General features: G+C 66.8%; 57 protein-coding genes and 1 pseudogene (1 of these 58 cut by a window edge). 39 read left to right on the top strand and 19 right to left on the bottom strand.

Annotated elements, in window-relative coordinates; genetic code table 11:
* From MEICH_RS0115260 to MEICH_RS25305, 10 genes are all read right to left on the bottom strand, one after another.
* Nucleotides 1-224, bottom strand: the 5' portion of a protein-coding gene (locus MEICH_RS0115260; RefSeq protein ID WP_027893345.1) for a heavy-metal-associated domain-containing protein. Its footprint begins 19 nt before the window's first position; the window shows 224 of its 243 coding nt (coding positions 1-224); it begins with the start codon at nt 222-224; the stop codon falls past the left edge of the window.
* An 11-nt stretch (nt 225-235) separates the two neighbouring features.
* On the bottom strand, nt 236-1,168 hold the full coding sequence (locus MEICH_RS0115255; RefSeq protein WP_027893344.1) for a YncE family protein: 933 nt from the start codon (nt 1,166-1,168) through the stop codon (nt 236-238).
* A 460-nt stretch (nt 1,169-1,628) separates the two neighbouring features.
* A complete protein-coding gene (locus MEICH_RS25315; protein WP_051304248.1) occupies nt 1,629-2,381 on the bottom strand; it encodes a DUF305 domain-containing protein in 753 nt (250 codons plus the stop codon).
* A gap of 426 nt (nt 2,382-2,807) precedes the next feature.
* Nucleotides 2,808-3,065, bottom strand: coding sequence for a metal-sensitive transcriptional regulator (locus tag MEICH_RS0115245; RefSeq protein WP_169730687.1), 258 nt, complete (start codon nt 3,063-3,065; stop codon nt 2,808-2,810).
* A gap of 10 nt (nt 3,066-3,075) precedes the next feature.
* Nucleotides 3,076-3,264 carry a YHS domain-containing protein gene (locus MEICH_RS28105; protein WP_084542382.1) on the bottom strand — a complete coding sequence of 63 codons (189 nt, stop codon included), beginning with the start codon at nt 3,262-3,264 and terminating at the stop codon, nt 3,076-3,078.
* Between the two features lie 17 nt (nt 3,265-3,281).
* Nucleotides 3,282-3,596, bottom strand: a complete 315-nt coding sequence (locus tag MEICH_RS0115240; protein ID WP_157202842.1) for a cation transporter — start codon at nt 3,594-3,596, stop codon at nt 3,282-3,284.
* A 15-nt stretch (nt 3,597-3,611) separates the two neighbouring features.
* Nucleotides 3,612-4,814: an RNA-guided endonuclease InsQ/TnpB family protein gene (locus MEICH_RS25310; RefSeq protein ID WP_036219429.1), complete on the bottom strand. Its 1,203-nt coding sequence runs from the start codon at nt 4,812-4,814 to the stop codon at nt 3,612-3,614.
* Entirely contained in the window at nt 4,815-5,213 is a 399-nt protein-coding gene (gene tnpA, locus MEICH_RS0115230) for an IS200/IS605 family transposase (protein ID WP_036219427.1), read from the bottom strand.
* Nucleotides 5,214-5,439: 226 nt separating this feature from the next.
* Nucleotides 5,440-5,808 (bottom strand): cupredoxin domain-containing protein, encoded by a 369-nt coding sequence (locus tag MEICH_RS0115225; protein WP_027893340.1) that lies wholly within the window; start codon nt 5,806-5,808, stop codon nt 5,440-5,442.
* Nucleotides 5,809-5,820: 12 nt separating this feature from the next.
* Nucleotides 5,821-8,334: a heavy metal translocating P-type ATPase gene (locus MEICH_RS25305; protein WP_084542367.1), complete on the bottom strand. Its 2,514-nt coding sequence runs from the start codon at nt 8,332-8,334 to the stop codon at nt 5,821-5,823.
* A 206-nt stretch (nt 8,335-8,540) separates the two neighbouring features.
* Between MEICH_RS25305 and MEICH_RS0115215 the strand changes: the two genes are divergently transcribed.
* From MEICH_RS0115215 to MEICH_RS0115205, 3 genes are all read left to right on the top strand, one after another.
* On the top strand, nt 8,541-8,723 hold the full coding sequence (locus MEICH_RS0115215; protein ID WP_245587684.1) for an SHOCT domain-containing protein: 183 nt from the start codon (nt 8,541-8,543) through the stop codon (nt 8,721-8,723).
* A gap of 69 nt (nt 8,724-8,792) precedes the next feature.
* A complete protein-coding gene (locus tag MEICH_RS0115210; protein ID WP_027893339.1) occupies nt 8,793-9,476 on the top strand; it encodes a response regulator transcription factor in 684 nt (227 codons plus the stop codon).
* A 92-nt stretch (nt 9,477-9,568) separates the two neighbouring features.
* The gene (locus MEICH_RS0115205; protein WP_027893338.1) at nt 9,569-10,690 is read left to right on the top strand and encodes a sensor histidine kinase; all 1,122 of its coding nucleotides are present in this window, start codon (nt 9,569-9,571) and stop codon (nt 10,688-10,690) included.
* Here MEICH_RS0115205 and MEICH_RS0115200 read toward each other — a convergent pair.
* Nucleotides 10,687-11,940 carry a hypothetical protein gene (locus MEICH_RS0115200; RefSeq protein ID WP_027893337.1) on the bottom strand — a complete coding sequence of 418 codons (1,254 nt, stop codon included), beginning with the start codon at nt 11,938-11,940 and terminating at the stop codon, nt 10,687-10,689. The genes MEICH_RS0115205 and MEICH_RS0115200 overlap by 4 nt on opposite strands.
* A 254-nt stretch (nt 11,941-12,194) precedes the next feature.
* Between MEICH_RS0115200 and MEICH_RS25300 the strand changes: the two genes are divergently transcribed.
* From MEICH_RS25300 to MEICH_RS27285, 6 genes are all read left to right on the top strand, one after another.
* On the top strand, nt 12,195-12,602 hold the full coding sequence (locus tag MEICH_RS25300; RefSeq protein ID WP_169730686.1) for a rhodanese-like domain-containing protein: 408 nt from the start codon (nt 12,195-12,197) through the stop codon (nt 12,600-12,602).
* A 10-nt stretch (nt 12,603-12,612) separates the two neighbouring features.
* Nucleotides 12,613-13,494, top strand: a complete 882-nt coding sequence (locus MEICH_RS0115190; protein ID WP_027893336.1) for a TlpA disulfide reductase family protein — start codon at nt 12,613-12,615, stop codon at nt 13,492-13,494.
* A 476-nt stretch (nt 13,495-13,970) separates the two neighbouring features.
* Nucleotides 13,971-14,867, top strand: coding sequence for a WD40/YVTN/BNR-like repeat-containing protein (locus MEICH_RS0115180; protein ID WP_051304246.1), 897 nt, complete (start codon nt 13,971-13,973; stop codon nt 14,865-14,867).
* Between the two features lie 23 nt (nt 14,868-14,890).
* Nucleotides 14,891-15,517: a DUF3105 domain-containing protein gene (locus tag MEICH_RS0115175; protein ID WP_051304279.1), complete on the top strand. Its 627-nt coding sequence runs from the start codon at nt 14,891-14,893 to the stop codon at nt 15,515-15,517.
* 165 nt (nt 15,518-15,682) lie between these two features.
* On the top strand, nt 15,683-16,072 hold the full coding sequence (locus tag MEICH_RS30725; RefSeq protein ID WP_084542365.1) for a TlpA disulfide reductase family protein: 390 nt from the start codon (nt 15,683-15,685) through the stop codon (nt 16,070-16,072).
* 418 nt (nt 16,073-16,490) lie between these two features.
* Nucleotides 16,491-17,030 (top strand): GNAT family N-acetyltransferase, encoded by a 540-nt coding sequence (locus tag MEICH_RS27285; protein WP_051304245.1) that lies wholly within the window; start codon nt 16,491-16,493, stop codon nt 17,028-17,030.
* Here the strand turns inward: MEICH_RS27285 and MEICH_RS0115165 are convergent.
* Both MEICH_RS0115165 and MEICH_RS0115160 read right to left on the bottom strand, forming a co-directional pair.
* The gene (locus MEICH_RS0115165; protein ID WP_027888517.1) at nt 17,027-17,905 is read right to left on the bottom strand and encodes a M48 family metalloprotease; all 879 of its coding nucleotides are present in this window, start codon (nt 17,903-17,905) and stop codon (nt 17,027-17,029) included. The two genes, MEICH_RS27285 and MEICH_RS0115165, sit on opposite strands and share 4 nt — an antisense overlap.
* A gap of 4 nt (nt 17,906-17,909) precedes the next feature.
* A complete protein-coding gene (locus tag MEICH_RS0115160) occupies nt 17,910-18,326 on the bottom strand; it encodes a BlaI/MecI/CopY family transcriptional regulator (protein ID WP_027888518.1) in 417 nt (138 codons plus the stop codon).
* A 256-nt stretch (nt 18,327-18,582) separates the two neighbouring features.
* On the opposite strand from MEICH_RS0115160, the gene MEICH_RS0115155 reads away from it, so the two are divergent.
* Nucleotides 18,583-19,557, top strand: a complete 975-nt coding sequence (locus MEICH_RS0115155) for an alpha/beta hydrolase family protein (RefSeq protein ID WP_119339789.1) — start codon at nt 18,583-18,585, stop codon at nt 19,555-19,557.
* Complete coding sequence (locus MEICH_RS0115150) at nt 19,554-20,597, top strand: C39 family peptidase (protein WP_223299774.1); 1,044 nt, start codon at nt 19,554-19,556, stop codon at nt 20,595-20,597. The genes MEICH_RS0115155 and MEICH_RS0115150 overlap by 4 nt, the downstream gene beginning before the upstream one ends.
* A gap of 387 nt (nt 20,598-20,984) precedes the next feature.
* Here MEICH_RS0115150 and MEICH_RS0115145 read toward each other — a convergent pair whose 3' ends face one another.
* The 4 genes from MEICH_RS0115145 to MEICH_RS25290 are packed head-to-tail and all read right to left on the bottom strand — an operon-like array spanning nt 20,985 to nt 25,175.
* Nucleotides 20,985-21,725 carry a PIG-L deacetylase family protein gene (locus tag MEICH_RS0115145; RefSeq protein WP_027888521.1) on the bottom strand — a complete coding sequence of 247 codons (741 nt, stop codon included), beginning with the start codon at nt 21,723-21,725 and terminating at the stop codon, nt 20,985-20,987.
* 4 nt (nt 21,726-21,729) lie between these two features.
* Nucleotides 21,730-22,608, bottom strand: coding sequence for an ABC transporter permease (locus MEICH_RS0115140; RefSeq protein ID WP_043983037.1), 879 nt, complete (start codon nt 22,606-22,608; stop codon nt 21,730-21,732).
* Entirely contained in the window at nt 22,601-23,566 is a 966-nt protein-coding gene (locus MEICH_RS0115135; protein ID WP_027888523.1) for an ABC transporter permease, read from the bottom strand. Before MEICH_RS0115135 ends, MEICH_RS0115140 begins: the two co-directional genes overlap by 8 nt.
* 10 nt (nt 23,567-23,576) lie before the next feature.
* Nucleotides 23,577-25,175 carry an ABC transporter substrate-binding protein gene (locus MEICH_RS25290; protein WP_081698415.1) on the bottom strand — a complete coding sequence of 533 codons (1,599 nt, stop codon included), beginning with the start codon at nt 25,173-25,175 and terminating at the stop codon, nt 23,577-23,579.
* Nucleotides 25,176-25,540: 365 nt separating this feature from the next.
* On the opposite strand from MEICH_RS25290, the gene MEICH_RS0115125 reads away from it, so the two are divergent.
* Together MEICH_RS0115125 and MEICH_RS25285 are read left to right on the top strand one after the other, a co-directional pair.
* Nucleotides 25,541-25,882: an ArsR/SmtB family transcription factor gene (locus tag MEICH_RS0115125; protein WP_027888524.1), complete on the top strand. Its 342-nt coding sequence runs from the start codon at nt 25,541-25,543 to the stop codon at nt 25,880-25,882.
* Nucleotides 25,879-27,093, top strand: coding sequence for an MFS transporter (locus MEICH_RS25285; protein ID WP_043983040.1), 1,215 nt, complete (start codon nt 25,879-25,881; stop codon nt 27,091-27,093). Before MEICH_RS0115125 ends, MEICH_RS25285 begins: the two co-directional genes overlap by 4 nt.
* A gap of 157 nt (nt 27,094-27,250) precedes the next feature.
* Here the strand turns inward: MEICH_RS25285 and MEICH_RS25280 are convergent, their stop codons facing one another.
* Nucleotides 27,251-27,880 carry a GntR family transcriptional regulator gene (locus MEICH_RS25280; RefSeq protein WP_051304243.1) on the bottom strand — a complete coding sequence of 210 codons (630 nt, stop codon included), beginning with the start codon at nt 27,878-27,880 and terminating at the stop codon, nt 27,251-27,253.
* Between the two features lie 229 nt (nt 27,881-28,109).
* Here MEICH_RS25280 and MEICH_RS0115110 point away from each other — a divergent pair, with 229 nt between their 5' ends.
* From MEICH_RS0115110 to MEICH_RS0114970, 26 genes are all read left to right on the top strand, one after another.
* Entirely contained in the window at nt 28,110-29,258 is a 1,149-nt protein-coding gene (locus MEICH_RS0115110; protein WP_218916419.1) for an aminotransferase class V-fold PLP-dependent enzyme, read from the top strand.
* 20 nt (nt 29,259-29,278) lie between these two features.
* Nucleotides 29,279-30,115, top strand: a complete 837-nt coding sequence (locus MEICH_RS25275) for a transporter substrate-binding domain-containing protein (protein WP_027888525.1) — start codon at nt 29,279-29,281, stop codon at nt 30,113-30,115.
* 20 nt (nt 30,116-30,135) lie between these two features.
* Nucleotides 30,136-30,786 carry an amino acid ABC transporter permease gene (locus MEICH_RS0115100; RefSeq protein WP_027888526.1) on the top strand — a complete coding sequence of 217 codons (651 nt, stop codon included), beginning with the start codon at nt 30,136-30,138 and terminating at the stop codon, nt 30,784-30,786.
* Nucleotides 30,783-31,589, top strand: a complete 807-nt coding sequence (locus MEICH_RS25270) for an amino acid ABC transporter ATP-binding protein (RefSeq protein ID WP_275052626.1) — start codon at nt 30,783-30,785, stop codon at nt 31,587-31,589. Before MEICH_RS0115100 ends, MEICH_RS25270 begins: the two co-directional genes overlap by 4 nt.
* 267 nt (nt 31,590-31,856) lie before the next feature.
* Entirely contained in the window at nt 31,857-32,738 is an 882-nt protein-coding gene (locus tag MEICH_RS0115090; protein ID WP_027893331.1) for an acyltransferase, read from the top strand.
* A 580-nt stretch (nt 32,739-33,318) separates the two neighbouring features.
* Complete coding sequence (locus tag MEICH_RS0115080) at nt 33,319-34,203, top strand: class I fructose-bisphosphate aldolase (protein WP_051304242.1); 885 nt, start codon at nt 33,319-33,321, stop codon at nt 34,201-34,203.
* 8 nt (nt 34,204-34,211) lie between these two features.
* Entirely contained in the window at nt 34,212-36,476 is a 2,265-nt protein-coding gene (locus tag MEICH_RS25265; RefSeq protein WP_051304241.1) for a glycoside hydrolase family 57 protein, read from the top strand.
* A gap of 9 nt (nt 36,477-36,485) precedes the next feature.
* Nucleotides 36,486-39,068: an alpha-glucan family phosphorylase gene (gene glgP, locus MEICH_RS0115070; protein WP_027893329.1), complete on the top strand. Its 2,583-nt coding sequence runs from the start codon at nt 36,486-36,488 to the stop codon at nt 39,066-39,068.
* 50 nt (nt 39,069-39,118) lie between these two features.
* Nucleotides 39,119-39,412 carry a hypothetical protein gene (locus tag MEICH_RS0115065; RefSeq protein WP_027893328.1) on the top strand — a complete coding sequence of 98 codons (294 nt, stop codon included), beginning with the start codon at nt 39,119-39,121 and terminating at the stop codon, nt 39,410-39,412.
* Nucleotides 39,413-39,519: 107 nt separating this feature from the next.
* Nucleotides 39,520-39,696: a YHS domain-containing protein gene (locus tag MEICH_RS28095; RefSeq protein WP_081698418.1), complete on the top strand. Its 177-nt coding sequence runs from the start codon at nt 39,520-39,522 to the stop codon at nt 39,694-39,696.
* An 84-nt stretch (nt 39,697-39,780) separates the two neighbouring features.
* The gene (locus MEICH_RS0115055) at nt 39,781-40,641 is read left to right on the top strand and encodes a DMT family transporter (protein WP_162147922.1); all 861 of its coding nucleotides are present in this window, start codon (nt 39,781-39,783) and stop codon (nt 40,639-40,641) included.
* Nucleotides 40,638-41,609, top strand: coding sequence for a 6-phosphofructokinase (pfkA, locus tag MEICH_RS0115050; RefSeq protein ID WP_027893326.1), 972 nt, complete (start codon nt 40,638-40,640; stop codon nt 41,607-41,609). Before MEICH_RS0115055 ends, pfkA begins: the two co-directional genes overlap by 4 nt.
* A gap of 14 nt (nt 41,610-41,623) precedes the next feature.
* Nucleotides 41,624-42,676, top strand: a complete 1,053-nt coding sequence (locus MEICH_RS0115045; protein ID WP_027888532.1) for a type II glyceraldehyde-3-phosphate dehydrogenase — start codon at nt 41,624-41,626, stop codon at nt 42,674-42,676.
* Nucleotides 42,673-43,008: a hypothetical protein gene (locus tag MEICH_RS0115040; protein ID WP_027893325.1), complete on the top strand. Its 336-nt coding sequence runs from the start codon at nt 42,673-42,675 to the stop codon at nt 43,006-43,008. Before MEICH_RS0115045 ends, MEICH_RS0115040 begins: the two co-directional genes overlap by 4 nt.
* Before the next feature lie 123 nt (nt 43,009-43,131).
* Entirely contained in the window at nt 43,132-44,013 is an 882-nt protein-coding gene (locus MEICH_RS0115030) for a patatin-like phospholipase family protein (protein WP_081698420.1), read from the top strand.
* Nucleotides 43,997-44,518: an AarF/UbiB family protein gene (locus tag MEICH_RS30720; protein WP_027893324.1), complete on the top strand. Its 522-nt coding sequence runs from the start codon at nt 43,997-43,999 to the stop codon at nt 44,516-44,518. The genes MEICH_RS0115030 and MEICH_RS30720 overlap by 17 nt, the downstream gene beginning before the upstream one ends.
* Before the next feature lie 82 nt (nt 44,519-44,600).
* Complete coding sequence (lnt, locus tag MEICH_RS0115020; protein WP_036197325.1) at nt 44,601-45,974, top strand: apolipoprotein N-acyltransferase; 1,374 nt, start codon at nt 44,601-44,603, stop codon at nt 45,972-45,974.
* Between the two features lie 68 nt (nt 45,975-46,042).
* Nucleotides 46,043-46,921, top strand: coding sequence for a prolipoprotein diacylglyceryl transferase (locus tag MEICH_RS0115015; RefSeq protein WP_027888537.1), 879 nt, complete (start codon nt 46,043-46,045; stop codon nt 46,919-46,921).
* Nucleotides 46,922-47,895: 974 nt separating this feature from the next.
* A complete protein-coding gene (locus tag MEICH_RS0115005) occupies nt 47,896-48,096 on the top strand; it encodes a CopZ family metallochaperone (RefSeq protein WP_027893323.1) in 201 nt (66 codons plus the stop codon).
* 26 nt (nt 48,097-48,122) lie between these two features.
* On the top strand, nt 48,123-48,413 hold the full coding sequence (locus MEICH_RS0115000; protein WP_027893322.1) for a metal-sensitive transcriptional regulator: 291 nt from the start codon (nt 48,123-48,125) through the stop codon (nt 48,411-48,413).
* Between the two features lie 27 nt (nt 48,414-48,440).
* Entirely contained in the window at nt 48,441-50,954 is a 2,514-nt protein-coding gene (locus MEICH_RS0114995; RefSeq protein ID WP_027893321.1) for a heavy metal translocating P-type ATPase, read from the top strand.
* 155 nt (nt 50,955-51,109) lie between these two features.
* Entirely contained in the window at nt 51,110-51,535 is a 426-nt protein-coding gene (locus tag MEICH_RS0114990) for a DUF3638 domain-containing protein (protein WP_027893320.1), read from the top strand.
* Nucleotides 51,536-51,538: 3 nt separating this feature from the next.
* Nucleotides 51,539-51,790, top strand: a complete 252-nt coding sequence (locus tag MEICH_RS0114985) for a glutaredoxin family protein (protein WP_027888008.1) — start codon at nt 51,539-51,541, stop codon at nt 51,788-51,790.
* Between the two features lie 323 nt (nt 51,791-52,113).
* Complete coding sequence (locus tag MEICH_RS0114980) at nt 52,114-52,728, top strand: heavy metal translocating P-type ATPase (RefSeq protein ID WP_027888007.1); 615 nt, start codon at nt 52,114-52,116, stop codon at nt 52,726-52,728.
* A 10-nt stretch (nt 52,729-52,738) separates the two neighbouring features.
* A complete protein-coding gene (locus MEICH_RS0114975; RefSeq protein ID WP_027893319.1) occupies nt 52,739-53,338 on the top strand; it encodes a QcrA and Rieske domain-containing protein in 600 nt (199 codons plus the stop codon).
* Nucleotides 53,339-53,349: 11 nt separating this feature from the next.
* Nucleotides 53,350-54,297, top strand: coding sequence for an urease accessory protein UreH domain-containing protein (locus tag MEICH_RS0114970; RefSeq protein WP_084542362.1), 948 nt, complete (start codon nt 53,350-53,352; stop codon nt 54,295-54,297).
* A 373-nt stretch (nt 54,298-54,670) separates the two neighbouring features.
* On the opposite strand, the pseudogene MEICH_RS0114965 reads toward MEICH_RS0114970, so the two are convergent.
* Nucleotides 54,671-54,934 (bottom strand): annotated as a pseudogene (locus tag MEICH_RS0114965) (transposase); the annotation flags it as partial.

Raw genomic sequence — 54,934 nt, 5'->3', positions numbered from 1 at the left:
ACCCCGGGCAGACCGGCCTCGTAGCCGAGCCCTTCCACCGCCTGCCGGATGGACTCCAGGGAGGTCAGCGCGGGGTCGTACTCGAGGTAGGCCCGCTCGGTCAGGGGGTTGACGTAGACCCGCTTCATCCCGGTCAGCCTGGCCAGGGCGCGCTCGAGCGTCGTCGCGCCGGCTCCGCCGCAGCCCAGGCCGTACACGTTAAAGCTCAGCTCTCGCTCGGGCATAGACCCCTCCTTTACTCCAAAAGCACCAGCCGGTGAGGCTCACCGCCCACCGCGAAGCACGCCACCACCCGGCGGCTGCGGGCGTCGATCTTGACCACGCTGCCCTCGCGCATGTTGCTCACGTAGGCCCAGCGTCCGTCACGGCTGAAGGCGATGCTGAACGGACCCTGTCCGGTCTTGATGCGGGTGGTGTAGCGCCTGGGCATGAGCACCTGTTGCCCGGCTTGCAGCGTCAGGTGCAGCACCTCGACGTAGTCCGACGCCAGCGAACTGATCCAGAGCTCGGTGTCCGTGCGGAAGGCCAGCCCTTCCGGGGCAGCCTCGCTGACGTAGGTGGAAACCACCCGCAGGGTCTGGGCGTCGATCAGCAGCACCTCGCGGGAGTCCAACGCCCCCACCGCCAGCCAGCGCCCGTCGGGCGAGAGCGACCAGCTATGGGGGCCGCTCCTCGTCGCTACGGTCTGCTCGAGGCGAAGGCTCTGTGCGTCGAGCACGCTGAGGTCCTTGCTGGCGTAGTTCAGGCTCGCCAGCCAGCGCCCCTCCGGGCCGAGGGCCACGCCCTGGGGGTTTCGCCCCACGGCGACGGCCTCAGCGCGGAAGCTGGCGGTATCCAGCACGATGAGGCTGTCGCTCCTGCCCCCGGCGATGTAGAGCCTCGAGCAGTCCGGGCTCAGCGCCAGTCCCCAGGCAGCCGCGCCCACCTTCACCGTGTGCAGGACCTCGTTGCTGGCAGTCCCGATCACGCTGACTATGCCCGCGTCACCCCCAGCCACGTACAGCCGGCCTTGGCCGGGACACAGGGCCAGCCCGCGGGGCGAACTCGGCAGGGGGATGGTGGCGACCAATTGGCCACGCTCGGCGTCCAGGACCAACACGCTGCGACCGAGGCTGTTTTCCACGTAGAGCAGCGGCGCTGCGAGGCTGCGGCCCAGAAGCAACGCCATTGCCAGGGTGAACAGGACCCTTCGCGGTCGTGTGCGAGGAGCTGCTTGAGTTTTCATCAGGGGTTCTCCTAACTGGCTCGCAACGAGCCGTAAGCCAATCGGGCTGCTCGTGCCGGGAGGCGGAAATTGGGGTGGCGGCAGCCGGTCGTCTATCCCGCCGCGGTCTTCAAATGGTCTCCCGTATGTGAAGAGGATAGCCCACCCCACCTGGGGTGGGCAGGGACATTTATCCCGAAGAGGATTAATTCAGCCAGGTCGCCGGTCTGGAACCCAGGCCGTGCGTCATGCCGGAGGCTGGGCCAGGCCGATGGCTGGAGCCTCCCCGAAGCGCCTGGGGCGGCCTCATCAAGGCCGCTGAGGCCGGAGGTAGCCTTACACCTCCGGCCTCGCGGGGCTCGTAACCCGTTCGACCCGGCAGCGGGTGCCGCCGAACACCGGCATCCCGGTGTGATGCCCGGGATTAACGCAGGTTGGCGAGCTTGAGCCGCATCTCGTAGACTTCCTGAGCCTGTGTGCGGATGATGTCGCTGGCCAGCTTGACGATGGCCGGGTTCCGGGCCTTTTGCAGGGCGAGCGTGGCCATCTCGATGGCCTGCACGTGGTGGGGGATCATCCCCTGTAGGAAGGCCCGCTCCGGGCTGACGGGGGCCTGCGGGGCCTGCGTCGCGTTGCCCGTGGCGGGGTTTTGCATCATGCCGCCCGGGGCGGGGGCCTGCGTCATCCCCTGCATCATCCCGCCCGCCCCTTGGTCCGGCATCATGCCGCCCATGCCCTGGGTCATCGCGCGCTGAGCGGCCAGGTTGGTGCCCCCCAGGGCGACCAGCAGCGCCTTCATCTGGGTGATCTCGCGCTCCTGGTCGCGGATGATGGCGTTGGCCCAGCCGCGGATCTGCGCGTCCTGGGTCTTGCCCAGCACGTCGCGGGCCATCGTCACCGCCGCGCGGTGGTGGGGGACCATCATCGAGAGGAACGCTTGCTCGAAGGGGGCTCCCTCGAGCATCATCAGCCCCGAGCCCATCATGCCCTGCATCATCTGCATCATTTGCATCATCTGGGCCATCGGCATCTGAGCCGCCCCGCCGGGCATCGGAAGCGCCTGCGATTGGGTGGTGTTTTGCGTCGCAGGAGCCGTCTCAGGGTGGTGTGGGTCGGTCTGTGCCAGCGAGAAGCTGGCCAGGGCGCTGACCGCGAAGAGGGCTAGCTGTCGTTTCATTCCTATCACCTCGAGGCCGAGTGTAGCGGGTTGTTGTAAAGCCCTTGTAAACCCCCTAGGGGTATTTGTCCCTTGACAGGTGCTGAACAGCGGTACTGCTGGAGCATGGCCGATACCGACTTCGAAAAAGCGGTCACCTGGGCCGAAAATCCCGAGGAGCCCACCCCCCACCGGAGGGGGTCAGGATGATGGGCTCTGCTTGGCGATGGTCGTGTTGGTTGCTGCGGGTGGCGGCGGTACGGCTGTTACAGCGACGCGACCGGGTAGGGTGGGTCAATCTGCTCCCGGCAACGGTCGAGCGCTGGGCGTGGCTAAGGAGCGCTACGCCAGAGGCGAGATCAGCAGGGAAGAGGTTGGCGGGCTAAGAGGCTGTTCCCGCCGTTCACCTACAGCCCGGTAGGGTGGGGATAGGGCACGGCGCGGGTTTCAGGTTTTTACGTGCAGCAAGGACATCAAGGACTCGAGGGTCTGCTGCCGGGGCTTCTGGGGGGCTTGCTGCAGGCAGGTTCGCAGCCCTTCCCGTACCAGCAGCTCTTCAACGCGGTACAAGGCCCCGCGCAGGGCCCGCACCTGTTGGATCAGCTCCGAGGGAGACGCCCCGCTGGTCACCATCCGCCGCACCCCGGCCAGATGACCCTGCACGCTGTCGAGTCGGTTGAGGAGCTGGGGCTGGAGTTCTTCCATGGCAGCCCCTTCAGTGCGGGTGATTGTGGTGATGGACGTGGTCATTGCCTCGTACATACCTTTCCGGATCCGCATCAAAGGCCTTCTTGCAGCCGATACCGCAGAAGTAGTAGGTCTGGCCCTGATACACCGACTTCCCTGCAGCTTTCTCGGGGTCCACCATCATCCCACAGACCGGGTCCCGTACCTCCTGTGCCATAAACTTCACTCCTCTCCTCAGCTCCAGGCGCCGGGGCAATCGGCCGGGCAGGGGGTTGGCCAGCACCACCAGGGCTCGCCGCCGATGATCTTCAGGGTCTCCCGGGCAGGCCGGGTCTCCCTCACCTCCGCCCGGAAGAAGCGGGTGCCGTCGTTCACCGCCCCCGCCACCGCCGCGGCCAGTTGCTCCGGCTCGACCCGCTTGGGGTCAAAGGCGACCAGGGCTGCCCTTTCCCACAAGAACACCTCGGCCAGCCACACCCCGTCCAGGCTCAGCAGGGCGTTGTGTACGTGGGCGGCGCAGTTGCTGCAGCCCAGCCCGAAGAGGCTCAGTTGACACTCCCACGGCTAAAGCGCGTGGGATTCTTGGTTCGTTGCCGCCTGCCCACCATGCGTAGGTCTTACGGCGGCTCCCCAAGCGTTTTGCGTCTCCGTGTGCCCCACGGCGACGGGAATCCTGTGGATTCCTTCGGCGCGGATGTTTCGCGCCGCGTTCAGGTCTCGGTCGTGCACCGCCCCGCACCCACAGGTCCAAACCCTGTCCGAGAGGGTGAGGGCGGTGTGGATTGTCCCGCACTCCCGACAGAGCTTGCTGCTGGGGAAGTAGCGGTCAATCACGGCGAGATGTTTGCGGTGCCAGACCGTTTTGTACTCCAGTTGCCTGCGGAACTCGCCCAACGCCGCGTCCAGCACCGATGTGGACAGCTTGGTTCTCGCCATCCCCTTCAGGTTCAGGTCTTCGATGCACAGCCCGTCGTACTTCTGGACGAGTCCGGTGGTCAGCTTGTGCAGCCAGTCCTGCCGCTGGTTACGCACCCTGGCGTGTACCTTGCTCAGCCGATGCCTGGCCTTATCACGGTTCTTGCCCCCTTTCTGCTTGCGGGAAAGCTCCCGCTGCGCCCTACGCAGCTTGCTCAGCCCCTTGCGGTAGAACTTGGGCGGGGCGATTCTCGTACCGTCCGAAAGCACCGCGAAGTCCTTCAACCCGAGGTCTATCCCTACTACCCGTTCAGGGTTGGCAGGGGGCAAGGGCACCTCAGGCATCTCGAACTCGGCGGTCAGGGTGACGTACCAGTGCCCCTCGGCGTCCCGCTTGAAGGTGGCCCCCTTGATGGGACAGTCAACGGGCTGGCTCTGCCGGATTTTGACCCATCCGATTTTGGGGATGTAGACCTTGGAGCTTTCCACCCTGACCCGCTGGGGGATGCGGAAACGCGGCTCATCGCGCTTCTTCGACTTGAACCGGGGGAAGCGAGCCCGCTTGCCGAAGAAGGCGGCGTAGGCCCGGTCGAGGTCTTTGAGGGCTTGCTGCAAGAGTTGGCTGTCGGCTTCCTTCAGCCACACGGTCTCCGGCTGCTGCTTCAGGGTGGTCAACTCGGCGGCTTGCTGGTTGTAGGTCAGGCCCTTGCCGGTAGCGGCGTAGGCTTCCTTGCGCCGGGCAAGGCCCCAGTTCCACACGAAGCGACGAGCACCTGCCATCCGCAACAAAGCGTCGCTTTGGGCTTGGGTGGGTTCCATGCGGAAGCGGTAGACCTTGCGATGGACAGCCATTCAGTCCCTCGTTTTTTGGGCGGCGATGTACTGCTCGATGGTTTTGCTGCTAACCATGCCCGCCGTGCTCACGAAGTACGAGCGCGTCCACAGCGCAGGAAGGCGGATGAGGTGGGGGAACTCCCGGCGCAGCACGTGCGAGGTGTAGCCCTTCAAGCGGTGAGCGACCTGATTGGGGGCCACGTCGGGGTCTACCGAGATGAACAGGTGCAGGTGGTCGGGCATGACTTCCAGGGCGATGATTTCCCAGCCCAACTCAGCACACTTCTCCACCAGCAAGGCCCGCAACCGCTCGGCCAACGGCCCTACCAGAATCTTGCGGCGGCGCTTGGGCACGGAAACGAAATGGTAGCGCAGCAGCGAGACGGTGGTGTTTTTGTGTTTGTAGACCGTAGGCACTACCACAGTATAGCACACCTGCCGCCCACCATGCTATGTGCTCCTTCGGAGCACGTGGGGGAGTCCATGTATCCCAGGGCTAAAGCCGCTGGGTTTTATAGCTCCCCCACACCCCCTCGTTTTTATAAGCGCTGCTTCCCTTGAGAAGGGCTTGCAGGTCGAACGGCTTGTGCAGCCGCTCGACGTGTCCGAAGGGTTCGGGGTGTAAAACCATGCCTCGCCTCCGCTAACTCGTCACCACTACCTTGCCGCGCAGCATCCCCATCTGGCACTGGAAGGGGATTTCGCCGGCTTGCTGGGGGGTGAACTCCAGCGTCACCGTCTCGCCCTCGGGCAGCTTGGCCGACCGGCCCAGCGTGTCGAAGATGACCATCTCGCTGCACAAGGCCGACTCCCGCCGGGTGAAGTGCAGCCGCACCGGCTTGCCCTTCTTGACCACGATCACGTCGGGGTCGTAGCCGCCTTTGACGGTAATGTTGATCTCCTGTACCCCTGCCACCTCGGTCACGGCCACCCCCTCCTTCTTGTAGAGCCAGAAGTACCAGACGATCCAGGCGACGAGCGCCAGCCCTAAGAGATTGACCAAGGTCAACATAGTTCCCTCCTGTTAAGCCCGCGTAAAGCTCCTGGCCCTGAAAAAGCGCAGGCGGTTGGCGTTGGAGACCACGGTGATGCTGGAGATGGCCATGGCCGCTCCGGCCAGGATGGGGGAGAGCAGGATGCCGAAGAAGGGGAAGAGGATGCCGGCGGCGACCGGGATGCCCAGCACGTTGTAGACGAAGGCCCCGAAGAGGCTCTGCTTGGCGTTTTGCATGGTGGCCTTGGAGACTTCGATGGCGTAGGCCACCCCTTTCAGGCTCCCGCCGATCAGGGTGACGTCGGCGGCCTCGATGGCCACGTCGGTGCCGGTGCCGATGGCGAAGCCCACGTCGGCCTCGACCAGGGCCGGGGCGTCGTTGATCCCGTCGCCCACCATCCCCACCTTCTTGCCCTCGGCCTTGAGGGCGTGCACCTGGTTGGCCTTCTCTTCCGGCAGCACCTCGGCCAGCACCCGCTCGATGCCGACCTGGCGGGCGATCGAGCGGGCGGTGCGCTCGTTATCCCCGGTGAGCATAACCACCTCGAGGCCCATCTGCCGCATCACCCGGATGGCCTCGACGGAGTCCTCCTTGAGGGTGTCGGCTACGGCGACCACCCCGGCGGCCTGGCCGTCCACCGCCACGTACATGGCGGTCTTGCCCTCGCCCTGGAGCCGCCCTACAGCCTCAGCCAGGCTCGAGGTGTCCACTTTTTCCCGCTCCATCAGCTTGCGGTTGCCCACCAGCACGCGCTTTCCATCCACGGCCGCCTCCACCCCGTGCCCGGGAACGGCCTTGAAGGCGCCGGGCTCCAGGGGTTCCAGCCCCCTGGCCTGGGCCCCCTTGACGATGGCCTGGGCCAGGGGGTGCTCGGAGGGCCGGTCCGCGCTGGCAGCCAGGTGGATCAGGGTCTTCTCGTCAAAACCGGGCGCGGGAAGCGCGTCGGTGAGCTCGGGCTTGCCCTTGGTGATGGTGCCGGTCTTGTCCAGCACCACGGTCTTGAGGGCGCTGGCGGTCTGCAGGGCCTCCCCGTTGCGGATGAGCACCCCGTGCTCGGCGGCCTTGCCCAGACCCGCCACCAGCGACAGCGGCACCGCCATGCCCACCGCGCAGGGGCAGGCGATGATCAGCACGGTCACCGCCGTCACCACCGCGTAGGCCAGGGCCGGGCTGGGGCCGAAGTTGAGCCAGGCCAGGAAGGTCAGGACGGCGATGATCATCACCGCAGGGACGAAGTAGCCCGAGACCACGTCCACCAGCCGGGCGATGGGGGCCTTGGAGCCCATCGCGTCCTGCACCATCTTGACGATCTGGGCGAGCGCGGTGTCCTTGCCCACCTTGGTGGCCCTGAACTTAAAGCTTCCGGTGGTGTTGACCGTGGCCCCGATCACCTCGTCGCCGGGCTGCTTGTCCACCGGCAGGCTCTCGCCGGTGACCATGCTCTCGTCGAGCGCGGACTGCCCCTCGATAATCACCCCGTCCACCGGGATCTTCTCGCCGGGGCGCACCACCACGACGTCGTCCACCTCGACCTCCTCGACCGGGATCTCCAGTTCGCGCCCCTCGCGCAGCACCCGGGCGGTCCTGGCCTGCAGGCCGATCAGCTTCCTGATGGCCTGGCTGGTCTGTCCCTTGGCCCGCACCTCCAGGGCCTGCCCCAGCACCACCAGCGCCGTCACCACCGCGGTCACGTCGTAGAAGGGCTCGGCGGTGCCCGCGGGGAAGAGCCTCGGGAAGATCAGCGCCGCCGTGGAGTAGAGCCAGGCCGCGCCGGTGCCCAGGGCGATGAGGGTGTTCATGTCGGCGGCGTGGTGGCGGAAGGCCGAGGCGGCCCCGGTGAAGAACTGCCGCCCGGAGTAGAACATCACCGGCAGGGTCACGAGCCCCGACAGCACCCACAACAGCCAGACGACCCCCTCGGAGATCGCCGAGGAGAAGAGGTAGGGGGCGTAGAGCCAGCTCACGTTGGGGTAAGCCACCAGCACGGTCGGGACTGAGACCGCGGCGGCGAACCAGAACTTGGCCATCAGGCTCTTGTACTCCCGGGCGTGGGCTTCAGCCTCCTCCTCGGGGGCCGGGGGCTGCTCGAGGGGGTGGGCGGTCTGGTAGCCGACAGATTCCACCGCGGCCTGGATCGCCCTGAAATCGGCGGTGCCTGGAACGTACTCGACCGTGGCCACCCCGGTGGCCGGGTTGACGCTGGCGTCCAGTACCCCGGGCACGGCCCGCAGGACGTCTTCGATGCGGGCCACGCAGCTCGCACAGTGCATCCCGGCGATGTGGGCCCTGAGCTCGGCCCGGCCCACCGAGTAGCCCGCGCGTTCTACGGCCTCGACCACACCGGCCACGCTGATGGCGCCGGGGTTGTAGGTGAGGTGCGCCTCCTGGCGGGCCAGGTTGACCTGCACCGCCTCGATGCCCGCGACCTGTCTTAGAGCGTGCGACAGGGCTCGCGCCCGCGCGGTGTCCTTCACCTGCGGCAGGGGCAAGCAAAGCGAAGCGGCACCAGGCCCAGGTGGTTGCTTGTTCCGGGTCACCTCCATGACGTTGACCTCCTGTGGCGATCATAGCCCACCCCACCTGGGGTGGGTATAGGACAAAAGCCCTGGCCGGGAGCGGGCCTTGCTGGGGGCAGGGCCCCCAACCTTCGCGAGCCGAGGCTTTACCGGAGCTTAACGCGCCGGGGCTAGCCTGGCACTCAGAGGTGGCCGCGATGACGTGGAACTGGGGACATGGCATGGGGGCAGGGATGTGGCTTTGGGGCTTGCTCGAGCTGGCCGTCCTGGGGTTGCTGGTCTACGCCTTGGTGCGGCTGATCGGTCCGAAGGATAAACCGCAAGACCGCGCGCTTTCGGTCCTGCGCGAGCGGTACGCGCGCGGGGAGATTGACGGCAACACCTATGAGCAAATGCGGCGGGAGCTAAGCGAGTAGCGAGTCGCCCGGAGCGAGGGTTGGAGCGAACTTCCGCTGGACCCTCGGCTCGCTTGCGAGGCACGAGACATGGCGAACGTGTTGATTGTGGATGATGACCCGGCGATCCAGCAGATCCTGCGGGCCTACCTCAGCCACGAGGGTTACGGACTGCTCGAGGCCGGCGACGGCCAAGAGGCCCTGGATAAAGCCTCGCAAGCCGACCTGGTGGTGCTTGACCTGATGCTGCCCAAGCGTTCGGGCTGGGAGGTGGCCCAGATCCTCCGGCGGCAATTCCCCAGCCTGCCCATCCTGATGCTCACCGCGCGCAATGAGGAGCAAGAACGCGTTCAAGGCCTGGACCTGGGGGCCGACGACTACGTGACCAAGCCCTTCAGCCCGCGCGAGGTGGTGGCGCGGGTGCGGGCCCTGCTGCGGCGCAGCGGGCTCAAGGACGAGCTGGTCTTCGGCGACCTCAGGATTCGCGTGCGCGAGCGCGCCGCCTACCTGAAGGGCGAGGCCCTGCCGCTGTCCAAGCTCGAGTACGACCTCCTGCTGACCCTGGCGCACTATCCTGGCATGGTCTGGAGCCGGGAACGGCTGATGGAGCGGGTCTGGGGGAGCGATTTCCCGGGGGTGGACCGGGTGGTGGACGTGCACATCGCGGGCTTGCGCAAGAAGCTGGCGGAGGACAGCGATAGCCCCCGCTACATCGAAACCGTCCGGGGGGTAGGCTATCGCTTCCGGGAAGCGACCCCTGAGGGGCCACCCTGAGGCTTTGGCAAGCCAGGGGTGCACAGTGGCTGAAGCTGTGTCCTACGAAGCCAGGCGCATTGTGTACGGTTGAGGAGGGGGAAGGGGGATCCATGCGGGTCGTGCCCAGAGGGCTTTTCGCGCGGCTGCTGGCGGCCAATCTGGTGGTGGCGGGGGTGGCGACCACGGTGATGCTGGTGGTGGCCGATCTGCTCAGCCCCGCGTTCTACCGGGGGCATCTCGAGCACATGATCGAGGTCATGGGGCCCATGGGTCTTAGCCTGCGGGCCGACCTCGAGAGCGGCCTGCACGACACCCTGACCCGGGCCCTGTTGGCCGCCTTTCCCATCGCCTTAGCCCTCTCCGCGCTCCTGGCGTACTTGTTCGTCGGCCGTATCAGCCAGACGGTCAATCTGCTGGTTCGCGGGGCCCAGGAGATCGCAAGGGGCCACTACAAGTTACGCCTCAGGGAAACGGGGGAGGACGAGCTGTCCGAACTGGCGCGGCAGTTTAACCGGCTCTCCCAGGCCCTCGAGCAGGTCGAGCAGCGCCGGGTCGAGCTCATCGGCAGCGTGGCCCATGAGCTGCGAACCCCGCTGGCGGCGCTACAGGGCTACAGCGAGGCCCTCGCCGACGGGGTGTTGCCGCCTGAGGTAGCCGCCCAGAGCATCGCCCGCGAGGTTCGGGCGATGGGACGGCTGGTGGAAGACCTGTCTCTGGTCTCGCGGGTCGAAGCGGGCGCGGTAGCGGTTCATCCCGAGCCCCTGTCGCCGCAGGTCATCTTGAACGAAGCCCGCGAACGGCTGGCCCCGGCCTTCGGCGAGAAGGGCCTGACCCTCGAGCTGGAGGTCGCCGCCGACTTGCCCAAGGTTCAAGCCGACCCGGAGCGGCTGCATCAGGTGCTCTCCAACCTGCTCTCCAACGCCCTGCGCTACACGCCGGAGGGCGGCCGGGTGATCCTGGGGGCGACACTCAAGCCTGAAGGGATCTGCTTCTTCGTCCGCGACACCGGGAGGGGGATCGCGCCCGAGCACCAGGAGCGGATCTTCGAGCGCTTTTACCGGATCGACCCCGCCAGAAGCCGCAAGGAGGGGGGGACGGGGGTGGGTTTGACCGTGGCTAAGGGTCTGGTGGAGGCCATGGGAGGACAGATGAGCCTGCACAGCGAAGTCGGCGTCGGCAGTGTGTTCTGGTTCAGCCTGCCGGCGGCGAAGGGGACTGCGAGGACGGGTTAGCCGAGGCGGCGGGCCAACGACTCGATGGCCTTGAGGCCCGTCCCGAAACGTGCGATCGCCTCTCGGTGGCGCTCGAGTTCGCCGTAGGGCAGGTAGCGCACGTGCAGCCGGGCCACCTGCTGGAAAGCGGGGCGGCTGAGTTGGTCGCGCACCTCCTTCTCGCGGGCATCGGGGGCCACCAGGTAGAGTCCTTGAACCGCCTGGTCGGGCGCACCCAGGGCCAGATCCAGCATCCGCACGATGCCGGAGTAGATCGAGGTGCTGTGTTCGACCTCGAATGCCGCGACCACCCGCGCCCCCTCCGGCTCGAGCCACAACACGTCGATCAACCGCACCGCATCGGCCCCGGGCATACCGGCAACCGAAGCGGGAAGGCTGTCGACACAACCATCGCTCAGCCTGCCTCCGGCGTATTCACGGCTACGGTCGTTGGCGGCGACCCACACCGCAAACCCCAGCGCTAGCCCCAGGTCACGCAGCCAGCCCTGCAACTCGGTATGGGTGCGGTCACTCTCCCGGGCCTCGGTCTGTGCCCTGGCTTCCTCCCGCACCCGGGCCAGGTCGGCTTCCCAAGCCTGTACGGCGGATGGATCATCGGCGGGTGGTGGGGCGTACCGCCCCGAACCGATGTCGAACAGCAGCCCGGCCAGCGCTCCGAGGTCGTTGGAGAGCAGGGCGCGGTGCTCCTGGTTGAAGCGCACGATCCCTGAACGCATGGCCAGATACTCGTCCCAGCGCCCCAACTTGACCTTGGCGCCCATCAGCGCGTTGTACCCCTTGACTATCGCGGTGTTGAAGGGTGGCATGTGGGTGGGGTGGAGGAAATACATCAGGTTGGCCACGGCAGGCCCCAGGCCCTTGATGTTCCGCGCATCCAGCCGGTGTACGGCCGCGATAAGCTCGGCTTCGGTGTGGCAGCAGGCACAGGTGTCCAGGAAGCGCCCGAAAGCGAGCTGGTTTTCGCGGTTCTCGTAGATGTCGGGGATGCGCAGCTTGGGCTTCCACAAAAACGCATGGTCGGCCCCCTTGAACATCTGGCGCTGCTCGGCGATGGAGTGCACCACGGTCTCGAGGCTCGAACCCCTGTACTGGTTGCCGAAGGTATCCCGCTCGATCTCCTGTACCACCTGCTGCAACCCACGTCGGATGGAGCGGAAATTCTTCAGCCGCTCCTCCCACAAGAACCAGGTGCGGTAGGTGCCGCCGGGGTCGTTTTTCCACCGCGAGATGAGGGTTTGAACCGGGGTCATGGACAGAGTCTAAGGGAAGCCACCCAGGCCGCAGCACCCAGATGCACCAATCGTCAAGTCCCCTTCCGTCGCCGGACACGCAACCCCGACCAGAGGGCGTAAACCGGCCGCTCGAGAACGTGCTTTCGAACGGCGGCGTCACCGCCGGCGGCGATCTACGGGGTACGGATACCTCACCGTGGGGGCCTTTGCGGAAACTTAACACACCGCCGCTACCCTTGTCTTCGTGCCCTTTTGTGCCTCCGGAGGTAAGCATGTTCATGCGAGTGTGGATGCTGCTGTTGCTGGGGGGCTTGTCACTGGCCCATCCCTTTCCGGCTCAAACCGTGCAGACTCAAGGCGGTCGCTGGGGTCTGCTAAGCCCACAGGGGCTTGAGCGCCAGCTCGCGGACAAGGATTTCGTCCTGATCAACACCCACATTCCCTACGAGGGGGAAATTCCCGGCACGGACCTTTTCATCCCCTTCAACCTCATCGCCAAGGCCGGCAATCTGCCCAAAGACAAAAACGCCGAGATCGTGGTCTATTGCCGGTCTGGGCGGATGAGTGCGCTGTCGGCACAGGCCCTGGTCAGGCTGGGCTATACCAACGTGAGGGAGCTCAAGGGGGGTTTTGAAGCCTGGAAAGCGGCAGGTTTTGCCCTTTCAATCAAGCCTCGCTAGCGGGTGTGTCATGCCCGATGCTGTACAGATCGGTCCCTTCCTGATCGCCACGGTGCGGCTGGTGCTCTTGACCGGGCTGCTGGTGGCTTCCTGGTGGGCTGCACGGGTGGCCAGACGGGCGGGGCTGGATGCCAATTGGGTGACGAACACGGCTGGTAACCTGGCCATAGCCGGTTTGTTGGGGGCGCGGCTGGGGTTTGTGTTGCTCAACTGGGATGGCTACCAGGCCAACCCGATCACCGCACTGTATGTCTGGCAGCCGGGGTATCTACCCTGGGCCGGGGTGATGGGGGGGATGGCCTATGGGCTGTGGGCCCTGTCGCGCCGTGTACGGTCTGAGCGCTTAGCCTACGCCCGACCGCTGCTGATGGGCTTCGTGGTGGGTGGTGCCTGGTTTGCCCTGGGGTACGGGAGCATGGGGCTGCGGCTGGGGGATGGGGCCGCTGTTAAAATCGGCGACCAGGTTCCGGAGATACGCCTGGTGAACCTCGAGGGCCAGCCGGTCACGCTCTGGAGCCTCAGGGGTAAAGCGGTGGTGCTCAACTTCTGGGCCACCTGGTGTCCCCCTTGCCGCCGCGAGATGCCGCTGCTGGACAGCGTGCAGGCCGAGTTCAAAGATAGAGGGCTGGTCGTTGTGGGGGTGAATCTGAACGAAGCCCCCCAGACGGTCGCGGCCTACACCCGACAGGTGGGGGTGAGCTATCCCATCTGGCGGGATGCCCCTGTGGGTCAGAGCGGCTTTGACCGCACCTCCGCGCTCTATGCCCGTTTTGGCGGGGTGGGGTTACCCACTACCCTGTTCATCACTCCTGACGGCACCCTGCGCGGCCGGCTGATCGGTGAACTCAACCGAGGGGCTTTGCTCAGTAACGTACGGGCCGTCTTGCCCTAGACCCGCGGAGGCTCCCTTGTTCACGTTATTGCTTGAGCGTTCGCCGGTTCGGTGGCGCGCCCACCTGGTCTACCGCCCGCCCACGGACGGTCCCGCTCAGCCCCAGACCCGACCGGTCCACTGGCTGTTCGACTTTCAGACCCAGCCACACCTGCGAGGTCGGGGGCTGTACAAGGCCGCCCTGCGCTATCTGGCCGGCCTTGCCCTGAGCAACCCGCCCACTGGCGGCATTTACATCGACACCCACGCTGCCAACCTGGCCTCGAGGCGGGGCATCCTGTCGGTGGGCTTCCAGCCTTGCGGGGTTGCCCGCACCTATATCGCCGGGGTGCCCAAGCTGCGGTGGTGGAAGTGGGGGTACTGGCAGGCCGGTCGACCACATCCGGGGCTTCCACCCAGGGACTTTACACGCATTTAACACGAGCTGGGTACCGTGCGGGCACGCGGGACGGTGGCCGCGGGCCGAGGTCGGGTCGATGGGGAAACGGGTCAAAACCTCCTGGTGGATCGCCGGTCTTGGGGCACTCCTGCTGGCCGGGTTGGTGGGGCTGCTGGCGCGCTCGACCGTACCCCGCCTGCCCGGAATGCCCATCACGGGCGGGATACCCATGGGCACGGCGGCGAGCGGGGCCGGCAGCCCCAAGGGGAGGATGGCCGGCATGACCATGCCCCTGGCCCCGGTGGCCACGCGAGACGCCCACTCCCTGGTACTTTTGCCTACTGGGGAGATACTCTTCGGGCACCACGACGGCATCCAGCGCTTCGACGGGGATAAGCAGGGCTGGCTTAACGTGGTGCAGCGCAGCGGCTGGGATGCCATGAACCTGGCCTGGGATGGCAGGCGGCTAATTGTAGCTGGCCATGAAGTCTATGCCGTGAGCGACGATCTCAGGACATACCGTGACCGCCGTCCGAGTGGGCTCGGCGGCATGGACATTCACGGCTACGCGATAAGCCCTGTTGACCCTCAGCGGCATTACCTTTGGGAAGCCCGCAGCGGTCTGTACGTCAGCCAGGACGGGGGTCTGAACTGGAGAGCGGCCGGGGGGGTAGGGCTGTCCCGGTGGGTTCACGTGCTGGCGGTCGCGAGGGACGGTAGCGTCTACGCCGGAGGCGTGGGGGCAGGGCTCTACCGCAGCCTGGATGGCGGCGGGCATTTTGAGCCCGCCGGGGCGCCCGAGGCCGACGTCTTCGCGCTGGGCGTGGACGCGGGCGGCAAGCTCTATGTCGGCGGACGGCAGGGGTTGTATGCCCAGGGTCCCGAGGGATGGCAACGCCTGGAGCCCGCCTCCGTGATCGCGCTGGCGGCGAGCCCCGACGAGGCTGGATACATCGTATGGATGGACGATCAGGGCCAGGTTTGGCAACGATGAGCACCTGGTACGTGGAGCGACGTATGGCAAAGAATCCGAGCAACCGAAAGGCCTTGACGTCAAGCACCCGGCGTGGTGCGAGGTACACCTCCAAATCTAAAGCCTTTCCCTGGACTGCAGTACTCCTCACCGCCCTGGCCGCCCTGGGGGTCGGCTGGGCCGGCTGGTCGTGGTGGCAGGGGCGGCAGGTGGGGGGCGACTTCGCCCGGTTGGCCGAGCAGGGCAAACCCCAGCTCGGCAGGGTGATCGAGCGCCTTGACGCGGGGCGTTTGCACGCGGCGCTGGGACAGCCGCTGGGCTTCAGGGACGATCCGCCGACCTCGGGCACCCACTGGCCGAGCTGGACCAGCGCCGGTTTCTACACCGCTGCCGAACCTAAAGAGAAGCTGGTGCACTCGATGGAACACGGGAACGTGGTGATCTACTACGACCAACCCGGCGACGAGGCCCTGCGCACCCTTAGGGCCTGGGCAGGGCGGTTCCGGGGTCAGTGGGACGGCTTGGTGGTGGTCCGTAAGGCCGGGATTGGGCGCGGTATCGAGCTCACCGCCTGGAACAGGCTGCTGCGCCTGGAGGGGTGGGACGCCGCGGCGGCAGCGGCGTTTGTGGACGCCTACCGTGGCCGGGGGCCGGAAAACCCGGTGAGGTGACGTGAGCGCTCGAGCCGGCGGGCGGCTGGGTGTGATGGTGGGTTTGGCCGTTCTGCCCGCCTCCGGTTCCCGGCTCTCCGGGTAGCCTCACATTCTCTACGGCTGGGCCAGCCTGCTTTTCCCCTGGCTTTCAGGGCCGCTCAGGCGCAAGAGTGAGGTACAGGTATGTGCGGGCATATACTATTGGTTCAAGGAAGGGAACAAGGACAACAGGAGAATATGCGTTTCTGGGCCGGAATCCTGGTGGTCGCTCTGTTGGGTGGGCTGTTCTGGTGGGGTCTGCGCCGCGGCCCCTCCCCTCGGCCCTGCCCTCCCAGATCGCCCAGGGGAACAACCTGCCCCGGACTTCATCATGCCCACCCTGAAGCCCTACCGGGCGGAGTGGGGGGATCGCCTCACCCTCTCCAGGCTGGTGGGCCTAAGCCCGTCGCGCTCAACTTCCGGGCCAGTTGGTGCCCCTCCTGCCGCCGTGAAGCGCCGATGCTCGAGGCAGCCTGGCGCGGGTATAAGGACCGGGTGCTGTTCGTGGGGATCAACTTCGTCGCGCCTACTTGAAGGCGGGCAGCCCGGCAGGGTCACGCCAAGCCCTGCCGGGTGTCCTCGCCGGGCTTGTTGAGGATGGAGGTGACGTGGAACTCGGCGGTGTGCTCGGCAACGCCCGGATCATCGTGCGCGATCGGTTTTGCTGAGCCTGGCAGGGTCGGGGTGTGCAACCGCTACCCGTCGGGGAACTTGACCATCAGGAGGGAAGATGGGGTGAAGCCGGGGTCGCGGCTGGATCGAGCGGCCCTGCTCCTCCTGTCTGCCGGTCGTCAAGCGCCATGCGGCAAGGGTGCATGCTCCACCCGGGCGGGATGGCCGAACCGCGTGGCTTGCGCCTGGAGGATGCGCAGGCGGGTTGGCCACTAGCTTTACGCAGATTTAACATGGGGTCTTTACACTACACGCTGTAGTGTAAAGGGGGGTCCCCGCCATGAATCACTTTCTCGTCGACGTTCTTCCCTGGGAGCAGCAAGTCTGGATCGTCCCCCCGGAGCAGCTTTCGCTCAGCCAGTACGTGCGCTACCGCTGGTGGAAAGCCCGCACTTTCCGGAGCTCGCTCAAGCTCTCCCGGCCTCAGTGGTACGGCTTCTTGAGCCATGAAGGCCGGTGGGTGAGCATGCTGGAAATCGTCCACCGCCCGGCGAAGGTCGGGGTGGAGGACGTGCGGCTGGGCTTGGTAGGGGCGGTGACCACTCTCCCGCAAGCGAGGGGCAAAGGCTACGCCTCCGTGCTGCTGCGGGAGAGCATCGGGTTCATCGGCGACCGGCTTAAGTGCGATTTCGCCTGGTTGATGTGCGCGGAGGATCTGGTCCCCTTCTATGAACGCCTGGGCTGGCAGCGCGTGCAAGGGCCGTTTTACTTCCAGCAGCCCGGCGGCAGGGTGCAGGGTGAGTTGGCGGCAATGGCGTTCGCCTGTCAGGGCAGGTCCTGGCCGGAAGGGGAGCTCGACCTGTGCGGCCTGCCCCTCTAGCAGCTCTGACCCGGGCCGTGGGGTAACCAGTCCCGCAGATGCCACTCCAGAGGCGCGGCGTGCAGCAGGAGTGGTACGAGGGACAGTGCCGCCAGGATGAGCGCGCTTTTCACCACAGCCGCCCGCCAGCGGTGCCCCTCAAAAAGAGGCGCCGGTTGCCCCAAGACGGCCTGCACCCGCAGAGCCAGGCTCGAGCCTAGAATTTCAGCATTCGGGGCCGACTCTGCATGGGCATGCCGTGCGAGGCGCAACAAGGCCGAGGCCACCACGTCACCGCCCACCGCCGCCGCCGCCCGGTCGGCGTCGAGCTCTTCCCGTAACCACCAGGCCCGCTGCAGGAGCGGTGCGACGGGCAGGAATGCCGTGGCGGCGGTCAGGCCGGCCACCCACAGGCCACGTTTGACCGAGCGGCGCATCAGATGGTACCGCTCGTGCAGCAGGACAGCTTTGAGCTCCTCGCGGGGCAGCAGCTCGACCAGGCCCCGGCTCACCACCACCTCGGAGAGCTGGGTGAAGGCGAACACGTCGGGCCGGTCCACGTATACCACCCGCCTCAAGCCCAGGCTCTGCGCGAGCTCGCTGAGATCGGGGGGCTGGGCGGCCCCGCCGACCTCACGGCGCAGTGAGGCCAGCAGAGCCCACCTCGTGACCAGCTCGCGCAGCATCCGGAAAGCCGCGAGAGCCCCTGGACCCAGCGCGGCCAGCAGAACCAGCCCGACGGCCGCCTCTCCTGCCCGGAGGGCGAACCAGCAGTCCCCGAGCCAGTCCAAGGCCCCGCTCATGCCCGGGTGACCGCTGGTGCCTGCCACCAGCAGCAACGGCGCCCCCAGCAGCAGCAGCAAGGTGAGCAGGCTGGCCTCGATGGCGCGACCCATAGGCTCACGAGCCTTCCCGTTTGCGCCGCAGTAGGGCCTCGAGCTCGGCGATGCGCCCGGGATCCTCGCGCTCGAGCGCAGCGACGAACTGGGCCACCGCGTAGTCCCCGAAATCGCGCACCAGACCTACCACAACGTCGTGGGTCAACCCCTCTACGAAGGCTTCCCTGGACAGGGCCGCTCCGTAGACCGAGCGCCTCCCACCCGGTTGGCAGCGGGTCACCAGCCCTTTGGCGACCAGGCGACTGAGCACCGTCATCACCGTGTTGAAGGCTAGCCGCTGCGGCAACAAGGCCTTCTGCACCTCCGCGATCGTCTGGGGCCCATGCTTCCACAGCACTTCCATCACCGCCGCCTCGAGGCCGCCCAGGACCCGCTGCAACCCCTGCTCGTTGAGGTGGAACGAGCGCACCTCGCCCATAGGCTCAGTGTACCTGTCGGAGGACAGGTTTTACATGGTCGTGACTGCCTTAGCTGCACTCCGTGTGCGCGTTTGGGCCAATCAAGGTCTTGAAACCTCGTCAAAGTACCGTCGGCACTGCGTAGCGGGTGACGGGTAGCTAAATGCCCACTTCAAGGACGCTCGAGGCCTGCTCGGTAGAGTTGATGGCCGCAACCTTAGCCTGGCCGCGGAGGGCTTTACGGAAACTTAACCGTAAAACCTTAACTTGACAGGCATGGTCAGAATCCTGCCATCCCTTGGCATCGCAGCGCTCCTGTCCAGCGGCCTCGCCCTGGGCCAGAGCAAGCAGCCTGACCCCCTCAGCATCGAGGCCCTGCGCGCCCGCAGTTACCCGGGCAGCGCCATCACCGTCGAGCGCACCCTCACCTCGGGCGCGAACTACCGGCGCTACATCGCCTCCTACCGTTCCGATGGCCTGAAGATTTTCGCCCTCTTGACCGTACCCTCGGGCACCAAGCCGAAGAGCGGCTGGCCCGCCGTCGTGTTTAACCACGGTTACATCCCGCCCGAACAGTACCGCACCACCCAGCGCTACGAGGCGTACGTGGACGCACTGGCCAGGGCGGGCTATGTCGTGTTCAAGCCGGATTACCGGGGGCACGGCAATTCCGAGGGCCAGGCCGAGGGAGCCTACTGGTTTCCGGGCTACACCATCGACGTGCTCAACGCAGTCTCCTCGCTGGCGAAGCTTAAGGAAGTCGATGCCGGGCGTCTGGGCATGTGGGGACACTCGATGGGTGGCTACCTCACCCTGCGGGCCATGGTCGTCGACAAGCGCATCAAGGCCGGGGTGATCTGGGCGGGAGTGGTGGCACCCTACACTGACCTCGTCAACAATTGGCGGCGACCGTACATGGGTGGGCAACCCTCAACTCGGGTACAGCAGCGCAGGCGGGAGATCTTCGATCGCTTCGGCACTCCCGAGCAGAACCCCGGGTTCTGGAACGCTATTTCGGCCAACAGCTACCTGGCAGAAGGCATGGCGCCGATCCAGCTTCATCATAGCCCTGCCGATACCCACGTCCCCTACGCCTTTTCGCAGACCTTGGCGCGGCAACTCAAGGCGGCCGGGCAGCCGTATGAGTTCTATAGCTACGCCGGAGACGACCACAACCTGAGCAAGAACTTCGCCCAGGCTATGCGGCGCTCGGTGGCGTTCTTCGACCGCTACCTGAAAGGGGGATCGTGAACCGGCGGATCGTGCACCTCCTGTTGCCCGTGCTTCTGTCCACGGCCGGGGCCGTGCCCGGGGCGGTGCGGCTGGAAGGCGTTCGCCACGAGTACCAACGCCTCAACAACTGCGGCCCCGTCACGATCGGGATGGCCCTGAGCTTCTGGGGGAGCAAGCTGACGCAGTACCAGTCCGCTCCTGTGTTGAAGCCCAACCGGGCCGACAAGAACGTCTCGCCCGATGAGCTGGCAGCTTATGCCCGCAGCCAGGGCTACGCCGTGCACGGGGGCGCAGCCGGCGATTTGGCGTTGATCAGGCGGCTGGTGGCAGCGGGTTACCCGGTAATCGCCCAGACCTGGTTCGTCAGCGACCAAGGCGGCATGGGTCACTACCGTCTGATTACCGGCTACGACGAACGAGGGGGCTATTTGTGGGCCTACGACTCCTACAACGGCCCCAACATACGCCTCGAGTACACGGAGTTTGACAGCCTGTGGCAGGTGTACAACCGCACCTATCTAGTGGTTTATCCCAAAAGCCGTGAGGGGGAAGTGCGCAAGTTGCTGGGTGATCGGGTGAACGCGGGATGGGAAGACCAGCACGCCCGGGCGGTAGCCCTCCAGGAAACCCGGACCCAGCCCCGTAACGCCTTCGCCTGGTTCAACCTGGGCACCAGCCTGCTTAAGCTGGGCGACGCCGTGGGGGCTGCCCAAGCCTACGACCAAGCCCGCGGCCTGCCGGTCAACCGGGCCTATGACCCCGACCGGCCCGGCGGGATGCTGGGTAATTGGCCTTGGCGTACCCTGTGGTACCAGTTTGGTCCCCTGGAGGCTTACTACAAGGTGGCCCGCCATGGCGAGGTGGTTTCCTTAGCTAGTGAGACCCTGCGGTGGGCTCCCGACCATGAGGAGTCGTACTACTGGCGCGGCAAAGCCCGGGCTGCGCTGGGACAGCGTAATCTAGCCCTGGCTGACTTCCGGGCAGCCCTGCGCTATAGACCCGGCTATGCCGAAGCCCGGGCTGCGCTGCGGGAATTGCAGGCGAAAGCCGCACGCTAGGCTCAAAACTGGATCGTGCCAGTCCCCTCGCCGAAGCGGCGGGGTATCATGCCGATGATCCAGTCGGTAGCAGCCACGTAGGTCCAGGGCGACCCCTACGATCACCGCGATCCCGGAGAGGCCAATTAGCGTTGCTGCGGTCAAGATGAGGGTTTCATACCCGATTCGGTTAGTTCGTCACCGTTCGGTGACGAACTGACCCGACCGAAGTTATCCGCGTGGCGGAGGGCGGTAGCGCCCCTCGGGAGGGATACGCTTGCTTCGCCGACCGTCAGGGAGGGGTATGCTCTGGGACCCGAAAAGATAGCCTCCGGGGCTCTTCGGTTTGGAAGATTATCTTTTTGAATCCGGTATCGTATAGGCTCCAAGGGCAGCTAAGGTCGTGGATCAGAGCAACCGTTCCAACCGAAAGGGGAACTGATGCCTGAACGCCTCGGCCATGGTGGCCCCGGCATGGCTCAGCAGTCCGTGATAGAGCGCCGACGACTTGTCCATTTCGCGATGCAGCGAGCGCCCCAGCTCGAGGTCGGACAGGTGGGCATATCCAGGAACAATGGTCTCCAGTGACTCTGGGTTAAGCCTGCTGCGCAGCACCTGTGCAGTGAAGGCCATCTGCCCCTCGAGCACCCCCAGGGCCTGTTGCTTGAGGGCAAAGGTGGATCCGATCTCGACCACACAGTTGGGGTTGTGCGGCGACATGTAGTAGAGGTCGCGGATCAGGTGGCGCTCAAACCCGCCACACTCCTCGATGCGCCAGTCCCGTCCGGCCAACGAGGCCGCCTCGAGATACAAGAGCATGAGCAGTCTGCGGTCGGGGTCGAGGTCGGCATAGGAATGCTCGGGGTCTTGCGTGATCAGGATGTCCGGGCGGGTCTCCCGGATCAGTCGCACCAGCTTGATTTTGGAGGGGGTGTCGAGCTGGGTCTCGCCGACCTGAAACTCCAGGAACCGCACCGACCGTACCCCCAAGATCTTCGCGGCTTGCTCGATCTGGGGGCGGGTCTGCGGCCTGGACAGCACCACGGCAGCGTGTACGGCATCGCCCCCCTGGGCGTGCAGGGCCAGCGTACCACCCACTTCCACGATCTCCAGGCCATAGGTCGCCAACATCAGAATGCTTTTGGGCATACGATCAACCTTTGCGCAAGCGCGGGAACAGATAGCCTTCCAAAGCGCGGCCGGTAAGGGCGAAACCCAGCACCGCTAACGTGATCATCACCCCCGGGGGCACCACCCACCAGGGCCACGAACCGTTGAGAAAAGCCCCGCGAATCTGGGCGTAATAGAGGATGGAACCCCAGCTCTTGCGCACCGGGTCACCCAAGCCCAAGAAGGAGAGTGAGGCTTCGATCAGGATGCTGCCGGATGCCACCAGAATGAACTGCGAGACTGCGATGGGCAGCACCCCGGGCAGGATGTGGCGGAAGAGGATGTGGAAGTCGCTAGCCCCCAGGGCCCTGGCCCCTTCGACGTAGGTCGCCCCGCGCAAGGCCAGCACCCCGGAACGGATCACTCGAGCGGGTCGCGCCCAGATGACCAGCATGATGGCGGCAATCAGGTTGCCGGTGCTTGGTCCTAGATAGGCGGCCACCACGATCATCAGCGGGATGAAGGGCAGCACCAGCATCACGTCCACCAGGCGCATCAGCGCCCCGTCCAGCCAGCCACCGCTGTAGCCCGCTACCAGACCCACCAACGTACCGATCAAGATGGCGCCTGCCGCAGCGCTAAAGCCGATCAGGAGCGAAACCCGCGTACCCACGATTAGCTCGGAGAGAATGTCCTGACCCACGTCGTTGGTGCCCAGCAGATGGGCGCTCGAGGGTTGCTCAAAGGGTTTGCCGCTGGGCAGGGTGGGGTCATAGGGGGCGATCAGCGGGCCGAACAGGGCTAAAAACAACATCAAGGTCAGCAAGCCCAGGCCCGTAACGCCGACAGGGCTAGCCAGAAGCATCTTCGAAAGCTCGCGCCAGCGTCTTGATCGGGCCGAAGCAACAGCAGAGCTAACCATGTGAACCCCGTACCCTGGGGTCAACCAGGGGATAGAGCAAGTCTGCCAGCAGGTTGAAAAGCAACACCGAAAGCGTCACCAGGAAAAAGGCCCCCTGCAGCAAGGGGTAATCGCGGTTGGTGGCCGACTCAAACAGCAGCCGCCCCACCCCTGGATAGGAGAACACCGTCTCGATTACTGCGGCCCCGCCCACCAGCGTTCCCAGGTTGAGCATGAACACCGTGAACACCGGGAGGATGGCGTTGCGCAGGGCGTGCTTGTAAAGCACCTGGCGCTCGGCCATTCCCTTGGCCCGGGCGGTGCGGATGTAGTCCTCTCCCAGCACGGCGAGCATCGCGTAGCGCATCACCAGGTAGGTGCCGGAGAGGCTGGCGATGGTGAGGGTGGTGGCGGGCAATACCAGGTGACGCGTCACGTCTACCACCGCCGACCAGCCCTGGTAGTTGGCCCACGCAGTTCTGGCCCCGAAAACCGGGAAGATCTGTAGCTGCACGGCGAAGATCGCCACCAGCATCATCCCCAGCCAGAAGGTGGGCACCGCGTCAAGGGCGATCGAGCCGGCCAGGGTGGTGTTGTCCAGCATCCCCCCACGCCGCCAGGCGGCCAGGGCCCCTACGATGACGCCGAAGAGCGAGGAGAGGAGCAGGGCGGTTGCAGTGAGCAGAAGAGTCCAGGGTAGGCGCTCGAGCAGGATCGAGCGCACCGGACGATTTTCCTGGTAGCTGTAGCCGAGATCGCCACGGGCCAACTGGCCCAGGTAGCGCAAGAACTGCACCAGCAGCGGCTGGTCCAAGCCCGCGCGCTGGAGGATGGCCTGGCGCTGCTCGGGGCTCAGCGTGGCCACCTCATCACCAGCGAGGAACTGCAACGGGCTGCCCGGCATAGCCCGGGGCAGGAAGAAGTTCACCGTCACTGCGACCAGCAGCACCAGGAGGTATTGGCCCAGGCGATTGAGCATCGACTGCCCTTTACTGCCCTTGCAAGAAGGAGCGCTTGTTGATGATGCCCTGGCCCTTCTGGAACTTCCATCCGTCATAGGCCTCGGGCCGGTAGGCGTAGACCCCGTCGGCATACCACAAGGTGATAAAGGGTAGATCGCGCGCGATGATGGTCTGAACCTGTGTCGCGAGCTGCTTGCGCTGGTCGAAGTCCACGGTGGTGACCATGCGCTCCGTGAGGCTGTCCACCGTAGGGTTCTTGTAACCGCCGATGTTGAGCGTCCCGGCAGCAGGGTTGGAGTTAAACAGCCCGCGCAGGTTGAGCTGCGAGGTCACCGGGGCGGACCATCCCCACATGGCCAACTCGAAGTTGCGGCCTTTGGCCACGTCGAAGTCCGGCCAAACTGCCTGTTGCACCGTGGTGGGGTCGAGCGAGCGTACGTTGAAGACGATGCCTGCGGGCCGAACCTGCTGGGCGATCAGCTCCGCGGCACGGATGCGCAAAGGGTTGTTGGACTGCACCAGAAGCGTGAACTCCAGCCGCTTGCCGTCCTTGCCCACGCGTACACCCCCCGCGCCGGCCCGGTAGCCCAGCGAGTCCAGCACCTTCCCGGCCTCGGCTACGCTCAGGCGCTTGTACTCACGGGTGGCCGCACTGTAGAAGGGCGACTGCGGGTGCACGAAGCCGGCGTTGCCGGGAGTGCCGTAGCCGAGCAGCAACGTCTCGACCAAGCCCTTGGTGTCGATCAAGCCGGCCACCGCCTGGCGGAAGCGGACTTCGTTGAACGGCGGGATCGTGGTGTTGAACTGCAGCAGGGTGCTGGCATACCCTGGCCCCCGCACCACCTTGAGCCGTGGGTTATTGGAGAACTGGCCGATCAGTTCGGGCAACACCTCGCGGCTGGTCGCGCTGATCTGCCCGGCCTGTAGGGCCTGGAAGGTCGAGGTGGCGTCTTTGATGATGCTCAACACCACCTCGTCCGCACCGGGTTTGCCGCCAAAGTAGCTGGGATTCTCCACCAGCCGGTACGACTGGTCCGGGCGGTGCTCCACCAGCTTGAAGGGGCCGCTGCCCGTGGCGTTCTTGAAAGCCCTGGGGTCGGTGACGTTCTGCCAGAGGTGCTGGGGCAGGATGGGCACGTCGGCCAGCGTGACCTGCTGGAAGTTGGCCTCGGGCCGGGGAAGGGTGATGACTACTGTGCGTTCATCCGGCGTGCGGATGTCGGAGATGCCGCGCACCGCGGTAGCGAAACGTCCGATCAGGGGGTACTTCTTGTAGTACTCGTAGGAGAACTTCACGTCGGCGCTGGTCAGGGGTTTGCCGTCATGCCACACAGCGCCCTCGCGGAGCTTGATGGTCCACTGCCGGCCCCCGTTCGTGCTGGTGACGCTCTCCGCCAGCCAAGGGCGGGGCACGTCGCCTAGGTCGTTGAGCATCAGGGTGTCGAACACCAGGGACAGCATGTTGTAACCGGGGTAGCCGGTCACGTACGTGTAGGGAGTTAGCTCTCCCTCATCCTGGGGTATGGCGAGAATGATGCGCTGGCCAGTGTGACCGGCCAGTGCGGCACCTGTCAGCAGCGCGAAGGACACAGCCAGGACTAACGACAGCACGTTGAATCGCTTCATTTCCCCTCCCGTACACAGCCGCAATCCCCACCCTCAGAATAAGCCGAGCGTTGAGCGAAGTGGGCGAGGTTGCGTGGTGTTAATGGGAGAACGATGGCATTGAATTGTTAAGCTAATGTAAAGCCGCCCACGGAGGAGTCAGGAAACCGCTTCCCGGCGAGGGCAGGACGCGCATCAGGGCGGTGAGCCGGGCATTGCCCCGCCGTTAGGTGACCCCACGCTCCGCAGACCCGGCCCCGCTCCTACCCGCCACACCGGCGGGTCTTTCGGGCGACGGTGGTTCGCCAAAACCACCGTCGCCGCCGGCCTACAGCTCGAGCGGTTTATATATTTGTCTATCCGGATAAAAGGATATAATCAACGGCATGGAGCGCCACGGCGTTTCGTACCCACCCCCCCAGCAAGACTTCGAGCGAGTCCTGAGGACATTCCAGGCCCTGGCTGAGACCGCCCGCCTGCGCATCGCCCTGGGCATGATCGAGGGGGAGCAGAGCGTGGGTTGCCTGGTCGAGCGCCTCGACCTGCCCCAGAGCACCGTCTCGAGGCACCTCGCGGCGCTACGGGCGGCTGAGGTGGCGACGGCCCGCCGCGAGGGGACCAAGGTGTTCTACCGCCTCAAGAGCCACATCGCCGACCTGCTGACCCAGGCCTTCGCCCACGCCGAGCACCAGCGGCTGGGGCTTCCCGAACACGGGGCTTCGCGGTGAAGGTCCTCCTCCCCTTCCGGAGTCTGCGCAACCCGCTTTTCGCCCGGCTCTACGCCGCGCAGACTACCAGCCTGTTGGGCGACGCCTTTACCTGGGTGGGTCTGGCTCTGCTGGCCTTTGAGGTGGGTGGGGCACGGTCGGCGGCGATTCTGGCCGGGGCGCTCACGCTGCGGGTTACGGCCTTCGTGGCTCTCTCGCCGCTGGCGGGAGCCTTGGCCGACCGGATGGACCGCAAGACCCTGATGGTCGCTGCCGACCTGGGGCGAATGGTGGTCATCGGGCTGATGCCCCTGGTAAGTGAGGTCTGGCAGGTCTACGTGCTGATGTTTGCCCTTAACGCGCTCACCGCCTTTTTCACCCCCGCGTATCAGGCAGCCCTGCCTCAGGTGACGCGGCAGAAGGACTACGCTCAGGCCATCGCGCTTTCTGGAGCGACCTACGAGGTGCTGGGGGTGCTCGGCCCCGGGGTGGCGGGTGCGATCGCCGGGCTGATCGGGGCACGGAACATTTTCTTCTTGGACGCGGGGACCTTTTTGATCTCGGCCCTGCTCATCTTGACCCTGCCGGTGAGGCTGCGGGTGGATCGGTCGTCGGACACGGCACAGGCCACCACGTTACGCGACGTTCAGGACGGAACACTGCGGTTATGGCAGGACGCCCCGATGCGCTACGCGCTGCTGCTGGAGTTGGTCGCGGCGGTATCGGGTGCGCTGATTTTGGTGGGCACGGTAGGGCTGGTGCGGGGGCAGCTCGAGCTGGGCGACCTCGAGTACGGCTGGGGGATGGCGGCCTTCGGGGTCGGGGCCACGCTGGCGGCCCTGGCGGTGGGCGCCCTGGAGGGGCGCCTGCCCCGCACCACCTTCGTGCTGCTGGGGGCGCTGGTCTCCACACTGGCGGTGCTGCCCGCCAATTTCGTTCCGTTCATCCCTTTGCTGCTCCTGTGGATCCTTGCCGGGGCGGGCCAGAACTGGGTTAACCTGCCTACTCAAACACTCATCGCCGACCGCACCCCTGAAGCGTTCCAGGGGCGGGTCTACGGGGCACACTTCGCCTGGAGCCACCTGTGGTGGGCGTTGACTTACCCCCTGGCCGGCTGGCTGGGGAGCCGCTTCGCCGAGCAGTCCTTCTTATACGGCGGTTTCGTGGCCGTAGTTCTGCTCGCCGGAGTGATGCTCCAGCCCAGGCTCAGGAACCGGGCGACGCCGGGGTGAGTCGGCAAAACGTCCCCGCCCGGCTCTGCCCCTCTAGGGCAGTCGCCGCCGCAAGGGCGAGCCCTCGGGGCGACCGAGCGCCCCGAACGGGAGCGGGGCGGGAGGCCGGTGATGGGATTAAATCCCTTCGGCGGCCAGGAGGGTTGACCCGTTGGGCCTATGGGCTCTTGGCCAGTTTGCCCAATACCCGCCTCGAGAAACGGTCGGTGGCTCCCTCCCAGTTGCCTTCGAGGGCCTCCAGGGCTTTGCGGCTTTTGCCCGTGCGGAGCGACTCCACGATGACTTGATGTTCTTTTACGGACTCCATCGCGTCCTTGGAGTCGAAGTGGGCCAGCTCGAAGCGGCGTAATTTAACCTTCAAATCCGCCAAGAGCTGTGCCAACTCGCGGTTGCCCGAGCGCTCGATCCAGACCTGGTGGAAGGCGTTGTCCGCCGCCAGCGCCGCCTTGGCGTCGTGGCGTTCGATGGCCTGAGCCAGACGGGCGTTGGCCGCTTCCAGGGTCAGGAAATCGGCCTCGGTCAGCTTGAACTGAGCCAGCTCCAGGGCGTAGACCTCCAGGCGCTGCACGATGCCGTACAACTCATCGGCCTGCTCGGGGTCGAGCCGCGCTACCCGGGTCCACTTGTGCGAGGCGGTCTCGATCAGGCCCTCGTCCTCGAGCCGGCGTAGCGCCTCGCGAACCGGGGTACGGCTGACCTCGAGCGCTTCCGCCAGTTCGACATCCTTGATGACCTCACCCGGCCTGAGTGTGCCGTCGATGATCCAATCCCGCAGCTGTTTGTACACCTGTTCCCGGGCCAGCTCCCGCTTGACCTTACGAACCTGTGATGGCAGTGGCACACGTGAAGTATACCTCAACCCTTGACTTGTAGTATCAAATATGCAATATATTACTGTGTCGCCAGCCCAAGCCCAACCCCCTGCTGCTCACAGGGTTCGGCTACCCAAGTTAAGGGTTCGGCCACCGGAGTTAAGCGTGTTTGACCTCGACAAAGCCCGCAGGGAGACTCCTGGGGTGAACCACGTGGTTCACCTCAACAACGCCGGGGCGGCGCTGATGCCCCAAGCTGTGTTGGATGCAGTCAAGGCCCACCTGGAATTGGAAGCGCACACCGGCGGTTACGAGGCGGCCCGTGCGCGGGAGGGGGAGTTGAGCGCAGTGTATACCTCGCTGGCGCGGCTGCTGGGCTGCCATCCCGATGAAGTGGCGGTGGTGGAAAACGCCACCCGGGCTTGGGACATGGCCTTTTACAGCATCCCCTTCCGGGCGGGAGACGTGATCCTCACCAGCCAGGCCGAGTACGCCAGCAACTACATCGCCTACCTCCAGGTATCCCGGCGCACCGGGGCGGTGGTCGAGGTCATCCCTGACGATGAGCACGGTCAGGTAGACGTCGAGGCCCTTTCAAGGATGCTCAAGAAGCGGGTCAAGCTGGTCTCGATCACCCACATCCCGACCAACGGGGGGCTGGTCAATCCCGCAGCCGAGATCGGAAGGCTCACCCGAGCGCACGGGGTGCTGTACCTGCTGGATGCCTGCCAGTCGGTGGGGCAGATGCCCGTAGACGTACAAGAAATCGGCTGTGACCTGCTTTCAGCGACCAGCCGCAAGTACCTGCGGGGCCCGCGTGGGGTGGGCTTCCTCTATGCTCGCAGGGAGGTGTTGCAGCGGCTCGAGCCACCCTTCCTCGACCTCCATGCCGCGACCTGGGTAGCACCCGACCGCTACGAGATCGAGCCCGGCGCCAGGCGCTTCGAGAACTGGGAGTGCAACGTCGCGGGCAAGCTGGGCCTTGGAGCCGCGGTCGATTACGCGCTGGCCTGGGGGCTGGAGAACACGTGGCCCAGGGTGCGGGCCCTGGCCGAGCAAGTGCGCAGGGGCCTGGGCGAGGTTCCCGGGTGCGAGGTGCTCGACCTGGGTTGCGAACGGTGTGGCATCATCTCGTTCACCCTCGAGGGCTACGCCCCCGACCAGATACGCGACTGCCTGCGGCGGCAAGGCATCAACGTCAATGTCTCCCGCGCCCCTTCCACATTCTTGGACATGACCCGGCGGGGCATCAAGGAATTGGTGCGGGCGAGTGTCCATTACTACAACAGCGAGACCGAACTTGAGCGGTTTCTGGTCGCGCTCGGGCGACTCGAGCAGGAAGTGCGGGCTTAGGCGGGCTTAAGGAGGTAGGCATGCGGAGCAATTTCCCGAACAGCGGTTGGCTCACGGTCGCGGTGCTGGGGCTGTTGGCGGTAGGGGGTATCGGCCTGTGGCAAAGAGGTGGTGCCCAAGCCGGCGATCTGCTGTCGCGGGTCAGGGCCGCCGGGGTGCTGCGGGTGGCCAACACCCAGGCCAGCCCGCCCTGGAGCATGATCGACGACAAAAAGCAGCTCGTGGGCTTTGACGTTGACGTGGCTTATGAATTGGCCAAGCGCCTGGGCATTCCCAAGGTGGAATTCGTCGCCGGGCGTTTCGCCGACTTCATCGCGGGCATCGAAGCGAACAAGTACGACATCGTAATCTCAGGACAGACCGTCACCGAAGAACGCAAGAAGGTGGTGGATTTCTCCATCCCCTATCAGGCCATCAGCGTGTCGGTGTTCACCCGTCCGAGCCGGGTGGGCCAGTTCAAGAGCTTGGAGGACCTGAGCGGTAAGCGGGTGGCGGTGACTTCGGGCTCAACCCAGGAGAAGTTCGTCCGCGAGAAGGTCCCCGGGGCCATCCCTAAGACCTACGAAAACGGCACCCTGGCGCTCATGGACGTGGCCTTCGGCCGTGCCGACGCGGGGCTTTTCAACCGCTTCGTGGGCGCTTATCTCGCCCAGAAAAACGGGCTGCTGGTGGCCCCCGCCTTCGACCTGGGGGTGGAGCTCAACGCCATGAGCTTCCGCAAGGGTGAGGCCGCGTTCAAGGCGGCGGTGGATAAGGCGCTGGCCGACATGATTGCCGACGGCACGCTCACCGCCATCTCCAAGAAGTGGCTCGGCGGGCAAGACATGGCGGCGGCGCTGGCGAAGTATGCCAAATAAGCAGCAGGGGAGGCTGGTAGATGCTCGAGCTACTCCAACAGGCCGCACCCTTCTTGCTCCAAGCTCTGTGGACAACCATCTGGCTGGGTGTGGTTTCGTTCGTCCTCAGCCTGGCGGTGGGGCTGGTGGTGGCGGTGGCTCGGATGTACGGCCCCTGGCCGCTGCGGGCCCCAGCCGTCGCGTTCGTTTCACTCGTCCGTGGCACCCCTTTACTCACCCAAATCCTGCTGGTCTATTACGGCCTGCCACAACTGGGCTTCACCATCGAAGCCATCCCGGCGGTCGTTTTGACCTTGGCCCTGCACGCCGGAGCCTACACCAGTGAGGACATGCGCGGCGGCATCCAGTCGGTGGACAAGGGGCAGTGGGAGGCAGGCTATTCCAGTGGCATGACCTTCGCCCAGGTGATGCGGCGGATCATCCTGCCGCAGGCGATACGTGTGATCACGCCCTCGCTGGGCAACCGCTTCATCACCATGATGAAGGACACCTCGCTGGCCTCGGTGGTAACGGTGGTGGAGCTGACGCGGGTGGCCGAGCAGATCGGTTCGGCTACTTTCCGCTACATGCAGATGTTCGTGATCGTGGCCCTCATCTACTGGGTCGTCAACTCGCTCTTGTCGCTGGGCCAGGCCAAACTCGAGGAGCGGATGCGGAGGGCCTACCAATGAACCACCAGGAAATGCACGTGCACGGAGTGCCGCACGCTCACGGTGGGGTCTGCCAGATTCGTGCCGAAAACATCCACAAGCGCTTCGGTTCGCTCGAGGTGCTCAAGGGGGTCTCGCTTACGGTCCACAAGGGCGAGGTGGTGGTGATCATGGGGCCTTCGGGCTCAGGAAAGACCACCTTCATCCGCTGTCTGAACTTCCTTGAGGAGCCCGATCAAGGCCGGGTGGTCGTCTGTAACGTGGAGGTGGACTGCGGGGTGAGGGCTGCTAGCCGTGAGCGCAGCGGCAAGATCCGCCAACTGCGCACCCGGGCGGCGATGGTCTTCCAATCCTTCAACCTCTTCCCCCACATGACCGCGCTAGGCAACGTGATCGAAGGACCGATCCAGGTGCTGGGTATGAAGCGCGAGGAAGCCGTAAAGTTGGGCGAACAGCTCTTGGCCAAGGTGGGGCTGGCTGAAAAACGTGACGAGTACCCGTCGAGGCTTTCTGGGGGACAAAAGCAAAGGGTGGCCATCGCCCGCGCCCTGGCCATGAACCCCGAGGTGGTGTTGTTCGACGAGCCCACCAGTGCCCTGGACCCGGAGTTGCACGAGGAGGTCCTGCAAACGATGCGGCAGCTCGCCAGGGACGGGATGACCATGATCGTCGTCACCCACGAGGTCAAGTTCGCCCACGACGTGGCCGATCGGGTAGTGTTCATGGCGGACGGGACGGTGGTCGAGGAGGGGGTGCCCCAGGAAATCCTGGTCAATCCCAAGCACCCGCGCACGCGAGCCTTCCTCCGTTTGGTCGAGCACTGAGCGGAGGCGGTATGGCTCGGCCGGTTGGTGGTCGATGGCGGTCGAGAATCGCCGCCTTCCGTTCGCAAGCCTCCTGGGCAGTGCCTCGTGGGTTCGGGGCCGGGGAAACGGCTGCGGCTCTCGAGCATGGTCCCAGAGGCGCACTGTGCGTAGCGTACCGTCATGGTGTCCTGTCCCTCGCCCCCCGTTTTGCTAGCGGTTGACGGCTTTTTCGGCTTCTCCCTCCTACCTTCCGCGTCAGGCCCATCAGGTACATTTGGTACATTTATGCCCTGGCTTTTGCCCAAGCCCATCCCTGAAAGCTCCGACCGGCTCCTCCAGCGCTGGCTGGGCGGGCTGGCCGAGCGGCTGTCGGACCCCTCCACCGACCGCTACGCCCTGGTGCGGGACGAGCTCGCGCGCATCCTGCACGCGCGGCCCTACGACGAGCTGGCCGAGGTGGCGCCCATGGCGGCCTTCGCCCTCGACGCGCGCAACGCCACCTTCGAGGCCGAGCACTACGTCGCCACCGACCCCGAGAGGTTCGACCGGGTCAAGCCGCTGCTGTGGCTGTGGAAGGCCCTCGACCTCACGCCGCTGGGGCAGTCGGTGCACTCGGGCGTGGCCATCCGCCGGGCGCTGGCCCCCTTCATCTTCAGGCGCGTGGGGCGCAACCCCAAGTTCTTCCAGAACGTGGAGTTCAGCGTGGGGTACAACCTCGAGCTCGGCGACGACGTGGTGGTGCACCGCTACGCCCTCCTCGACGACATCGGCGGGCTGGTGATCGGCGACCGCTCGTCCGTCTCCGACTACGTCAACCTCTACAGCCACACCCACCACGTGCTGGCCTCGCCCGACGTGACCCTCAGGCAGACCCTCATCGGCTCGGGGGTGCGCATCACCTACCACGCCACCGTGCTCGCCGGGGTGTGCGTCGGCGACGACGCGCTCATCGGCACCGGGGCCGTGGTCACTAAGGACGTCCCGCCCCACGCCGTCGCGCTGGGCGTCCCGGCCAGGCCGGTGCGCTACAAGGTGCGCCACGACTGCCCCTACTGCCGCCGCGGCGAGCCCCACCCCTCGCAGTGCCAGGACCGCCTCCCCGACCGCAAGCCCAACCCCGACTACCCCGACTTCCTCAAGCCCGGCTTCGGGACGCGGGAGGCGTGAGAGCCGCCAGCGGGGGCGGCCAGCCCTCAGCCCTCAGCCGTCAGCGGTAAGCAGGAGGCCCATGGCCTGTGGGGAACCTCTCCTGGTGGACGGTGGCGAACTGACTGGGTCTGGTACTCCTCACGAGAGGAGTGGGGGTCCGGGGGCTTCCCAGCGGGCCCCCGGCTGCCGCATGCCGGCATAGTTTGACCCTCGGCACTTCAGGGACAATCTTCCCTTATCCCACCCCATCTGGGGTGGGATACTCGAGGCTATAGGGTGCGCCCTGGCCCTGGGACCACCGAGCCAACCGGCAAACCCGAGGAGGGTGTTTGACGTGCAAGGCAGAGCCAACATCCGAACCGTTGCCTGGGTTGTCACCCTGCTTCTGGGCGTAATTCTCTACCTGCTGTACCCGGCGTTGCTGCCCTACCTGCTGGCGGGCGCCATGGTGCTGATGCACCTGGGGGGTCACGGAGGGCACGGCCACGGCACGTGTCAGCCCGACACGGACCCCGACCGAACGGATCAGCCGAAAGAGCGCAGGCCTCACCAACACTGAAGACGAGCCCGGCGCCGGCGGGCGCCGGCGGAGCCCGACATGAACACGTTCAACCGCAACCTCGACCACCTTCCCTTAGGCGTGCGCAGCCGACTTGAAACCCTGTTGAGCCGGACGGGGGGCCGCCTTGCCGTGTTGCCCATCGACCAGGGTCTGGAGCACGGCCCTATCGACTTCCTCGACTCCCCCGAGGCCGCCGACCCCGAGCACCAGTTCCGCCTGGCGGCCGAGGCCGGTTTTTCCGGCATCGCCGCGCACCTGGGCTTGGCCGAGAAGTACCTGCCCGATCATGCCGGCCAGGTTCCGTTAATCCTCAAGCTCAACGGCAAGACCGGCATTCCTCCGGACGAGGAGGCCTTCAGCCCCCTCACCGCCGGCGTGGAGGACGCCCTCCGGCTGAACGCACAGGCGGTCGGTTATACCCTCTACGTCGGCTCACCCGCCCAGGACCGCGACATCGCTCAATTTCAGCGGGTACGGGCGGAGGCCGGGCGCTACGGCCTTCCCGTCATCGTCTGGGCCTACCCGCGGGGCCGCTGGGTTGACCAGAAGGGGGGTAAGGATTCGCCCTACGCCGTCGAATACGCCGTGCGGGTCGCCCTTGAGCTCGGGGCGGACGTGGTCAAGGTCAACATCCCGCGCTACGACCCCGCCCGTAAGGAGCAATACCCCGGTGAATACAAGAACCTGGAGCTTTCGCCTCACCAGGCCCTGCGGCGGGTGGTGGATCTGGCGGGGCGAGCGCTGGTGATCGTCTCGGGCGGGGCACGCCTGTCAGAGGACGCCGCCGTTGCCCAGGCCCGGCTCGCCCTCGAGGCCGGGGCGGCGGGGTTGATCTTCGGGCGCAACGTCTGGCAGCGCCCCTTCCCCCGGGCCCTGGAGCTTTCCCGGCGGCTGCTGGATCTGGTCAGAGGCCGGAACTGAGGTGGGAGATGTACCTGTGGCACCTCACCCCCGACGCCCCCCGTACCCCTGTGAGGGTAAGCCCCGGTGAGGCGGTACGCCTGGTGATCGGAAGCTGGCCCATCGGGCCGGGGCAGCGGGTTTGGCTCGAGCTCCAGGGCCCGGCCGGCGAACCCACGCGGCTCGAGGCCCGCTGGGCACACAACCAGGGTGAAAACAGCTACTGGCAGGTCGAGCTGGGGCCATTCACCCGGGGTGAGCGGGTGCGCTACAGGGTCTTCGGCGCATCCCCCGCGGGTGAGGTCTCGGGGCCGGAAGGGGGCTTCACCGCCGGGCCCAAGCTCTACCTGGCCCTGCTGTGGCACCAGCACCAGCCGCTGTACAAGGACAGCGCCCGCCCGGGGGCAGCGGGCAGCCACCGCCAGCCCTGGGTACGGCTCCACGCCCTGCGCGACTACTACTCGATGGCGGCCCTGGTGGCCCAGCATCCTGGGGTGCACCTCAGCGTCAACCTGACCCCGGTGCTGTTGTGGCAGCTCGAGGACTACCTGGAGCGAGGGGCCACCGACCGGGCCCTCGAGCTCTCCTTAAAGCCCGCCGAGACCCTGAGCGTGGCCGAGCAGGAGTTCGTGCTCTCCTACTTCTTCGAGGCCGACTGGCACCACCAGATCTACCCCCACCCGCGCTACCGCGAGCTCTTCAGCCGGCGGGCGGAGGGGAAGCCCTTCAGCGCTCAGGATCTGCGCGACCTGCAGATGTGGTTCAACCTGAGCTGGTTCGGCCTGGAGTTCCGCGAGGGCGAGGTGGCGCTCCCCACCGGCGAGACGGCCTCGGTGCGGCGCTTCGTGGAGCAGGGGCGGGGCTTTAGCCAGGCCGACCTCGAGGCCATGCTGGCCGAACAGTACAAGGTGATGCGGGCGGTGATCCCGCTGCACCGGCAGCTTCAGGAGCGGGGCCAGGTCGAGGTCTCCACCACGCCCTTTTACCACCCCATCCTGCCCCTGCTGCTGGACAGCGACGGCGCCACCCTCGACCGCCCCGGCGCCGCCCTCCCGGCCCGCTTCGCCCGCCCCGAGGATGCCGCAGCCCAGGTCGAGCGGGCGGTGGAGTACTACACCCGCCACTTCGGACGGCCTCCCCGGGGGATGTGGCCCGCCGAGGGGGCGGTGAGCCAGGGGGTGGTTCCCCTCTTCGCCCGGCAGGGGGTGCGCTGGATCGCCAGCGACCAGGGGGTGCTGGCCCGCAGCGGACGATACGGGTACGACACCGGCGACCCCGACGTGCTGGCCCAGCCCTACCGCGCCGAGCAGGACGGGCAGAGCCTGAGCATCTTCTTCCGGGACACCGCCCTTTCCGACGACATCGGCTTCCGCTTCCAGGGCTGCAAGGACTTCGCCGCGGTGGCGAGGGCCTTCCTGGACGAGGTCAAGCAGCGCTTCGCCCGCCGTTTCCAGGGCGACGAAGACCGGGTCCTGAGCGTCATCCTGGACGGGGAGAACGCCTGGGGGGCCTACTGCGAGGACGCGCGGCCTTTCCTGCACGCGCTGTACGGCCTGCTCGAGCAAGACCGCGAGGTCGAGACCGTGACCTACAGCGAGTACCTCGAGGGCAACCCCGCGCGGGGGATCGCGCCCCACCCGGCAGAAGGTCAGGGCAAGGTCTACGACCTCTTCACCGGGTCCTGGATCGACGAGAACGGCTCCGCGCCGGGGGTGGACCTGGGCACCTGGGTAGGGGAGGCCGAGGAGAACCGGGCCTGGGGGCTCTTGAAGGAGGCCCGGGAAGCCCTCGAGGATGCGGGAGCCATCCCCGAGACCCACCCCGCGGCCTTCACGGCCCTCTACGCCGCCGAGGGCTCGGACTGGTTCTGGTGGTTCGGCCAGGACCAGGACTCCGGCGGCGATGCCGAGTTCGACGAGCTGTTCCGCACCCACCTGCGGAACGTCTACCGGGGTCTGGGCCGGGAGCCGCCCGAGGGGCTCTCGAGGCGCATCGTCTCCAGGGCCGAGACCTGGAGCTTCGCCCGGCCCGTTTCGCAGGTCCAGGCCGGGGACCGGCTCGCCGTGCAGACCAACTGCCCCGGCCGGCTCACCTGGTGGCGCGAGGGCCAGCAGGCCCAGAGCGCCGAACTCTCCCCGGTGGGCGGGGTGATGGCCGGGCTGCGGCGCTACCGGCTCACCCTGGGGCCGCTGGAGCGGGGGAGGCTTCTCTTCCGCTTTGGCTGCACCCACCCCGACTGCGACCGCAAGGACCTCTGCTGCCAGGGGGAATTGCAGGCCGTGGAGGTCGTGTAGGAGGCCGGTGTGAAGCCCATCCGAACCTTCAACGTGGTCCCGTCGCTGCCAGGGCCCCTCGAGGGCCTCAGGCGGCTGGCCTATAACCTGCGCTGGAGCTGGAACCATGACACCATCGAGCTTTTTCGCCGCCTGGACCGCGAGCTGTGGGAGGAGGTCGGCCACAACCCGGTGCTGCTGCTGGGGCGCATCGACCAGGCCCGCCTGGAGGCGGCGGCTGCCGACGCGGGCTTCCTGGCCCACCTGGAGCGCGCGTTAGCCGACCTGGAACGCTACCTCTCCGGCGAGCTGACCTGGTTCACTCGAGCGGGCGGTCGCCGGCAGGGGACGCTGGTGGCTTACTTCTCCGCCGAGTTCGGCCTGACCGAGAGCATTTCGGTTTTCGCCGGAGGACTGGGAATCCTGGCCGGGGATCACCTCAAGTCCGCGAGCGACCTGGGGGTGCCGCTGGTGGGGGTGGGCCTCCTGTACCAGCAGGGCTATTTCCGCCAGTACCTCAACGAGGCGGGCTGGCAGCAGGAACGCTACGAGGACAACGACTTCCACACCCTGCCGCTGACTCTGGAGCGGGGCCCCGACGGAAAGCCCCTCGCCGTCGAGGTGGCCTACCCCGGCAGGGCGGTACGGGCCCAGGTCTGGCGGGTCCAGATAGGCCGGGTGCCCCTGTACCTCCTCGACGCCAACCTGGAGGTCAACCGCCCCGAGGACCGCGACCTCACCGACCAGCTTTACGGCGGCGACCCGGAGATGCGCCTCAAGCAGGAGATCCTGCTGGGCGTCGGCGGCTACCGGGCGCTGGAGGCCCTGGGCCTCAACCCCAACCCCCCGGTCTACCACCTGAACGAGGGCCACGCGGCCTTCGTGGCGCTCGAGCGCATCCGCCGCCTGATGCGAAGCGAGGACCTCTCCTTCGCCGAGGCCCGCGAGGCCGCCTCGGCGGGGCTGGTCTTCACCACCCACACCCCGGTGCCCGCCGGGCACGACCACTTCCCGCCCGAGCTCCTGGGGCGCTACCTGGGGGAGTATGCCCGCGAGCTGGGCCTGAGCCTGGAGGGTCTTCTGGCTCTGGGGCGCAAGAACCCCGCCGATGGCCGCGAGACCTTCGGCATGACCACCCTGGCCCTGAAGCTGGCCGCACACTCTAACGGGGTGAGCCGGCTCCACGGCCAGGTCACCCGCAGGACGTGGCGGGAGCTGTGGCCCGGCGTGCCCGAGGAGGAGATCCCCATCGGCCACGTGACCAACGGGGTGCACTTCCAATCCTGGATCTCCCTGGAGATGAACCAGCTCTACGAGCGCTACCTGGGGCCCTCCTGGCGCGAGGAGCCCGCCGACCGAGCCCTCTGGCAGGGGGTGTACTCCATCCCCGACGAGGAACTCTGGCGCACCCACGAGCGCCGCCGCCTGCAAGGGCAGCTCTCCCGGCGGGGGGCCAGCGAGGCCGAGCTCGAGGCGGCCCGAGGCGTGCTCGACCCGGAGGCCCTGACCATCGGTTTCGCCCGGCGCTTCACCGGCTACAAGCGGGCCACGCTGATCCTCTCCGACCCCCAGCGCCTTGCACGCCTTCTCAACGACCCGGCCCACCCGGTGCAGCTCATCTTCGCCGGCAAGGCCCATCCGCGTGACGAGGAGGGCAAGCGGCTCGTCCAGCGGGTGGCCGAGCTGGCCCGCCAGCCCGCCTTCGCCAGGCGGCTGGTGTTCCTCGAGGACTACGACATGGCCGTGGCCCGGGCCCTGGTGCAGGGAGCCGACGTGTGGCTCAACACCCCCCGCCGCCCCCTGGAGGCCTCGGGCACCTCGGGCATGAAGGCCATGGCCAACGGGGCGCTCAACCTGAGCACCCTGGACGGCTGGTGGGACGAGGCCTGGCAGGGCGCCGACCCCGACGAGCCCATCGGCTGGGCCATCGGGCGCGGCGAAGACTACCCCGACCCCGCCCTGCAGGACCGCCTCGAGGCCGAAGCCCTCTATGGCCTGCTGGAACAGGACGTGGTGCCCGCGTTCTACGAACGCCCGGGCGGCTTGCCCCGGCGCTGGCTGGCTCGCATGAAGGCCTCGATCGCCACCCTGGCCCCCCGCTACAACACCCACCGCGTGGTGCGCGAGTACACCCAGCGCTGCTACCTCGTGGGGGCGGAGCGCTTCCGCGCGTTGGCGGAGACGGGCTGGGGCCGGGCCAGGGCCCTGGCGGCCTGGAAGGAGCGCCTCCAGGCGGCCTGGCCCCAGGTGCGCGTCGAGGCGGTAAAGGCCGACCTCGAGGGAGACCTGCGGGTGGGTCAGGCCCTGGACGTGTGGGCCTGGGTGAGCCTGGGCCCGCTCACCCCTGAGGAAGTGCGGGTCGAGGTGTACCTGGGCCGCTTGGACCCGGGCGGCGAGCTGGCGCAGGCCGGAGCCACCGCCATGCGGCCGGTGGAGGCGAAGGGGCCCGGCCGCCACCTCTTCCAGGCCGAAGCCGTGCCCTGCCAGATGAGCGGGCTGCACGGCCTTACCGTGCGCGTGCTACCCCAGCACCCCGATCTGCCGGTCCCTTTCCTGCCCGGCCTGATCGCCTGGGCTGGCCCGGAGTCGGTGGCCCAGCAGACGAGCGGGTAGGGCCGTGAACCCTAAGCGGACCCTGGGCTGGAGGCGGCTTGGAGGCGGCTATGTCGAACCGGAACATCCTGGTCTTAGGCGGGCTCCTGGTGATCGCTGGGGGCGTGCTGTGGTGGGGGATGAGCCGTACCCAAGCTCCCGGACCAGCTCGATTGCTTCCAGAACCCGTCTCCGCAGCACAGGCCCTGTTGCAGGACGAGCAAAACACTGCCGAGGTGGTGCGCCGGTTTGGCGAGGGGGTGGTCTACGTCCCGGTCGGCCTGGAGTTTACCGTCACCGAGGGCATCGTCTCGCCGGTACGGCGGAATCATGGCGCGGTGGGGGTGAACTGGCCCTCAGGGTGACGCCCCAGGTGATCCGATAAGGAGGCTTATGGAAAAGCCAGGCTAGCACACTTACAGCGCGGCGATCCTTCGGCCAAAGAGGCACAAACCTCGCAAAGGAGAACTCCATGGAAAAAGTCACCGATCCTGTGTGCGGGATGCAGATCGACCCCGAAAAAGCCGCTGGTCGATCGGAGTACCAGGGCCAGACCTACTACTTCTGTAGCGAAGGCTGCAAGAAAAGCTTTGATGCCGACCCCAAGAAGTACGTCAAGCCCGGCGATAGCCACCACGGCCACCCCTAGCCCGCGAGAGCCACTCCCGTGACCCACATCCGCCCGGCCCCCGTATCCCCTCCAGCACTGCGTGTATTGGTCATAGGGGGGATTTTGCTGGCGACGGCGTTTTGCTTCGTGCTGATCAAGGCTGGCCTGGCCTATGCCCCGCCCTTCTTGTTCGCGGCCTTGCGCCTGGGGTTGGCTGGCCTGGCACTGGTGATGCTGCTGCCGCTCCTGGGCCAGCCCCTGCTGCCCGCGCGACGGGATTGGGCATGGCTGTTGTTGCTGGCCCTGGCTTCGGCGGCTTTCGCTTACGGGGCGATGTTCTCCAGCCCGGGTCTAGCAGGGGCTGGCCTGGCGGCGGTGCTGGGCAACGTCCAGCCGCTGATCGTGGCTGGGCTGGCCAGTTTCCTGCTCAAGGAGCGTTTCACCCCGGCCAAGAGGTGGGCCCTGGTCCTAGGGTTTGTGGGGGTCAGCGGAATGGCCCTGCCCGCCCTCGCTGCGCCCGGCGGCCTGGGGCTGCCCGGGGCAGGGTTGGCCCTGGCTTCCTCGCTGGGCTTCGCGGTGGGCAGCGTGGTGATCAAACGCCTCGAGCCCCCCCACCTCTTCACCCTCATCGCCTGGCAACTTCTGCTGGGCAGCCTGCCGCTGTTTGCGGGCTGGCTGCTGTGGGAGGGTGGGGCAGCCCCGCGCTCGAGCCTGGAGTTTGTCGGGCTGTTGCTGGTGCTGGCCCTGGCGGGCACGGCTTTTGTCACCGCGGGGTGGTACTGGTTGCTGCAGGGCAGCGACCTCGGGCGGCTCTCGCAGGTGTTTTTCCTGGTGCCCGCCGTGGGCTTGGGTTTGGCCGTCGTGTTGTACGGCGAGCGGGTGACCCTGGTGCAGGGGTTGGGGCTGGTCTTGATCGCGGGCGGGCTGAGGGTGCAGGCCCTCGAGCCCCGCCCGATGGACCGAATTCCGAGAGGAGACCCATGAAGCGAATCGCGGTGCTCACCAGCGGGGGTGACGCCCCCGGCATGAACGCGGCCATCCGGGCGGTGGTGCGCGGCGGCCTGGAGCAGGGCTGGGAGGTCTTCGGAGTGCGCCAGGGCTACGCGGGCCTGATGGGTGGTGATTTTGTCTCGCTCTCGGCCCGTGACGTGGGCGGCATCATCCAGCAGGGTGGCACCGTGCTGGGCAGCGCTCGGGCTCCCGAGTTCAAGACCGAGGAGGGGCGCAAACAGGCCCTCGCCAACCTCGAGGCTCGAGGCGTCGAAGCCCTGGTGGTGATCGGCGGGGGTGGCTCCCAGAGCGGGGCCTACGTGCTCTCAAGGATGGGCTTCCCGGTGGTAGGGGTGGCCTCCACCATCGACAACGATCTCTACGGCTCGGAGACCACCATCCGGGTGGATACCGCCCTCAACATCGCCCTCGAGGCCATTGACCGCCTCAAGGTCACCGCCTCGAGCCATCACCGGGCCTTCCTGGTCGAGGTGATGGGCCGCGACTGCGGCTATCTGGCCCTGATGGCGGGCATCGCCGGCGGGGCCGAGGTGATCGTGCTCCCCGAGGTGGAGAGTGACCCTGAGGAGGTCATCGAGACTCTCAAGGCAGCCTACCGCCGGGGCAAGGCCCACGCGATCGCGGTGGTGGCCGAGGGAGCCACCAACAACGCCAATGAGTTGATGCTCTACGCCCAGGAGAATCAAAAGCGCATCGGCTTCGACCTGCGGGTCACCATCCTGGGTCACGTCCAGCGGGGCGGGATGCCCGGGGCCTTCGACCGCCTCCTGGCGACCCGTTTGGGAGTGGGGGCGGTAGAACGGCTGGCGGGCGGTGAACATGGCGTGCTGATGGGCCTCATCCGGGGCGAGATCCTCGCCACGCCCCTGGACGAGGCGGCGGGGCGGAAGAAGCCCCTGGATTTGGGTTTGCTCGAGATGGCCCGGGTGCTGGCCAAGTAAATCAGGAGGTAACTATGGCGCGGGAGAAAGTGCGGGTAGCGGTAAACGGGTACGGGGTGATCGGAAAGCGGGTAGCCGGTGCGGTGCTGGCCCAGCCGGACATGGAGCTGGCGGGGGTGGCCGATGTGGTCTCGGACTACCGCATCAAGGCTGTGGCGGAGGACATCGCGGTCTACGCCTCGCTCCCCGAAAAGCTTCCCGAGATGCGGGCCGCCGGGGTTCCGGTCAAGGGCAACCTGCACGAACTGCTGGAAACGGTAGACGTGGTGGTGGACTGTACGCCCGCAGGGATCGGCGCCAAGAACCTCGAGCGCTACCGCGAGCACGGGGTCAGGGCCATCTTCCAGGGCGGGGAGAAGCACGCCCTGACCGGCCACTCCTTCGTAGCCAGCGAGAACTACGCCAGCGCCCTGGGGCGGGACAGCACCCGGGTGGTCTCCTGCAACACCACCGCCACGGTGCGAACCCTGACCGCGCTGAGGAACGCGGGGCTCCTGAAGAAGGCACGCGGGGTGCTGATCCGCCGGGCCACCGACCCCTGGGAGTCCGACCACTCCGGCGTCATGAACACCGTGGTGCCCGAGGGCAGGATTCCCAGCCATCAGGGCCCCGACGCCCAGACCGTGGCCCCGGATTTGGACGTGGTCACCATCGCCGCCAAGGCCGCCCACACCCAAAGCCACAGCCACTACTGGATCGTCGAGCTGACCCGCCCCGCCAGTGGGGAGGAGGTGCTCGAAGCCTTCCGGGCCAACTCGCGCATCGCCTTCATCCGCATGTCGGACGGCATCGTGGCCCTCAACAGCACCATAGAGCTGATGAAGGACCTGGGCCGGCCACGGGGCGACATGTACGAGGTGGCGATCTGGGCCGACGTGCTCAAGGCCGAGGGGAACGAGCTCTTCTACACCTACCAGGTGGACAACCAGGCGGTGGTGATCCCCGAGACCATCGACGCCATCCGGGCCCTCAGCGGCCTCGAGCCCGACCCCCTGGCCTCGATCCGGCGCACCGACGAGGCCCTGGGCGTGCGCCAGGAATTCCTGCAGGGGCCGGGGGCGGCATGAGCCCACAAACCCCCGCCCACGAACAGGTTCGGGCCGTCACCTTGGCCCTCCCGGAGAGGCTGCTCCCCCAAGGGCGCGACTTCGCCGTGCGGCGGTGGGACGGTGCGGTGTTGCCCGCCACCCGGGAGCCGGCCCGGGCCACCCCGGTGCTGCCCTCGAGCGAAGGTCTGGGGCGGATGCTGCACCCTCCACCGGACGTGTTCCTGGGCGAGGCTTTCTTGCAGATGACCTGTACAACGCGGTCCTGGTACAGCCCCTTAAGGTGCTGGCGGGCCTGCTCTTTGGTGGCGAACGCGGCCTGCTTGCGGGATATTGGGGTCTGGGACGGCTGATGGCGAGTCTGGGGGATCTGTTGGTCAAGGTGGAAAGCGGCTACGTTCGCCTCTACGCGTTTGGCTTGGGGTTGGGGGGGGTTTTGTTATTGCTGTGGGGGGTACTACGCTAGGGGATGGCTCATGCAACAGTCTCGTACTCACCTTCCCTTCGCCCTGGTGCTTTCCGGTGGCGGAGCAAGGGGGCTGGCTCATGCTGGGGTGATCCACGCCCTCGAGCACTATGGCTACTACCCCAGCGCCATCGTGGGGGTCTCGATGGGGGCCATCGTCGGGGTTACCTATGGCCTCAACCCGGACTGGTACGGGGCGCTGTTGCACATGGACACCACCGACTTCCCCGAACCACCTGCTCCACGGAGTGCCGCCTTGCGCGAACGGCTACGCCTACTACCCACCTATTTCCAGGCTGCCTGGAGCTTGCTGGTGGGCTGGGGCATGGGGCAGAGGGCCTTGCCCTATGGTCGGGCGCTGCTGCGGCAACTCACCCTGGGACGCGAACTCGAGGAGTCCCGTATCCCGGTAGCCGCCGTCGCCAGCGACCTGATCACGGCGGAGCGGGTAGTGCTGCGCGAGGGCCTGGCGGCCGATGCCCTCTATGCCAGTGCCGCCCTGGCCGGAATCCTGCCGCCCCTGGAGCGGGATGGGAAGCTCCTGGCCGATGGAGCCTATGCCGATATCGCCCCCATTGACGTGGCTCGTGAGTTGATGCGGGGTTCAGGGTCTTTGCTGGTCATCGCGGTCAATCCCCACGGGTCCCGAAGCGGGCGGTCCCCGCGCAATGGCCTACAAACCCTGATGCGGGCGCTGGAGGTCTGTCACCACCAGCACGCGCATGTGCGTTTTGCCGAGGCCGACCTGGTGCTGGAACCCCGTTTTCCCTTCCCGATCGATACCCTTGACTTCACTCACAAGGCGGTCTGCGTCGCAGCAGGTATCCGGGCGGTGCGAACGGCGCTGCCCCGCCTGCACGAGCTGCTCGGAGCCGATGCCGTGTCGACCTGATCTCACGATCCTCTCCCGTGTCGCTCTCCTGCACCGCTGCCGCCAGATCGCTGCCGCGCTGGCCCGCCACGGACTGGGCTATCTGGCGATGGAACTGGGTCTGGGGCGCTATCTGCCCTTCAATCGAGGCCTTTTCGGCCATCGCAGGAGGCTCGAGTCTTACACCCGCGCCGACCGCCTGCGCATGGCGTCGGAAGACCTCGGCCCCACCCCCGTCAAACTGGGGCAGGTGCTCTCCACCCGGCCCGATCTAGTGCCCCCGGACTGGTCGGAGGAACTGGCCAAGTTGCAGGAGCGGGTGCCGCCCGTACCCTGGCCGCGGGTCTGGCTCAGGCTCGGGCGCGAGCTGGGCCGCCCCCCTGAGGAGGTCTTCGCCCACCTCGAGCTCGAACCACTGGCCGCAGCCTCCGTCGGGCAGGTGCACTGGGGCGTGCACCGGGGTTCGAAAAGATGGCCTCTCGGGTTTTGGTGCAAAAGGACGGTCGTCTTTCTGAGTCCCGTATAAGTTTCTCCAAGGCTCGCGCGAATCTATCCATGGCCCAGGTTTTATACAGGCTTAACATCACCTCCCCACCATAGGCGGGGTGATGGGGTGGGCGCTTGCCACGGCAGCCGGGGTGGGTCTGGCTTTCGCGCTCCCCCCGTTTCAGCTCGGCTTCCTGGCCCCGGTTCCCCTCGCAGTGCTGCTGCGAGCCGGGGGCTTCAGGGAAGGCTTCTTCGCTGGGTTGGGGTTTTGGGCCTTACACCTGGTGTGGCTCCCTCAAAGCTTCGCCCAGCTCTTCGGCACCCCTCTGGGGGCCGTGCCGTTCGTGCCCCTGATCGTGCTCAAGGCACTGAGCTGGGGGGTTCTATTCGGGCTGACCCGGGGCCGCCCGGTGGCCCGGCTAGGGGGCTGGGTGGTGCTGGAGTACCTCACCAGCCTCGGGCCCCTGGCCTTCCCCTGGGGCTTCGTCGGCTACGCGCTCGTGGAGGCGCCGGGGCGGGTACTGGCCGGCCTGGGCGGGGTCTACCTGCTCTCGTTGGTGGTCCTGGGGTTCGCGGTCGCCCTCGGGCGGCAGCGGTACTGGCTTTTGGCAGGGTGGGCTTTGCTGTGGGTGTTGCCCTTGCCGCCAGCCGACCCCGACCGGTACGCGCTGATCGTGCAGGGGGCCGTTCCTCCCCTCGACAAGCTCAGGGGGACCGCGTCTGAGGGGCGCTACCTCGAGCTGACCCGTCAGGGGCTCGCGAAGTACCCCCGGACCGATCTGGTGGTCTGGCCCGAGACGGCCGTGCGGCAGATCCCCCCGGAGGCGGAGGCGGTGCTGGGCGGGCGCGAGCTGGTGAGCGGCATCCCGGCCTGGGATGAAGGCTACCGTAACCGGGTCGTCCTGGTGAAAGACGGGGTGGCCGTCGCCAGCTACGATAAGAGCCGCCTGGTCCCCTTCGGGGAGTTCTTCCCCTGGCGCGGCGTGCTGGGAGGGGTGTACGGCTTCTTTTTCCAGGCCCTGGGCCTGGGCAATCTGACCGACACCCGGCCGGGCGACGCCGGTCGACCTGCTGTGGACTACGGCGCCTACATCTGCTACGAGTCGGTGTTCCCGGAGGTGGCCCGCGCCCAGGCGCGAGGCGGCGCCCGGCTGCTCGTCAACGTCTCCAACGACGCCTGGTTCGGTCCTAGCTTCGGTGCCCTTCAACACTTCCAGATGGGCCGGCTGCGGGCCGTCGAGACCGGGCGGTGGCTGCTGCGGGCCGGGAACGACGGGGTGAGCGCTTCTATCGACCCCTCCGGCCGGGTGGTGGCGAGCATCCCCCGTTCACAGCCGGGGTTCCTCCAAGCGCCCTACCGCCAACAGGACTACGCCACGCCCTACAGTCGCTTCGGGGACTGGGCGGTGGCGGTGGCAGCGCTGCTCTTCCTGGCGGGATCGCGCCGGACCACCCTGACGTTCCGGAAGAGCCCGGGGTCTTTTACGCAGGCTTAACCGGGGCGGGGTAGCCTCGAGCGGGCGAAGGGGTGGCACAAACCCTACAACCCTCGAGGGGTACAGTCATGGACACTGCGGGAATCAAACTCGGCCCTTTGTTCATAAGCTGGCACGGACTCCTCATCGTGCTGGCGATTCTCGTGGGGGTGGAGGTCGCTAAACGCCTGCTCCGGCGCTGGGGCCACGACCCGGCTAATTTCGAGCGGACAGCCTTCTGGGCGGTGCTGTGGGGGGTGGTGGGGGCCCGGGTGGCTTACGTGATCACCAACCCGGATGCCTTTCTCGCCAGCCCGTGGTCGGTGCTGGAGGTCTGGCGCGGGGGGCTTTCGTTCCACGGCGGCATGGCCGGGGGGCTACTGGCCTTCTGGTATTACCACAGGCGCCACGGCCTGCCCTTTTACCCCTACCTCGAGGCCGCCCTTCCTGGGGTGGCGCTGGGCATCATCGGCGGGCGTATCGGCAATTTCTTGAGCGCCTGGGACAGTGCCGGGCGGCTCACCACCCTGCCCATCGGCTATACCTTCCCACAGGGTTCGGGCTTCCCCGGCGTCTGTACCAGCACCTTCGACCTGGCGTACGGGGCCTGCGCGGGGCCGGTGGTGATGGGGCCGTTGCACCTGACCCAGATCTACGGCGCGGTCATCGGGCTGGCGTTGCTGGTCGCGACAGGGTTCTGGCTGCGCCCTGGGCGGCCATTCGGCTACGCCTTCTGGCAGTTCGTGCTGTGGTACAGCCTGTTGCGCTCGGTGCTCGAGGAGCCCTTCCGGCTCAACCCCCTGTGGCTGTCGGCGTACCAGAACAACCAACTGGGCATTGGCTTCTTCACCGCTACCCAGCTTTTCTCCGTACCGCTCATCCTGCTGGCAATTTGGATGCTTAGGCGGTTGAAGCGAAAGCCTCCGGAAGGCACGCGGGTCACGGCTTGGGTAACCTCCCGAGGGTGAAGGCCAGCACTTCGGCCGCGTTGGAACACCCATGAGGCTAACCTCTTATACGGGATTCAAGAAGATGGCCACCCTCGCGCCAAAACCCGAGAGGCCATCCTTCTGAGCCCCGGGGCACGCCCCTCACCGCGCCCGGCGAAACCCGCGTCCCCCGGCCGGGTGAGTCCGGTGTCGAACCGCGGCGGGCTGACCGAATCCGGTACGAGGGGTGTGGGGTGCTAAGTTTCTCCAGGGCGACTTTGTCGAAAGTCGCCCCCTCCGCCGCACGGCCACGACGTTGCTATCGACGACACGGAGGTCATTCCGGCTGGAAAAAACTTCGAGAAGGCTGCTCTACACTGCCCGTGCCGTCGCTCCCCGAGGGCGCGCAGGGGCCAAAGCCCCACGAGGTGGGCGGGGGCGACACGGAGAAGCGGTTGGTCAGGGGGCCTAATGGACGCAACCTTCCCCTCGAGCCATGCTGCTGACGCAAGCTCCGAACTGGGCCCCGTGCTCACGCGGATGCTCGGGGGCCATGCCGGAGACGTGTTTGCCGAAGTCCGGCCCCCCTCCGGGGCTGGGCATGTCTTGAGCGAAGCCGGAAGTGAAAAGCAGCATGGACAATACCAACATCGGAGTAAGAATTCTCTTTCTCATGTTTTTTACCTCAAGACCTAGCGTAGGCCGGCGAGGTTAAGCCTGTGTAAAGCCTGCCTTTATCCTCAGGACCGGACGAGAATATCCGCCGCCGGACGCTGCACGGGCCGTCGTCACCGCCGTGCCGCGGTGTCTCGCGGGCTGACGGTGCTTGTCGCGGTCACCCCCTGAGGCCCGGAGGTCGCGGCAACGGACCGCGACCGACCCCGGGTCAGGGGCGGGTCGGTTGCCCGGCCCTGTGAGCCTCACCCCCCCGGGGGGTGGGGTTGACAGCTCAAACCTGGGCTTGATAATCTAAAGCGACCCACCCCCGGGGGGGGTGGATTAAGGGAGACCCGATGACCGAACTTAAAGTCGAAGGCATGAGCTGCGGTCACTGCAAGATGAGCGTCGAGAAAGCCCTCAAGAGCGTGCAGGGTGTGGAGAAGGTAGAGGTTTTCCTCCAGGAGGGCAAGGCTATCGTCGAGGGCAGTGCTCCCGTGGAAGCGCTCATTGCCGCAGTGCAGGAAGAAGGCTACAGCGCGTCGGTTCGGCAGTAAGCCGGGCCGATGACCAGGGAGCGAATGTGAATCCTATCGCCGAACACACCCTGCACCTCGAGCCCCGCGTCCGTGAGGACGCTCGGCGGCGGCTGCTGTCGGCCAAGGGGCACCTGGAGGGCATCTTGAAGATGCTCGAGGGCGAGCCCTACTGCGTGGACGTGCTCAAGCAGATCAAGGCCGTGCAGGGTGCTTTGGACAAGGTGGGCGACCTGGTCTTGAAGAGCCACCTCGAGCACCACGTCGCCAGCGCAGCCCAGCGGGGCGATGCCGACAAGCTCGTAGCCGAGTTGATGGAAGTGCTGAAGTACCGCTAAACGCTCGGTTCGGATGTGGTGAAGCGAATGACCAAAGAGTTGCACATTGGCGTCACGGGTATGACCTGCGCGGCCTGCGTCAACCGGGTCGAGCGCGGGCTTAAGAAGGTGGAGGGGGTCGAATTGGCCTCAGTCAACCTGGCTACCGAGAGCGCCAGCGTCGTCTACGACCCCGCCACGACCACACCTCAGGCCCTGGTCGAGAAGATCAAGGAGGTGGGCTATACCCCGGTGGTGGCTGAAGCCGAGTTCGGCGTCACGGGCATGACCTGTGCGGCCTGCGTGGGACGGGTGGAACGAGCCTTGAAGAAGCTGGACGGGGTACTCGAGGCCAACGTCAACCTCGCCACCGAACGGGCTACGGTCAAGTTCCTTCCGGCCAGCACGGGCCTGGCCCAGTTCAAGCGGGCTATCCGCGACGCAGGCTACGGCGTGCTCGAGGCGGGGGTGGGCCAAGACCGCGCCGACCTCGAGCGCGAGGCCCGCGCCAGGGAGATCGCCAGCCTGCGCCGCTCGGTGCTCATCTCGGCGGTATTCGCTCTCCCCCTGCTCCTCATCGCCATGCTGCCCATGCTGTTTCCGGCGGTCGAGGAGTGGCTGATGGCCACCTTCGGGCACGGCGTCATGAGCACGCTGAACTGGGTGATGCTGGCCCTGGCAACCCCCGTGCAGTTCGGTCCTGGCCTGCGCTTCTACCGCCACGGCTGGAAGAGCCTGCGCTCCCTTTCGCCCGACATGAACAGCCTGGTGATGATCGGCACCAGCGCGGCCTACTTCTACAGCCTGGGCGTGGTCCTCTTCCCCGGCGTCTTCCCCCCTCAGGCCCGCCACGCCTACTTCGAGGCGGCGGGGGTGGTGATCACGCTGATCCTGCTGGGCAAGTATCTCGAGGCCATCGCCAAGGGCCGCACCTCCGAGGCCATGAAGCGGCTGCTCTCCTTGCAGGCCAAGACAGCGAGAATCGTCGAGAGCGCGGGCGAGCGGGAAATCCCCGTCGACGAGGTGCTGCCGGGCGACGTGATCGCGGTCAGGCCCGGCGAAAAGGTGCCGGTGGACGGGGTGGTGCTGTCGGGGCAGAGCTACGTCGACGAGTCCATGATCACCGGCGAGCCCCTCCCCGTGCTCAAATCCGAGGGCGCGAAGGTCATTGGGGGGACCGTCAACCAGAATGGGGCCTTCACCTTCCGGGCCACCGCCGTGGGCGCGGATACCGTGCTGGCCCAGATCATCAAACTGGTCGAGACGGCCCAGGGTTCCAAGCCGCCCATCCAGGGCCTGGCCGACCGGGTAGTAGCGGTGTTCACCCCCGTCGTGCTAGGGATCGCCGCGCTTACAGCCCTCACCTGGCTGCTTCTCGGCGGGGAAAACGCCCTCACCCTGGCCCTGGTCAACACGGTGGCGGTGCTGATCATCGCCTGCCCCTGCGCGATGGGCCTGGCGACCCCGGTGAGCATCATGGTGGGCACCGGCAAGGCCGCCGAGATGGGGGTGCTCTTCCGCAAGGGCGAAGCCCTGCAAACCCTGCAACAAGCCCAGGTGATCGCCCTCGACAAGACCGGCACCCTCACCAAGGGCAAGCCGGAGCTCACCGACCTGCGGACGCTTGAGGGCTTCGAGGAGGCCGAAGTGCTCCGCCTGATCGCCTCCCTCGAGCAGAAGTCCGAGCACCCCATCGCCCGGGCCGTCGTGAAGGAGGCGCGGGCTCGGGGGCTGGAGCTGCTCGAGCCCCAGGACTTCGAGGCCCTCCCCGGCTTCGGGGTGAGCGGGCAGGTGGCGATCTACCGCGTGGACGTGGGGGCGGACCGGTACATGGCCCAACTGGGCGTCGACGTGAGCCCCTTCGCCGCCGAGGCCCAGCGCCTGGCCGACGAGGGCAAGACCCCCCTCTACGCCGCCGTGGGCGGCAAGCTGGCCGCCGTCGTCGCGGTCTCCGACCCGGTCAAGGAGGGGACCCCCGAGGCCATCGCCGCCCTGCACCGCCAGGGCTTCAAGGTGGCGATGATCACCGGCGACAACCGGCGCACCGCCCGCTCAATCGCCCGGCAGCTCGGCATCGACGAGGTGCTGGCCGAGGTCCTGCCCGAGGGCAAGGCCGACGCGGTGAAGCAGCTCCAGGGCAAGGGCTACCGCGTCGCCTTCGTGGGCGACGGCATCAACGACGCCCCGGCCCTGGCCCAGGCCGACGTGGGCCTCGCCATCGGCACCGGCACCGACGTCGCCATCGAGACCGCCGACGTGATCCTGATGTCGGGCGACCTGCGCGGGGTGCCCAACGCCATCGCCCTCTCGAGGGCCACCCTCAGGAACATCAAGCTCAACCTCTTCTGGGCCTTCGCCTACAACGTCGTGCTGATCCCGGTGGCCGCAGGCGTGCTCTACCCGCTGAACGGCTGGCTGCTCTCGCCAGTGCTGGCGGGCGCGGCAATGGGCCTCTCCTCGGTCTTTGTGCTCTCCAACGCCCTGCGCCTGCGTGGGTTCCAGCCCCCGCTGAAGGCCGAGAACCCGCTGCCTCAGCCCAGCCCCCAGGCTGTCCCTGCTTAGGCGGTGCCGCTGCCTGCAATGCGGCGCAGAAATCTACCATGCCTGCGGACATCGGCTAGCGCCTCTCGAGCGCGTGTGGCTCAAACCCAGACCTGGGGATCATTGTGTGTTCTGTTCGTACGGGGATGCACTTGTCTCCCAAGACAGGAGGAAGTATGAGCGAAATAACCCAAGAGAAGGACAAGTCCCTCGGCCTGTTCGTGGCCGGCCTCAAGACCAGCAAAGATAAGGTCAAAGACCGCCAGGCCTTCGTGGCCCGTTCCCAGGCCAAGCACAGCGCCCCCCTGGTGGGCGGCTTCCAGATGCTTGGGCTTGGCGGCTCCTGCGGCAAGCCCGCCTTCCTGCTGCCTTTCGCCACCCGTTGGACGCTGGAGAAGGTGGAGGCCCTCGAGGCGGTGGCCGAGCGTTTCGGGATGACCATGGAGTACGGGGCTTACCCCCACCTCAAACTACCCGACGGCACTGAAATCGCCGCCGTTCACGACTGGCTACACGAGACCCACGTCTACCTGCGACCTTCCTACGAGCGCAAGGAAGAACTGATCCAGGCCATAGCCGAGGCCATAAAGCCCGCGGGGTAGGCTGTGCTGATCCTCTACTCGACCCCGTGGTGCGGGGACTGCAAAGCCCTCAAACAGGCGCTGGCTACCTTCAACCTTCCCTACCGAGAGATCAACATCGACCAGCACCCTGAAGCCGAGCAGGAGGTATTGACCCTCAACAACGGGCGTCGCAGCGTGCCCACTTTGGTGTATGCCGGACAGGCGGCTTCGTTCAGCGGTTTCTCCGTGGCCAGGCTCAGGGCCTGGCTCCAGGCGGTCGGGATCCAGCCTTAAGTTGCTCGAGGTGGCTTTGTCAAAAGCCATCCTGAGCGACCCTCGCAGGCATGCTCGGGAGAAGAATTGGAGCGCCATAGCGGGTCTGTCAAAATGCTCATTTTGCAGGCTCACTGTGGCGCGACTTAGGGTGACGACCCCCCAGGGCCGGAAGTCCGGGGCTTCTCGGTTCTTGCAGAACGACCCCCCTCTTGGACACGGGCCGCACGGTGAAGACGAGAATGCGTCCGAGCTGAGACGCATGTCTTGAAGGCTCCGCCCGAGCTTGAGTCCGGCAATCGGGGCTTTACACTGGCTTAACCCAAGTCGGGGAACATGTGTCTATGGAGACCCACGCTGCCCACTCGAGCCCTCGCTGGCCCGTTCTGGAGGTGTCGTTCAAGAACTGTTACGACGCCAGCGAGCTGGCGGACGTCGAGGCCTTCCTCGCACAGTTTCCGGGTGTCCAGCAGGTCCACCTCGACCGGACCACGGCCGTCGCCCACCTCAGCTACGACCCCGCGCGAACCGACGAGGCGGCCATCCGCAAGCGCTTGAAGCAGGCAGGCTACGACTGCGACTGCAGAGATTGCGTGCCCTCCACCGCCCAACCCGGCCATCCCAGCCTCGGACACGAGGGGCATGGCCACGATCCCGCTTCGACGGGCCACCACGCTTTAGCCCAGCACTCCGCCCCCGTACACGACCATGCCGCGATGGGGCACACGGCTCCTGAGATCCGGCCTGATCACGCTGGGGTGGGCCACACTGCCCACGACGAGCACGCCGGCCACAGCAGCCCTGACGACATGCTGCGGCGCTTCCTGATCTCGCTGGCCCTAACCATCCCCGTCGTGATCTTCTCGCCCATCGGCGGGGCGCTGGGCTTCCCCGACATGCCGCCCTTCGGCCTTTCGGTAGGGCTGTGGGGCTTCCTGCTGGCGACCCCAGTGGTGTGAGGTGTCAGCTATGGAAGAGAGCGAACTCAAAGCGTACGTCCATCGCTGGGCTGTCCTGCAGGCAGCTGTGGCGACGGGGGGCGGAGCCGCCCTGCTCTCCGCGCTGTACGTGGGGGCCGGGCTGGTTCCGCAGGAGCAGGTCACCCCGGAGCGGGAGCCCGTGGCCCCGGGGGACCTGATCGTCTACGCCCAGGGCGATAGGGCCGGGCAGCCGGTCAACGCGTCCGATCTGGAGCCGGGCCAGCGCCAGGTCATCGCCTATCCCATGAACCCGCAGACCCGGGTGGTCAAGGGTGAGGAGCCGGCCAACACCCTGCTGCTGCTCCGGCTCGAGGCCGCCTCGCTCACCGCCGAGACCGCCAGGCACGCCGCCGGGGGCGTCGTGGCCTACTCGGGGGTCTGCACGCACCTGGGGTGCATCGTGAGCAACTGGATCGCTGACAAGCAGTTGCTCTTCTGCCCTTGCCACGGAGCCCAGTACGACCCGAGGGACCGCGCGAAGCCCCTGGTTGTTGCCCCTAAACCGCTTCCACAACTGCCGATCCGCGTCGAGGACGGCGTCCTGGTGGTGGCCGGGGAATTCCAGGGCCCGGTGGGGCCGCCGACCTAAAGGGAGACCCCATGGCCAAGATCCCGCCTGAGCCGCCGGGCGGCAGCACCCCCGGCACCCCCGGCCCGAAATCCGGGCGCAGGTTCCCGAGGACCCTGGGGGGTTCGAACCCGGGAAACCCCGCGGCGGTGGCGCCTTATCTGGGTTGGGGGCTGCTGGCGGGGTTGGGGCTGGCCCTGGTGCTGTTCGGCGCGCCGCTGGCGGCGCTGGCCCCGAGCCTCTATGCCCTGGCCAGCCAGCCCTACGCCTGGCTGGCCGAACCCATCAACACCCTGCGGCTCGGGCTGGGGATCCCCCTGTTGAGCGCGTTCCTGCTGGGCTTGCTGGGGGCCCTCGCCCCCTGCCAGCTTTCCACCAATGCCGCCGCCCTCTCCTGGTTGGCCCGGGACGCGCTCGAGGCCCAGGGTTCGGCCTGGAAGCGGGTGGGCTGGTTCTTGCTGGGCAAGGCGCTGGTCTACCTGGCGCTGGCAGGTGTCGCAGTCTGGGTCTTCGGGGGCACTTTCACCGCGCCCGGGGCGCTCTTCACCGGCGTCCGCCGGGTGCTGGGGCCGCTGATGGTGCTGATGGGCTTCCTGCTGCTGGGGCTGATCCGCCTGCCGGGCCCGAGCCTGGGGCCGGGCCGGCTGGGAGACTGGGCCCGGGCCAGGGGCGGCAGCCTCGGCGCTTTCACCCTGGGCGCGGCTTTCGGGCTGGCCTTCTGCCCCACCATGTTCTTCCTGTTCTTCGGGGCGATGCTGCCCGCGGCGGTGGCCTCGAGGGCGGGGCTGGTGTTCCCGGCCCTCTTCGCCCTGGGCACGGCCGTGCCGGTGCTGCTCATCCTGGCCCTGCTCGACCGGGGCAAGCCCAAAGGCGAGGTGCTGGGCGGGATGCGCCGCGGCGGGCGCCGGCTGAACCTCGCCGGCGGGGTCGTCCTGGTCGTGGCAGGGCTCTACGACACCCTCGTGTACTGGTTCTTGTAAAGCCGACCTACAACAGCACCGGCGCCAGGGCTGCGGAGCTCTCGGAGTGGCGAGCGCCCCGGGCAGGAGCATAAGCAGGTGCAGGCCCCGCCCTGGAGGCACAGCGTGGAGGCCTGCACACTCCCACCCTACGCGCCGGGCGCAACGTGGGCGCAACGGCGTGTCCCGCCGCGGGAGGTGCCGGGCCTTAGCCCCACGTCTGCAGCGGGGGAGCCAGGGGTTCTTCGGGCGGGGCCTTCCCGCGCAAGGCAGCCTCCAGTGCCTCCCCCCGGCCCGCTCACCCTTCGTCCTGGCCCGGCCCCACCTCGGGCAGCTTCTGCACGGCCTGCCGCAGGCGGCGGGCGGAGGCGTGGAGGTAGACCAGACTTGACCGCTATACATCTTTTGTATGCAACCCCAGGAACCTCAAAGCGGAGAGGGGGTTGAAGGAGAAGGCTTCCAGGGCGGCTTTTTTAGCCTGGACCTTGCGGTAGTTGAGGCAGTTCAGCACGAAAGCCCGCAGGGCACAAAGGTTGAAGGCCAGGGCGCCACGGGCCTGGGCATGGTCCTCGCGTAAGAGCACGTCGCGTACCCAGAAGTTCCGGTTCTCCACGCCCCAGCGTTGGCGCATGAGTTCGCCCAGACGCCTGGCCCCCGC

The organism is Calidithermus chliarophilus DSM 9957 (assembly GCF_000430045.1).
Lineage (GTDB): Bacteria > Deinococcota > Deinococci > Deinococcales > Thermaceae > Calidithermus > Calidithermus chliarophilus.
This window is presented reverse-complemented; position numbering and strand designations above follow the sequence as displayed.

What these genes read in the sequence shown, in the direction of transcription:
- MEICH_RS0115100 (WP_027888526.1), top strand. Translation starts at nt 30,136, where the DNA reads ATGCTCGAGCTACTCCAACAGGCCGCACCCTTCTTGCTCCAAGCTCTG.
- MEICH_RS0115155 (WP_119339789.1), top strand. Translation starts at nt 18,583, where the DNA reads ATGGTCAGAATCCTGCCATCCCTTGGCATCGCAGCGCTCCTGTCCAGC.
- MEICH_RS0115190 (WP_027893336.1), top strand. Translation starts at nt 12,613, where the DNA reads ATGCCCGATGCTGTACAGATCGGTCCCTTCCTGATCGCCACGGTGCGG.
- MEICH_RS25290 (WP_081698415.1), bottom strand. Translation starts at nt 25,175, where the DNA reads ATGAAGCGATTCAACGTGCTGTCGTTAGTCCTGGCTGTGTCCTTCGCG.
- MEICH_RS0115200 (WP_027893337.1), bottom strand. Translation starts at nt 11,940, where the DNA reads ATGACCCCGGTTCAAACCCTCATCTCGCGGTGGAAAAACGACCCCGGC.
- MEICH_RS0114990 (WP_027893320.1), top strand. Translation starts at nt 51,110, where the DNA reads ATGAGCGAAATAACCCAAGAGAAGGACAAGTCCCTCGGCCTGTTCGTG.
- MEICH_RS28105 (WP_084542382.1), bottom strand. Translation starts at nt 3,264, where the DNA reads ATGGCACAGGAGGTACGGGACCCGGTCTGTGGGATGATGGTGGACCCC.
- MEICH_RS0115080 (WP_051304242.1), top strand. Translation starts at nt 33,319, where the DNA reads ATGAACACGTTCAACCGCAACCTCGACCACCTTCCCTTAGGCGTGCGC.
- MEICH_RS0115205 (WP_027893338.1), top strand. Translation starts at nt 9,569, where the DNA reads ATGCGGGTCGTGCCCAGAGGGCTTTTCGCGCGGCTGCTGGCGGCCAAT.
- pfkA (WP_027893326.1), top strand. Translation starts at nt 40,638, where the DNA reads ATGAAGCGAATCGCGGTGCTCACCAGCGGGGGTGACGCCCCCGGCATG.
- MEICH_RS25315 (WP_051304248.1), bottom strand. Translation starts at nt 2,381, where the DNA reads ATGAAACGACAGCTAGCCCTCTTCGCGGTCAGCGCCCTGGCCAGCTTC.
- MEICH_RS28095 (WP_081698418.1), top strand. Translation starts at nt 39,520, where the DNA reads ATGGAAAAAGTCACCGATCCTGTGTGCGGGATGCAGATCGACCCCGAA.
- MEICH_RS25265 (WP_051304241.1), top strand. Translation starts at nt 34,212, where the DNA reads ATGTACCTGTGGCACCTCACCCCCGACGCCCCCCGTACCCCTGTGAGG.
- MEICH_RS0115005 (WP_027893323.1), top strand. Translation starts at nt 47,896, where the DNA reads ATGACCGAACTTAAAGTCGAAGGCATGAGCTGCGGTCACTGCAAGATG.
- MEICH_RS0115165 (WP_027888517.1), bottom strand. Translation starts at nt 17,905, where the DNA reads ATGGGTCGCGCCATCGAGGCCAGCCTGCTCACCTTGCTGCTGCTGCTG.
- MEICH_RS25310 (WP_036219429.1), bottom strand. Translation starts at nt 4,814, where the DNA reads ATGGCTGTCCATCGCAAGGTCTACCGCTTCCGCATGGAACCCACCCAA.
- MEICH_RS25300 (WP_169730686.1), top strand. Translation starts at nt 12,195, where the DNA reads ATGTTCATGCGAGTGTGGATGCTGCTGTTGCTGGGGGGCTTGTCACTG.
- MEICH_RS0115225 (WP_027893340.1), bottom strand. Translation starts at nt 5,808, where the DNA reads ATGTTGACCTTGGTCAATCTCTTAGGGCTGGCGCTCGTCGCCTGGATC.
- MEICH_RS27285 (WP_051304245.1), top strand. Translation starts at nt 16,491, where the DNA reads ATGAATCACTTTCTCGTCGACGTTCTTCCCTGGGAGCAGCAAGTCTGG.
- MEICH_RS0115090 (WP_027893331.1), top strand. Translation starts at nt 31,857, where the DNA reads ATGCCCTGGCTTTTGCCCAAGCCCATCCCTGAAAGCTCCGACCGGCTC.
- MEICH_RS0115180 (WP_051304246.1), top strand. Translation starts at nt 13,971, where the DNA reads ATGGGGAAACGGGTCAAAACCTCCTGGTGGATCGCCGGTCTTGGGGCA.
- MEICH_RS0115215 (WP_245587684.1), top strand. Translation starts at nt 8,541, where the DNA reads ATGTGGCTTTGGGGCTTGCTCGAGCTGGCCGTCCTGGGGTTGCTGGTC.
- MEICH_RS0115015 (WP_027888537.1), top strand. Translation starts at nt 46,043, where the DNA reads ATGGACACTGCGGGAATCAAACTCGGCCCTTTGTTCATAAGCTGGCAC.
- MEICH_RS0115065 (WP_027893328.1), top strand. Translation starts at nt 39,119, where the DNA reads ATGTCGAACCGGAACATCCTGGTCTTAGGCGGGCTCCTGGTGATCGCT.
- MEICH_RS25275 (WP_027888525.1), top strand. Translation starts at nt 29,279, where the DNA reads ATGCGGAGCAATTTCCCGAACAGCGGTTGGCTCACGGTCGCGGTGCTG.
- MEICH_RS0114980 (WP_027888007.1), top strand. Translation starts at nt 52,114, where the DNA reads ATGGAGACCCACGCTGCCCACTCGAGCCCTCGCTGGCCCGTTCTGGAG.
- MEICH_RS0114995 (WP_027893321.1), top strand. Translation starts at nt 48,441, where the DNA reads ATGACCAAAGAGTTGCACATTGGCGTCACGGGTATGACCTGCGCGGCC.
- MEICH_RS0115030 (WP_081698420.1), top strand. Translation starts at nt 43,132, where the DNA reads ATGCAACAGTCTCGTACTCACCTTCCCTTCGCCCTGGTGCTTTCCGGT.
- MEICH_RS25305 (WP_084542367.1), bottom strand. Translation starts at nt 8,334, where the DNA reads ATGGAGGTGACCCGGAACAAGCAACCACCTGGGCCTGGTGCCGCTTCG.
- lnt (WP_036197325.1), top strand. Translation starts at nt 44,601, where the DNA reads ATGGGGTGGGCGCTTGCCACGGCAGCCGGGGTGGGTCTGGCTTTCGCG.
- MEICH_RS0115125 (WP_027888524.1), top strand. Translation starts at nt 25,541, where the DNA reads ATGGAGCGCCACGGCGTTTCGTACCCACCCCCCCAGCAAGACTTCGAG.
- MEICH_RS30725 (WP_084542365.1), top strand. Translation starts at nt 15,683, where the DNA reads ATGTGCGGGCATATACTATTGGTTCAAGGAAGGGAACAAGGACAACAG.
- MEICH_RS0115045 (WP_027888532.1), top strand. Translation starts at nt 41,624, where the DNA reads ATGGCGCGGGAGAAAGTGCGGGTAGCGGTAAACGGGTACGGGGTGATC.
- MEICH_RS30720 (WP_027893324.1), top strand. Translation starts at nt 43,997, where the DNA reads ATGCCGTGTCGACCTGATCTCACGATCCTCTCCCGTGTCGCTCTCCTG.
- MEICH_RS0115245 (WP_169730687.1), bottom strand. Translation starts at nt 3,065, where the DNA reads ATGGAAGAACTCCAGCCCCAGCTCCTCAACCGACTCGACAGCGTGCAG.
- MEICH_RS0115160 (WP_027888518.1), bottom strand. Translation starts at nt 18,326, where the DNA reads ATGGGCGAGGTGCGCTCGTTCCACCTCAACGAGCAGGGGTTGCAGCGG.
- MEICH_RS0115210 (WP_027893339.1), top strand. Translation starts at nt 8,793, where the DNA reads ATGGCGAACGTGTTGATTGTGGATGATGACCCGGCGATCCAGCAGATC.
- MEICH_RS0115145 (WP_027888521.1), bottom strand. Translation starts at nt 21,725, where the DNA reads ATGCCCAAAAGCATTCTGATGTTGGCGACCTATGGCCTGGAGATCGTG.
- MEICH_RS0115140 (WP_043983037.1), bottom strand. Translation starts at nt 22,608, where the DNA reads ATGGTTAGCTCTGCTGTTGCTTCGGCCCGATCAAGACGCTGGCGCGAG.
- MEICH_RS0115255 (WP_027893344.1), bottom strand. Translation starts at nt 1,168, where the DNA reads ATGGCGTTGCTTCTGGGCCGCAGCCTCGCAGCGCCGCTGCTCTACGTG.
- MEICH_RS0115175 (WP_051304279.1), top strand. Translation starts at nt 14,891, where the DNA reads ATGGCAAAGAATCCGAGCAACCGAAAGGCCTTGACGTCAAGCACCCGG.
- MEICH_RS0114975 (WP_027893319.1), top strand. Translation starts at nt 52,739, where the DNA reads ATGGAAGAGAGCGAACTCAAAGCGTACGTCCATCGCTGGGCTGTCCTG.
- MEICH_RS0115135 (WP_027888523.1), bottom strand. Translation starts at nt 23,566, where the DNA reads ATGCTCAATCGCCTGGGCCAATACCTCCTGGTGCTGCTGGTCGCAGTG.
- MEICH_RS25270 (WP_275052626.1), top strand. Translation starts at nt 30,783, where the DNA reads ATGAACCACCAGGAAATGCACGTGCACGGAGTGCCGCACGCTCACGGT.
- MEICH_RS0115040 (WP_027893325.1), top strand. Translation starts at nt 42,673, where the DNA reads ATGAGCCCACAAACCCCCGCCCACGAACAGGTTCGGGCCGTCACCTTG.
- MEICH_RS0114970 (WP_084542362.1), top strand. Translation starts at nt 53,350, where the DNA reads ATGGCCAAGATCCCGCCTGAGCCGCCGGGCGGCAGCACCCCCGGCACC.